The sequence below is a fragment of the Pseudomonas sp. G2-4 genome (assembly GCF_030064125.1).
Classification (GTDB): domain Bacteria; phylum Pseudomonadota; class Gammaproteobacteria; order Pseudomonadales; family Pseudomonadaceae; genus Aquipseudomonas.
The window spans coordinates 4,979,846-5,035,525 of sequence record NZ_CP125957.1; the positions used below are offsets into that span (position 1 = coordinate 4,979,846).

Annotated in this window: 57 protein-coding genes, 4 tRNA genes and 1 riboswitch (2 of these 62 only partly in view); of the genes, 26 read left to right on the forward strand and 35 right to left on the reverse strand. The window is 57.3% G+C overall.

The features are described 5' to 3' along the window. The 3 genes in view from QNH97_RS21680 to QNH97_RS21690 are tightly spaced (at most 45 nt apart) and all read right to left on the reverse strand, a layout consistent with a single transcriptional unit that may run on beyond the window. Positions 1-61, reverse strand: partial view of a two-partner secretion domain-containing protein gene (locus tag QNH97_RS21680; RefSeq protein ID WP_283553844.1) — the beginning only. The gene continues 9,041 nt to the left of window position 1, outside the view; the window shows 61 of its 9,102 coding nt (coding positions 1-61); it begins with the start codon at positions 59-61; its stop codon lies beyond the left edge, outside the window. A 45-nt stretch (positions 62-106) separates the two neighbouring features. Next, complete coding sequence (locus tag QNH97_RS21685; RefSeq protein ID WP_283553845.1) at positions 107-625, reverse strand: toxin-activating lysine-acyltransferase; 519 nt, start codon at positions 623-625, stop codon at positions 107-109. A 9-nt stretch (positions 626-634) separates the two neighbouring features. Next, positions 635-2,326, reverse strand: a complete 1,692-nt coding sequence (locus QNH97_RS21690) for a ShlB/FhaC/HecB family hemolysin secretion/activation protein (protein WP_350356204.1) — start codon at positions 2,324-2,326, stop codon at positions 635-637. Between the two features lie 604 nt (positions 2,327-2,930). Between QNH97_RS21690 and QNH97_RS21695 the strand changes: the two genes are divergently transcribed. After that, positions 2,931-4,142 carry a site-specific integrase gene (locus QNH97_RS21695; protein ID WP_283553847.1) on the forward strand — a complete coding sequence of 404 codons (1,212 nt, stop codon included), beginning with the start codon at positions 2,931-2,933 and terminating at the stop codon, positions 4,140-4,142. Here QNH97_RS21695 and QNH97_RS21700 read toward each other — a convergent pair. Further along, positions 4,139-4,672: a hypothetical protein gene (locus QNH97_RS21700; protein WP_283553848.1), complete on the reverse strand. Its 534-nt coding sequence runs from the start codon at positions 4,670-4,672 to the stop codon at positions 4,139-4,141. The genes QNH97_RS21695 and QNH97_RS21700 overlap by 4 nt on opposite strands. 157 nt (positions 4,673-4,829) lie before the next feature. Here QNH97_RS21700 and QNH97_RS21705 point away from each other — a divergent pair, with 157 nt between their 5' ends. The 4 genes from QNH97_RS21705 (at position 4,830) to QNH97_RS21720 (ending at position 6,748) form a co-directional block, all read left to right on the forward strand. Then, positions 4,830-5,030: an excisionase family DNA-binding protein gene (locus tag QNH97_RS21705; RefSeq protein WP_283553849.1), complete on the forward strand. Its 201-nt coding sequence runs from the start codon at positions 4,830-4,832 to the stop codon at positions 5,028-5,030. Beyond that, on the forward strand, positions 5,027-5,212 hold the full coding sequence (locus QNH97_RS21710; protein ID WP_186609159.1) for a hypothetical protein: 186 nt from the start codon (positions 5,027-5,029) through the stop codon (positions 5,210-5,212). Before QNH97_RS21705 ends, QNH97_RS21710 begins: the two co-directional genes overlap by 4 nt. Positions 5,213-5,408: 196 nt before the next feature. Continuing rightward, entirely contained in the window at positions 5,409-5,609 is a 201-nt protein-coding gene (locus QNH97_RS21715) for a helix-turn-helix domain-containing protein (protein ID WP_223530193.1), read from the forward strand. A gap of 107 nt (positions 5,610-5,716) precedes the next feature. Next, positions 5,717-6,748, forward strand: a complete 1,032-nt coding sequence (locus QNH97_RS21720) for a hypothetical protein (protein ID WP_283553850.1) — start codon at positions 5,717-5,719, stop codon at positions 6,746-6,748. A gap of 303 nt (positions 6,749-7,051) precedes the next feature. Here the strand turns inward: QNH97_RS21720 and QNH97_RS21725 are convergent, their stop codons facing one another. Together QNH97_RS21725 and QNH97_RS21730 are read right to left on the reverse strand one after the other, a co-directional pair. After that, complete coding sequence (locus tag QNH97_RS21725; RefSeq protein ID WP_283553851.1) at positions 7,052-7,276, reverse strand: hypothetical protein; 225 nt, start codon at positions 7,274-7,276, stop codon at positions 7,052-7,054. 262 nt (positions 7,277-7,538) lie between these two features. Further along, entirely contained in the window at positions 7,539-7,769 is a 231-nt protein-coding gene (locus tag QNH97_RS21730) for a hypothetical protein (protein WP_283553852.1), read from the reverse strand. 290 nt (positions 7,770-8,059) lie between these two features. On the opposite strand from QNH97_RS21730, the gene QNH97_RS21735 reads away from it, so the two are divergent. Both QNH97_RS21735 and QNH97_RS21740 read left to right on the forward strand, forming a co-directional pair. Continuing rightward, positions 8,060-8,722 (forward strand): DUF4145 domain-containing protein, encoded by a 663-nt coding sequence (locus QNH97_RS21735; protein WP_283553853.1) that lies wholly within the window; start codon positions 8,060-8,062, stop codon positions 8,720-8,722. A gap of 43 nt (positions 8,723-8,765) precedes the next feature. Further along, positions 8,766-10,541, forward strand: coding sequence for an anti-phage dCTP deaminase (locus QNH97_RS21740; RefSeq protein WP_283553854.1), 1,776 nt, complete (start codon positions 8,766-8,768; stop codon positions 10,539-10,541). Positions 10,542-10,813: 272 nt separating this feature from the next. On the opposite strand, the gene QNH97_RS21745 is transcribed toward QNH97_RS21740, so the two are convergent. Further along, positions 10,814-11,356, reverse strand: a complete 543-nt coding sequence (locus QNH97_RS21745) for a hypothetical protein (RefSeq protein WP_283553855.1) — start codon at positions 11,354-11,356, stop codon at positions 10,814-10,816. A gap of 862 nt (positions 11,357-12,218) precedes the next feature. On the opposite strand from QNH97_RS21745, the gene QNH97_RS21750 reads away from it, so the two are divergent. Genes QNH97_RS21750 through QNH97_RS21770 form a run of 5 tightly spaced genes read left to right on the forward strand, consistent with a single transcriptional unit; the run spans position 12,219 to position 14,747 of the window. After that, complete coding sequence (locus tag QNH97_RS21750) at positions 12,219-12,635, forward strand: DUF5681 domain-containing protein (protein ID WP_283553856.1); 417 nt, start codon at positions 12,219-12,221, stop codon at positions 12,633-12,635. After that, a complete protein-coding gene (locus QNH97_RS21755; RefSeq protein ID WP_283553857.1) occupies positions 12,632-13,063 on the forward strand; it encodes a hypothetical protein in 432 nt (143 codons plus the stop codon). Before QNH97_RS21750 ends, QNH97_RS21755 begins: the two co-directional genes overlap by 4 nt. After that, a complete protein-coding gene (locus QNH97_RS21760) occupies positions 13,050-13,259 on the forward strand; it encodes a hypothetical protein (RefSeq protein WP_283553858.1) in 210 nt (69 codons plus the stop codon). Before QNH97_RS21755 ends, QNH97_RS21760 begins: the two co-directional genes overlap by 14 nt. A 4-nt stretch (positions 13,260-13,263) precedes the next feature. Next, positions 13,264-14,097: a hypothetical protein gene (locus QNH97_RS21765; RefSeq protein WP_283553859.1), complete on the forward strand. Its 834-nt coding sequence runs from the start codon at positions 13,264-13,266 to the stop codon at positions 14,095-14,097. Positions 14,098-14,150: 53 nt separating this feature from the next. After that, complete coding sequence (locus QNH97_RS21770; RefSeq protein ID WP_065936191.1) at positions 14,151-14,747, forward strand: tail assembly protein; 597 nt, start codon at positions 14,151-14,153, stop codon at positions 14,745-14,747. Positions 14,748-14,897: 150 nt separating this feature from the next. On the opposite strand, the gene QNH97_RS21780 is transcribed toward QNH97_RS21770, so the two are convergent. Next, positions 14,898-16,097 carry a hypothetical protein gene (locus tag QNH97_RS21780; RefSeq protein ID WP_283553860.1) on the reverse strand — a complete coding sequence of 400 codons (1,200 nt, stop codon included), beginning with the start codon at positions 16,095-16,097 and terminating at the stop codon, positions 14,898-14,900. Between the two features lie 227 nt (positions 16,098-16,324). On the opposite strand from QNH97_RS21780, the gene QNH97_RS21785 reads away from it, so the two are divergent. Continuing rightward, positions 16,325-16,942 (forward strand): recombinase family protein, encoded by a 618-nt coding sequence (locus tag QNH97_RS21785; protein WP_283553861.1) that lies wholly within the window; start codon positions 16,325-16,327, stop codon positions 16,940-16,942. A 2-nt stretch (positions 16,943-16,944) separates the two neighbouring features. Here the strand turns inward: QNH97_RS21785 and QNH97_RS21790 are convergent, their stop codons facing one another. Beyond that, complete coding sequence (locus tag QNH97_RS21790) at positions 16,945-17,646, reverse strand: hypothetical protein (RefSeq protein ID WP_283553862.1); 702 nt, start codon at positions 17,644-17,646, stop codon at positions 16,945-16,947. 208 nt (positions 17,647-17,854) lie between these two features. Further along, a tRNA-Arg gene (locus QNH97_RS21795) sits at positions 17,855-17,931 on the reverse strand. A 528-nt stretch (positions 17,932-18,459) separates the two neighbouring features. On the opposite strand from QNH97_RS21795, the gene QNH97_RS21800 reads away from it, so the two are divergent. Continuing rightward, entirely contained in the window at positions 18,460-18,786 is a 327-nt protein-coding gene (locus QNH97_RS21800; RefSeq protein WP_077048487.1) for an Arc family DNA-binding protein, read from the forward strand. A gap of 123 nt (positions 18,787-18,909) precedes the next feature. On the opposite strand, the gene mgtE is transcribed toward QNH97_RS21800, so the two are convergent. Further along, positions 18,910-20,352 carry a magnesium transporter gene (gene mgtE, locus QNH97_RS21805; RefSeq protein WP_283553863.1) on the reverse strand — a complete coding sequence of 481 codons (1,443 nt, stop codon included), beginning with the start codon at positions 20,350-20,352 and terminating at the stop codon, positions 18,910-18,912. Between the two features lie 322 nt (positions 20,353-20,674). Here mgtE and bamE point away from each other — a divergent pair, with 322 nt between their 5' ends. Beyond that, on the forward strand, positions 20,675-21,178 hold the full coding sequence (gene bamE, locus QNH97_RS21810) for an outer membrane protein assembly factor BamE domain-containing protein (RefSeq protein ID WP_283553864.1): 504 nt from the start codon (positions 20,675-20,677) through the stop codon (positions 21,176-21,178). A 40-nt stretch (positions 21,179-21,218) separates the two neighbouring features. On the opposite strand, the gene QNH97_RS21815 is transcribed toward bamE, so the two are convergent. From QNH97_RS21815 to ltaE, 7 genes are all read right to left on the reverse strand, one after another. After that, a tRNA-Arg gene (locus QNH97_RS21815) sits at positions 21,219-21,295 on the reverse strand. A gap of 72 nt (positions 21,296-21,367) precedes the next feature. Continuing rightward, positions 21,368-21,444 (reverse strand) — tRNA-Arg (locus tag QNH97_RS21820). 107 nt (positions 21,445-21,551) lie between these two features. Then, positions 21,552-21,642 (reverse strand) — tRNA-Ser (locus QNH97_RS21825). A 62-nt stretch (positions 21,643-21,704) separates the two neighbouring features. After that, complete coding sequence (gene csrA / locus QNH97_RS21830; protein WP_003178872.1) at positions 21,705-21,893, reverse strand: carbon storage regulator CsrA; 189 nt, start codon at positions 21,891-21,893, stop codon at positions 21,705-21,707. 184 nt (positions 21,894-22,077) lie between these two features. Next, positions 22,078-23,319, reverse strand: a complete 1,242-nt coding sequence (locus QNH97_RS21835; RefSeq protein WP_283553865.1) for an aspartate kinase — start codon at positions 23,317-23,319, stop codon at positions 22,078-22,080. Positions 23,320-23,408: 89 nt separating this feature from the next. Beyond that, positions 23,409-26,030, reverse strand: coding sequence for an alanine--tRNA ligase (gene alaS / locus QNH97_RS21840; protein ID WP_283553866.1), 2,622 nt, complete (start codon positions 26,028-26,030; stop codon positions 23,409-23,411). Between the two features lie 146 nt (positions 26,031-26,176). Further along, positions 26,177-27,181 (reverse strand): low-specificity L-threonine aldolase, encoded by a 1,005-nt coding sequence (gene ltaE, locus QNH97_RS21845; protein ID WP_283553867.1) that lies wholly within the window; start codon positions 27,179-27,181, stop codon positions 26,177-26,179. Between the two features lie 265 nt (positions 27,182-27,446). After that, positions 27,447-27,615: riboswitch (FMN riboswitch) on the forward strand. A gap of 101 nt (positions 27,616-27,716) precedes the next feature. Here ltaE and QNH97_RS21850 point away from each other — a divergent pair. Beyond that, entirely contained in the window at positions 27,717-28,226 is a 510-nt protein-coding gene (locus QNH97_RS21850) for a 6,7-dimethyl-8-ribityllumazine synthase (RefSeq protein WP_265029409.1), read from the forward strand. 124 nt (positions 28,227-28,350) lie between these two features. Here the strand turns inward: QNH97_RS21850 and astE are convergent, their stop codons facing one another. The 13 genes from astE to acs all read right to left on the reverse strand — a co-directional run bounded on the left by astE (position 28,351) and on the right by acs (position 43,531). Further along, on the reverse strand, positions 28,351-29,358 hold the full coding sequence (gene astE / locus QNH97_RS21855) for a succinylglutamate desuccinylase (RefSeq protein WP_025215102.1): 1,008 nt from the start codon (positions 29,356-29,358) through the stop codon (positions 28,351-28,353). Positions 29,359-29,370: 12 nt separating this feature from the next. Next, positions 29,371-29,658, reverse strand: a complete 288-nt coding sequence (locus QNH97_RS21860) for a topoisomerase II (protein ID WP_283553868.1) — start codon at positions 29,656-29,658, stop codon at positions 29,371-29,373. Between the two features lie 69 nt (positions 29,659-29,727). Next, on the reverse strand, positions 29,728-31,074 hold the full coding sequence (astB, locus tag QNH97_RS21865; protein WP_283553869.1) for an N-succinylarginine dihydrolase: 1,347 nt from the start codon (positions 31,072-31,074) through the stop codon (positions 29,728-29,730). A gap of 129 nt (positions 31,075-31,203) precedes the next feature. Then, entirely contained in the window at positions 31,204-32,673 is a 1,470-nt protein-coding gene (gene astD / locus QNH97_RS21870) for a succinylglutamate-semialdehyde dehydrogenase (protein ID WP_283557528.1), read from the reverse strand. Further along, positions 32,670-33,695 (reverse strand): arginine N-succinyltransferase, encoded by a 1,026-nt coding sequence (gene astA / locus QNH97_RS21875; RefSeq protein ID WP_283553870.1) that lies wholly within the window; start codon positions 33,693-33,695, stop codon positions 32,670-32,672. Before astA ends, astD begins: the two co-directional genes overlap by 4 nt. Before the next feature lie 54 nt (positions 33,696-33,749). After that, positions 33,750-34,769, reverse strand: coding sequence for an arginine/ornithine succinyltransferase subunit alpha (gene aruF, locus QNH97_RS21880; protein WP_003178851.1), 1,020 nt, complete (start codon positions 34,767-34,769; stop codon positions 33,750-33,752). Between the two features lie 236 nt (positions 34,770-35,005). Then, positions 35,006-36,226: an aspartate aminotransferase family protein gene (locus QNH97_RS21885; RefSeq protein ID WP_283553871.1), complete on the reverse strand. Its 1,221-nt coding sequence runs from the start codon at positions 36,224-36,226 to the stop codon at positions 35,006-35,008. Positions 36,227-36,584: 358 nt separating this feature from the next. Continuing rightward, entirely contained in the window at positions 36,585-37,565 is a 981-nt protein-coding gene (gene argR / locus QNH97_RS21890) for a transcriptional regulator ArgR (protein ID WP_283553872.1), read from the reverse strand. 113 nt (positions 37,566-37,678) lie between these two features. After that, entirely contained in the window at positions 37,679-38,443 is a 765-nt protein-coding gene (locus tag QNH97_RS21895) for an ABC transporter ATP-binding protein (protein ID WP_283553873.1), read from the reverse strand. Between the two features lie 56 nt (positions 38,444-38,499). After that, a complete protein-coding gene (locus tag QNH97_RS21900; RefSeq protein WP_283553874.1) occupies positions 38,500-39,198 on the reverse strand; it encodes an ABC transporter permease in 699 nt (232 codons plus the stop codon). Continuing rightward, positions 39,195-39,884, reverse strand: a complete 690-nt coding sequence (locus QNH97_RS21905; RefSeq protein WP_003178836.1) for an ABC transporter permease — start codon at positions 39,882-39,884, stop codon at positions 39,195-39,197. Before QNH97_RS21905 ends, QNH97_RS21900 begins: the two co-directional genes overlap by 4 nt. Before the next feature lie 90 nt (positions 39,885-39,974). Continuing rightward, the gene (gene aotJ, locus QNH97_RS21910; RefSeq protein WP_283553875.1) at positions 39,975-40,748 is read right to left on the reverse strand and encodes an L-arginine-binding protein AotJ; all 774 of its coding nucleotides are present in this window, start codon (positions 40,746-40,748) and stop codon (positions 39,975-39,977) included. 827 nt (positions 40,749-41,575) lie between these two features. Then, positions 41,576-43,531, reverse strand: coding sequence for an acetate--CoA ligase (acs, locus tag QNH97_RS21915; RefSeq protein ID WP_283553876.1), 1,956 nt, complete (start codon positions 43,529-43,531; stop codon positions 41,576-41,578). 396 nt (positions 43,532-43,927) lie between these two features. Here acs and QNH97_RS21920 point away from each other — a divergent pair, with 396 nt between their 5' ends. The 5 genes from QNH97_RS21920 (at position 43,928) to QNH97_RS21940 (ending at position 48,396) form a co-directional block, all read left to right on the forward strand. Then, positions 43,928-44,191: a DUF2790 domain-containing protein gene (locus QNH97_RS21920; RefSeq protein ID WP_092472965.1), complete on the forward strand. Its 264-nt coding sequence runs from the start codon at positions 43,928-43,930 to the stop codon at positions 44,189-44,191. 31 nt (positions 44,192-44,222) lie between these two features. Beyond that, a complete protein-coding gene (locus QNH97_RS21925; protein WP_283553877.1) occupies positions 44,223-44,402 on the forward strand; it encodes a hypothetical protein in 180 nt (59 codons plus the stop codon). A gap of 698 nt (positions 44,403-45,100) precedes the next feature. Beyond that, positions 45,101-46,348, forward strand: a complete 1,248-nt coding sequence (locus QNH97_RS21930; protein WP_283553878.1) for a ribonucleotide-diphosphate reductase subunit beta — start codon at positions 45,101-45,103, stop codon at positions 46,346-46,348. A 430-nt stretch (positions 46,349-46,778) separates the two neighbouring features. Continuing rightward, a complete protein-coding gene (locus QNH97_RS21935; protein WP_283553879.1) occupies positions 46,779-47,399 on the forward strand; it encodes a LysE family translocator in 621 nt (206 codons plus the stop codon). Positions 47,400-47,409: 10 nt separating this feature from the next. Beyond that, a complete protein-coding gene (locus QNH97_RS21940) occupies positions 47,410-48,396 on the forward strand; it encodes a quinone oxidoreductase family protein (RefSeq protein WP_283553880.1) in 987 nt (328 codons plus the stop codon). Positions 48,397-48,415: 19 nt separating this feature from the next. Here QNH97_RS21940 and QNH97_RS21945 read toward each other — a convergent pair whose 3' ends face one another. Then, complete coding sequence (locus QNH97_RS21945; protein WP_283553881.1) at positions 48,416-49,297, reverse strand: LysR family transcriptional regulator; 882 nt, start codon at positions 49,295-49,297, stop codon at positions 48,416-48,418. A gap of 110 nt (positions 49,298-49,407) precedes the next feature. On the opposite strand from QNH97_RS21945, the gene QNH97_RS21950 reads away from it, so the two are divergent. The 4 genes from QNH97_RS21950 (at position 49,408) to QNH97_RS21965 (ending at position 53,528) form a co-directional block, all read left to right on the forward strand. After that, entirely contained in the window at positions 49,408-50,532 is a 1,125-nt protein-coding gene (locus tag QNH97_RS21950) for a fatty acid desaturase (protein ID WP_283553882.1), read from the forward strand. A 14-nt stretch (positions 50,533-50,546) separates the two neighbouring features. Continuing rightward, positions 50,547-51,002 carry a cobalamin B12-binding domain-containing protein gene (locus QNH97_RS21955; protein WP_283553883.1) on the forward strand — a complete coding sequence of 152 codons (456 nt, stop codon included), beginning with the start codon at positions 50,547-50,549 and terminating at the stop codon, positions 51,000-51,002. A 41-nt stretch (positions 51,003-51,043) separates the two neighbouring features. After that, positions 51,044-52,249 carry a methylaspartate mutase gene (locus QNH97_RS21960; protein ID WP_283553884.1) on the forward strand — a complete coding sequence of 402 codons (1,206 nt, stop codon included), beginning with the start codon at positions 51,044-51,046 and terminating at the stop codon, positions 52,247-52,249. Positions 52,250-52,538: 289 nt separating this feature from the next. Then, positions 52,539-53,528, forward strand: coding sequence for a hypothetical protein (locus tag QNH97_RS21965; protein WP_283553885.1), 990 nt, complete (start codon positions 52,539-52,541; stop codon positions 53,526-53,528). Positions 53,529-53,570: 42 nt separating this feature from the next. Here QNH97_RS21965 and QNH97_RS21970 read toward each other — a convergent pair whose 3' ends face one another. From QNH97_RS21970 to QNH97_RS21980, 3 genes are all read right to left on the reverse strand, one after another. Next, the gene (locus tag QNH97_RS21970; RefSeq protein WP_283553886.1) at positions 53,571-54,230 is read right to left on the reverse strand and encodes a DUF6933 domain-containing protein; all 660 of its coding nucleotides are present in this window, start codon (positions 54,228-54,230) and stop codon (positions 53,571-53,573) included. Continuing rightward, positions 54,230-54,613, reverse strand: coding sequence for a hypothetical protein (locus QNH97_RS21975; protein ID WP_283557529.1), 384 nt, complete (start codon positions 54,611-54,613; stop codon positions 54,230-54,232). The genes QNH97_RS21970 and QNH97_RS21975 overlap by 1 nt, the downstream gene beginning before the upstream one ends. 64 nt (positions 54,614-54,677) lie before the next feature. After that, positions 54,678-55,490, reverse strand: a complete 813-nt coding sequence (locus QNH97_RS21980) for a sulfite exporter TauE/SafE family protein (protein ID WP_283553887.1) — start codon at positions 55,488-55,490, stop codon at positions 54,678-54,680. Between the two features lie 112 nt (positions 55,491-55,602). Between QNH97_RS21980 and QNH97_RS21985 the strand changes: the two genes are divergently transcribed. Further along, a protein-coding gene (locus QNH97_RS21985; protein WP_283553888.1) for an AraC family transcriptional regulator crosses the window boundary here: on the forward strand, positions 55,603-55,680 show its start. The gene runs 699 nt beyond the window's last position; only the first 78 of its 777 coding nucleotides appear in the window; it begins with the start codon at positions 55,603-55,605; the stop codon falls past the right edge of the window.

Sequence of the window (55,680 nt, forward strand, 5' to 3'; positions counted from 1 at the left end):
CCACGACCATCAACAGGCCGCGAGCCTTATTGAAAACGATTCGGTACAGATGCTTGTTCATAGCAATTCCATTTGCGGAGCCAGCCCGCGATACCAGTGGTTGGAGTTACGATTCGATCGCCATCGGGTGGGCGGCAAACCAGGCCTTGGCCTGTTCGGGGATAACCCCGATCCCTTGGAATGTCTTGACCCGCAGGCCACGCTCGTCGCCGCGGTGATAGAGGGCACGGGCGCAGCGATTGGTGAAAAGTTGACGTTGCAACAACCGGCTCAATGCCGCCGTGTGGCCAAAAGGAGCGACCCAATCGTTGAGCCAGAGGCGCTCGCCGCTATTCCAGTCGTCCTGCGTCAGCGCCAGCGGCGATTGCTGCAAGTAGCGTTGCTCTGCCGCTTCGTCGAGGTTGAGCCAGGACAGGTAGAACACCGGCTTGCCCTGTTCAGAGCCGAGCACGAACTGACGATGCTTGAGGGCGGGCAATAACAGCGTCGGCAACGTGTGCAACGGCGCATCGCGATGGGCCTTGGAGTGCATCCACAACCAGGTGACGGAGCCAAGCACGGCCGCCTCATTCCAAGGCTCGTCGATCAGGCCGGGGGCGATAATGTCTAGCGTCTCGAACTGCATGGGATCACCTCAGAATGACCAGATGACGGTGAAGGCGCTGGTCACATTGGCCGTCTCGAAGCCGTCGGGCTTCTTCAACGGCGTCCCCAGCGACCAGTCATAGGACAGGCCCTTGTAACCGCCGCGTATACCCACCACGGCCCCTGCCAAGCGTTGGCCGATCAGGAACTCACTGGATTGGCCGCTGACCTCGCCATAGTCGATACCGGTGTAGAGTTCCTGGCCGGTCTGCCCCAAGGACAGGCCGACTTCGTTGCGCAGGGTCCAGCCACGGTCGGCGGAAAGAATGTTTTCACCATCGAAGCCGCGCACGCTGTAGCGCCCGCCAATCGAGAAACGATCCTGGGGCACCAGAGGCGTACGGTTCCATTGCGCGCGCCAGCCACCGATGTAGCGCAGGCGCTGATCGCCAACCTGGAACGGCACCTGCAATTGGGCATCGGCGGTGATGATCTGCGAGCGTGAGGTGCCAGCGTCAAAATCGTCCTCAGGTGCCCTGAGGGAGTCATGGGCACCCGTGCCACGACGATAGGCAGCGCCCAAGTCAAGAATCGAGGGGCCGATGAACTCCCTATGGTTCAGCCCGAACTGCCAACCGGCCATACGCCGTTTCTGATTGCCGATTTCGGTGTCGTCAATGAAATTCTCCGACGAACGCGTCCACAGGCTGCCCCAGGCGGTGGTCTTGCGAACGGCGTCGCGGTACAGCAGGCGTGACAGACGCAGCTCGTTGTTGCGACTCTCGCCGCTGTACTGATAGGTCTGGTTAGCGCCGACAACAGACTGTTCGTAGTTGTATTCGCTGCTGGTGAACCCCAACTGCCAGTAGCCGAACGGCAACGAGTAATGCAGGGTGCGGCCATCGGAGCCACGATGACCAGACTCACCGCCACCCAAGTCATGGTTGACGCTTGCGTAAAACAAATCATTGAGCGATAGCAGGTTGTCCAAGGACAACGACACGTTGCCCTGATATTTGCCCGTGCTCTTGCTGCCCGAATTGTCCACCGACAGGCTCACCCGGGCGGGAAACCGCTGGCTCCAGGCGATCACCACGTCGCTTTCACCGGGTTTGGCGTCGGCGGCACGGGCAGGCGCGATCTTGATGTCGGCTTCGGCCGTCGGCACACGCTTGAAGTTTTCCAGCGCCTGTTCGATGTCGCGCAGGTTAAGCAGATCGCCAGGATTGGCGGGCATCGCGTTCCAGGCATTGGCGCGGGCGCCGGTACCCTCCTCGAAACGAATCTCGCGAATACGCCCCGGCACCAAGGTCAATACCAAAACCCCGCTGTTCAAGTCCTGGGCTTCGGCGAGTACGCGGGTGGTGACGTAACCGGCTTCGATGATCGCGTTCTGCATGCGCTTCATCGTCAAGTTGATCCCACCGCCACCGAGGCAATGGCCGATGGCGGGATCATGCTTGGGGTTGGCGGCGCGCAATGCCCATTGGAATTTTTCCGACGCCTCGCCAATCAAGCGGATGTCGTTGATGGCAAAGCAGGGGCTTTCCTTGGTGGGCAAGCGTTCGGCCCCCTCGGTCATCGGCGCCGTCTGAAGGCGTACGTCCGGCCGAGACTCCAATTGGTCACGCAGAACGCGGTCGCGCTCACGCTGGCGCAGCAACTCCTCTTCAGGCCCGGCGGCCTGTGCAACGCCTCCAGCCGCCGTCCACGTGGCCACCAAAAGAAGCGCGAGACGCATGGCGTACTGTGGGGATGAACGAGTCCCGTCGACAAGACGGCGAGCGGTGCTCGGTTTACGCGTTCGGCTGGGTGCGGCTGGGTGCATGTCACATCCTTGTGGCCTGAATCAAAGACACGCCGGGTGAGGCCGCCGGGGATGGCAGTGGCACCGACTCAGATAAAATAAGAGGTACGTGTCCGCCCGTAGCGAAGGAAAAGTCCTACAACGTACCGAGACGGTCAGATAGCGAAGGGGAGGAGAAGTTTCGCGCGATCGAATCGCTCGTTAACGATTCGGAGAAAAAATGGGGACTCAGTCACAATATTGAGGAAATGGAATGGGTTGAAGTGGCCACGTGAAGCCTGCCCAGCGAGTTCAAGCCATTGATCATTTGCGCGACTGAAAGCACAGAGAAGGAGCCTTGAGTTCGCTGAGTCCCTGGTTGGGAAGGTGGTGTCCCAGGGCAGGTTCGAACGGCCAACCTTCCCCTTAGGAGGGTCAATTTAGACCCAATGGGTACAGCCACAAGCCCAGTATTATTGGGCCTTTTAGTCCCATTGAGTCCGTGAACATCGAGCGGTATAGTGCGTTTTGCTGCCACCCTGCTGTCACGGACGAACCCTTGAAATCCAAAATCACTCAGAAGCTAATTGGCAGCCTAGCCGCCGAGGCGAAAGCATACCGCGTGCATGACACAGTGCAACCCGGCTTCTTCATTCGCGTGCTGCCCAGCGGTCACAAGTCCTACATGGTCACCTGGGGCCGAAACAAGAACGCCACCCTCGGGCGTGTCGGCGTGCTTACCCTTGACCAAGCCCGAACCGAGGCCGCCCAGTACTTAGCCGATGCGCACGCCCACGGCGAACCCCTGGCCATTGCCCAGGGGCGCAAGGGGTCAGCCCTGCCCTCGCTGCGCGATTTCATCGACGACACCTATATGCCGTGGTTCAAGGCTCATCACAAAGGCCACGAGAAGACACAACACACCCTCAGCAATAACTTTGAAGCAATCATGTCCCAGCGCCTGGACGCGATCACCGGGCGAGACCTGGAGCAAATCCGTACCGCCTGGATGCAAGCCGGCAACAAAGCATCGACGGTGAATAGAAAAATGGGCTCGATCAGTGGTGTTTTCAGTCGTGCCGTTGAGTGGGAGTACATCGATACACACCCGCTGGCCAAGCTGAAACAGCTCAAAGTCGATTCAAAGGGGGTGATTCGCTACCTTGCTGCTGACGAGACCAAGCGTCTACGCGACACCCTGGACGCTCGACAGGATGAAATGAGAGTCGAGCGCGAGAGTGCGAACACTTGGCGGACGGACCGCCACAGAGAGCCGATGCCAAGCCTGCTGGAACTGCCCTTCACCGATCACCTGAAACCAATGGTGTTGGTATCGTTGAATACCGGCATGAGGCGCGGAGAGCTGTTCGACCTGAAATGGTCAGCGGTGAACTTCGACACGAAGACAATCACAGTCGCCGGGGCCACCACCAAGACAAGCGATACGCGCCACATCCCGATGAACAAGGAGACTATTGGTGTGCTGGAAGCCTGGAAGAAGCTGGTGAGCAAGTCGCCGTATGTTTTCCCAGGTCAGGGCGGCGGTCGCTTTGAGGACGTCAAAAGCGCCTGGCTCAAGTTGCTTGAGCGGGCGCAGATCGACGGATTCCGCTGGCACGATATGCGGCACGACTTCGCTTCACGCCTGGTAATGGCTGGCGTACCGCTCAACACGGTACGGGATCTGCTAGGGCACGCCGATATCAAGATGACGTTACGCTATGCGCACCTGGCACTAGGAACGAAGGCTGCTGCGGTGGAGCTGATTTAACGGTAAGCCTCTAGATCAGCCAAAAAGTCATCGCCAAAATAATGTTGTATGTCCCCCTCCGTGATCACGGTGCTAAGGCCGCGCCGTGGCCATTCTGACAACTCCACCCCCCTCTCTTTGATCAACGGCCAACACATTTTGATCAAAGGGATGTTCGGGACAAAGTCGCTCAGGACAGTGCTTGCCTTACCGTCTCCAAGCACCATGAAAATTCCGGACGACTTGATCAGCGTCCAAATGCAATTCTCCTCATGATTCAGTGTATGGGGAGAGAGCATACCCAAAGAAGTAATCCTGTCCGCCTCGTCTGGGGACCACGCTAAATCCATCAGCTCATAGAGCGATATCTCATCACCCGCGGGAGTCTTGATGCTCTGCGTTTTCAACGCCTGCATCACCGACCACTCGATCACACCAGTAATCGACCTTTTTTGTTCGCGCGCAAGCAAATCAATCGCAAATCTTATCTTCGGCTCGATCCGGAGAGAAACGTTGACGGTGGGCTGTTCTGCTTTTTTGGGTCTAGCCATTCGTGCGCCTCCTGAATGGCGGGCACTTTGCTGCGACAGCTTTATCCTGTCAATCCCATTGAATGCGGTTGTGTGCCGCAATAGCTTGCATTTAACGCTTTATAATCTTAGTCTTCTCATGCCAGCCCCCTTTTTTCCCAAATACTGGAGAGCAGTAATGAACCAAACAGTCCAAATACCCCCCCTATCTGTAAGTGTTGAAGAGGGTGGCCGCCAGGTCGGCTGCTCCCGTTCAGCGATGTATGAGCTGATTGCAAAGGGTGAAATCAGAAGCTTCAAAGTGGGCAGGCGCCGCCTGATCCTGATGACCGAACTCAAAGCTTGGATTGAACGCGCTGCAAAGGATGGCGCTAGATGACCATCGAATTTACCGACAACGAACACCTGATGCTCCAGCTAGCCTGCGACACATTCCGGGCTATGCAGGGGATGGATACAAACACCACCGAATATGAACGCCTAAGCAAGCGCTGGGATCAGGAGAAGTCCGCTGCGCTATGGCTTGTGCTGAGCCGTTTTATTGATGAGCCAAGCGTATGAGCATCACCCTAAATCACGCAGTAAGGGATGGTTGCTCAGGGAGGCGCAAAAAAACCAAAGGGAAAGTAATGCGCAGGACTGCGCGAGGGATTGCCAAGGCGGTGCTCGAACACCGCCTTAGCGAAAACACACTGGATAGCACCAACGTGAAGGGCAAACTATGACACGCCATTCTTCAACCGAGCAAGACCGCAAAATGATTGAGGCGCTGAGAAACGGCCCAGTATCAACCATAGAAGCTGCAAAGGACTTGGATATAGTCCAACCGCCAAACACGATCCGCCGCCTCAGGAAAAAGGGTTTTGAGATCCGCACCTATTGGACACATCAGTCTACTGAGCCAGGCAGACCACCTCACAGAGTGGCCAAATACATATTGATGCGTGAAGCTTCCTAAAAAGAGCTGAACAAGCGGGCCTCACTCAGTAGAGGCCTTTTTTATGAGATCCTAAATCGTCGGTCATGCTTATCCGTCCACCGAACATTAAGGAAGAGAATAACTGAATGAGTCAGGGTAATTTTTTTGCAGTTGGGTCTGCTGAGTTCTCAAAGGCTTGTGAATTAGGGCTTCGGCCGGCTGTAGCATTCCTTGTTCTTGCCCGAGGCACCCTGAAAGACCATTCCACAACTGCCTGGAGCGCCCAAGCGGTCTTTAATTATACGGGGATGGCATGGAGGCGAGCATCCGAAGCGATTGATGCACTAATCGACGCGAACCTTGTGGTTGTGACAAAAGCAGGAAAGAAACCCCGCTATAAGCTCTGTAAGCCTAAAGAGACAGCAGATTTCCTTTGGCTACCTAACGAGCTCATTGATGGCGCAGGCAGCGAGGTACCGCCTCTCCGTCGGCTTAGAGAGAGAGGAGAGCTATTCCTCTTCCGTCGATTCATCGAGCTTTATGGCATACAGGACCTGACGGCTGACGGTGGACTACCCCGAACGTTGGTACGCACAAACTATTCACGAGAGAAAATATGCCCAATCGGAACGCTCGTCGCCTACGGGTATAAAGCGGCCGAGACCACATCCACAGCTAAGGGAATTTTCGCCGATTGCAATGGACTAGAAGATGAAGACGGAAATCAGGGTGCATGGACGGTTTTGAACCCTCTTTTAAAGATGGGGCTGATTGAGCAAGCTACCTATATGGTTGAATCATCCGATTATGAATCGGAGCTACTTTACCCTCTGAACGACCTAACGAAAGAAGCCACTTATGGTCTCCTCCCATATTTTGACGCTAATGGAGGGGCAGGCTTCGCAAGCAAGATCGAGAAATTCTTACCGTTGGTAGGCGTAGCAGTCAGAGATTTAAATGACCCATCACTGATAGGTGTTTATCGACTGGTCTATAGACCGAAAACCGCCAAAACCACTGTTTGGTACGCCACCGAACAGGGTCTGACGGAGCGGTTTGTTCAGGGAATGAACCGTTTGCTTGGCCTTGATGTTGATATCAATGGTTTTCAAGGTACTTCAATGGAAATCAATGGGTATCAAGGAGCGGTAAGTGTTGATATCAATGGTAATCAATGAGACGTAAGCACAGCTGCGCACGTTGTGCGCTCGACAAGAGGTCTGCTATGAAATCATGGGAATACGCGTTTGCTCAGATCGGCTCCAAGGACGACCGCAAAACTCGCCCTGCCGGTAATCGCCGAATTTTGCCAGGAGGATGTGTGTTGATTGCCTTTCCTCGAAAGCGAGTAATCAATTCGCGAGCTGACTAATCAATCACATAACGCTGCATGAAGAGTCGAAACAAGCAGAATGCAAAGGGCACCACCCTGTGACGGGGTAGTGCCCTTGATGCTACGAAGGTTTCGTTGCTTATCAGCCCTACTCCAACACCACCGCGCGGTAAGGCTGATCGCCGCCCAGGTCATCCGAGCCGAACAGGGCCTGATTGACGGCCTTCCTACTCTCAAGCAGACGGTCATGCTCATCGTGAGTGCCAATGTCCGCCGCAACCCACTCAGGGAGCTCCTTGCGGCGCCGCATCTCGTTCAGGTGCGTCCACCACCGGGTAGCGTGGCGACGATCTGCCAGGATGAGCTCTACCACTAAGGTTCGTTGCTTCTCGTCGAAGAGGGGCAGGTGTAAGGCGCTAGAGTCGCCTACCTCAGTGCCTACCGAGCCCTCCCCTTCAAGTTCGGACTTATCTTGGCCTTTCAGGGCGTTACTGATATTTTGGTAAAGTCGCATGACGTGTCTCTCAAGGTTGCGTCGTGTGATCGCCAGGCGGCTGTTAGCGCAGCGGCCTGGCACCTCTTCTGAGATGGCCCAAATCTGGACCATCGATTCGATCGGCTAAGGTTTTAGCCGATTACTGCTTGCCCTTCTCGCTGATCCAGCCTGCTGCCCAGCTCAGCGGGTCTTTCGACTCCATCGGTTCCAGTGGCTTTCCTGCTCTTGCTGCCCTAATCCCCTCCTTTGCCGTCTCTTCGTGAATCCAGACCGTTGTCCGTTTGTAGCCTGCAGCCTTCTGCCGTTCGGCGAAGTCCCGCTGCCGATCCGCACCGGTCCTCTTGCCAGCCGCGCTGTTCGAATCTTCCATCCCTCTCACCTGTTAGTGCTGACGCGAAAGGATAATGCCACGCTGTTAGTGCTGACACAAGCGAGCAATGCAAAATATTTGCTGCCCCCAAATCTGGGGGATCTGCCCGGCAGAGATAACACGGGTTTGCGTGGCATCTACCGAAATCCCGGTAGTTTTGCGAGAGGGTCGTAAAAGGGTTCCGTTCCTACAATCAACATCAGCTAGAAAATTCAACGCTATTGCTAATACACAGGAAGGCAAGCGAGTATCGATGCAGAAAAATCGCCAAGACGGAAAGGGAATTGAACATGACGAGGCTTTTGGAAAAACGGTTCGGCGAACTTGAGGTGCAACTCGAAGCCATCGAGGCAACCAAGCGGATGGAGCAAGGCGCTTTGAGTGGAGCCCCATACCCGCACATTAAGGCCGACCTAATTCTTAACTGGACTGTCAAAGCGAAGTCGCTTTTATCCAATGCGTGTGGCGAAAAATCGCTTCACTTGGCCACTTTCATCGAAGCGGAGAAGCCGCGCGCATACTCAAACAACTTCGAAACGCTCCAGCGAGTTAAGGCCGTCTTCCTGGCTGCCAAAGAAGATTATGAAGGTGGCTACCTCAACAGCGTTCGCAACCTGGTGCAGGCAGAAGTGTTCTCCAGCGAACTGGAGCAAGCCGAGGAACTGCTCAAATCAGGGTATGCAACAGCTGCAGCGGTAATCGCAGGTGTTGTCCTTGAGACGACTCTGCGCGATCTGTGTTCTACCCATGAGCTAGAGCACGGTAGTCTAAACAAAATGAACGATGACCTAGCTAAGACAGGCGCATACAACGCCAGCCAGAAAAAGCGGATCACCGCATTGGCTGCCATCCGCAACAGTGCCGCCCATGGTAAGCCAGAGGAGTTCACGGCCGCGGATGTGAGGGGCATGATTGATGACGTGGAGCGCTTTCTCACTACAACGCTTCAGTGATCAATACTCCCCCAACACCTACTCCTGAAGGAACAGAAACTAAATGAAATTAATATTTCCAGAAAGCTTTGATGACCTTAAAGCCAAATTGACAAATGTGGGTGGTGAATGGGACGAAACACAACCAGGAAAAAAGGTGCTTCGTTTGGATGGCGGAGTGATGAACTGGTTTGAAAGCACTGGCACTGTTCAGTTCCAAGGAAAGCTGGACAAGAAGGAAATTCTAGAGCGCCTTGTTACTGCCGCGTTAGCTCCAGAAAAAGATCTTCCTCCAGCCATTGAATCTCCTCCAGCAGCCATCATTGAACCTAAACCTGACCCTTCGGATGACGTAGCATCTCAGCATCTAAAAGGAGTGTTCACGGAGTCCGAAATAATAATAGGTATTGTTAGTGCAGTGGGTACAGAATCAAGCCGTGTAATAAGCCCCCTAAAGGATAGAATTTCGCAATTTGGTTATCATGTTGAAGAGATCAAGATCTCATCTTTACTCACACCTCCCAGCACAAACACGTCAGGAACATCTGAATACTCCCGTATAAAAGGTTTAATGGGTGTTGGCGACAAGCTTAGGGAAACTACAAAAAATAATGCAATCCTGTCATACGGGGCAGCCAAGAGCATAAGAGAGAAACGAGACCCGCGAAACACCAAAAGAGCTTACATTATAAACTCCTTAAAACACCCAGAAGAAGTTGACTTACTACGAAAAGTCTACGGCCAAGGATTCTACCTATTCGGCATTCACTCTGACCCCAAAAGGCGGCTTCATTACCTCATCAACGACAAAGGCTTGACTCAATCAGAAGCGGTTGAACTCACAAAAATTGACGAAGATGAAAACATCACTCATGGGCAAAGAACAAGAGACACTTACCATCTAGCTGATTTTTTTATAAACCTAGGAAAAAATGATGACCAGGTTAAAAATACACTCCAACGCTTCCTAGAGTTGATACTTTCACACCCCTATAAAAATCCGACATTTGATGAGTTCGCTATGTTTATGGCGTTCTCTAGCTCGGTTCGTTCGGGCGATCTATCCCGACAGGTGGGAGCGGTCATAACCAAGGATCGCCAGATAATTGCAACAGGCGCCAATGACTCTCCTAAGTTTGGCGGAGGACTTTATTGGGCTGAGACCGATGAAAATAGCGGTACCGTATCCGATACACCTCAAGGCAAAGATTACACCCGAGGGGAAGATTCCAACAAATCGGAACAGACAGAAATAATAAATGAGATCCTGTCTGAAATAGGCCACCTTAAAAACGACCAAGAAGTATCAGATAACTCTTACAAAGAAATACAATTTATTCTTGAGAAGAGCCGAATCAGAGACCTTACAGAGTTCGGCAGGGTGGTTCACGCGGAAATGGAGGCACTTCTTTCTTGCAGCAGATCTGACATAAGCAGCGCCGCGTCCGATTTATATTGCACAACATTCCCTTGCCACAATTGCGCCAAGCACATTATCGCAGCTGGGGTAAAACGCGTCATATATGTAGAGCCATACCCCAAAAGCAAAGCACTCGAGTTTCATTCAGATTCAGTGGAATTGAATACAACACTTGAGGCATCTAAGACTTCACTCAATGTTATATTCGAGCCATTTACGGGCGTGGGCGCAAGAAGATTCCTTGATTTCTTCTCTATGAATCTTGGCTCTGGAAGCAAACTAAAGAGAAAAAACAAGGATGGAACAGTTATCGACTGGGACAAAAGCAAAGCAAAAACCCGAGTTCCATTACTCCCAATATCATATTTAGATGTTGAAGCCAAAGCTGCTGTTTTTTTTAAATCAGAGACAAGCTCTTAAAAATGCATCCACTCCGCTTTGGAGAGGCCTCTCTCCAAAGCAAAACTCTCTTGCAAATAACTTAAAACACCTAAAAATTTCGTCAACCAAAATTATCTTACCTTCCCATTAACGCTCCCTTTCTCTTCCCGTTACTTTCTTGCCTAACTGAAGACCGTACCTGACAGCAGGCAAGAGCAGGCGGTGCTGTGACAGCAACACCCTCACTCAAATGTGAGCACATCTGCTCACATTGCTAGTGCTCGATATCTAAAGACCAGCGGCCCTTACTCCTAGTTGGATGCTATTGCTCGCTCTACGAACGCTCTTAGGCAGAGGCCGGAGGTGAGGAACTGATCCAGGAACACAACTTGACCGCCCTGCTGATAAGCGGTGTTCAGCGGTCCTTTCTTAGCGTCCAAGGTGAGAACAACCGACTCGAAGGATCGGGAAGCCAATGCTACATCTGCTTCATTAGGATAAAGCCTTGATTTAGCTTTCATGCGCGCACCTAACGTACTCCGCTGCTGCGCCATGAACGCCAACTCCGCCTCGCTTGCGAAGCAGCCCTGATCGAACCCCCCATATCGTTGTTCATCCGGCGGCACAGACTCGTCGTAGAAACCGAATAACGGAACCGTCTTGACGGCTCGCTGGACCGTTGTGTTGATGAAGGTCTTCAGCTCAGCCTTCTCCTCGGGGATTGGTGGTATCTCAAACTCCGCTTCCCGGGTCATGCAAAGACAGTACTGGTTAGCTGGAAACTCTGCGGTTAGATCTATTTGATGGTCGAACAGTAGATTCCAGACATTTGCGTCAATATAAACTCTGATCATGTGCGCGCTCCTCGCGGTCGTTAGATCGCTGTCTTGTCAAAACATTTGGAAAGGACAATGCCCAGCCTAGCCTTAGAATCTTGCCGTGCCGAGTGAGACGTTTCGGTCTAAGTGGGATGGTTTGGTCTCACTGAGACGTTTTGGTCTATCTGGCAGATCTGGGGTCGTTCCGGTGTTATCGGTGCTCAGCCCGAGTATTGCGAGACAGACCATATGAGCCGAATCGGACCGTACGGCCTGACTGGCCGGTAACGCTTCTAACGTTACCTTACCGTTACCTGGCGTGTGTCAAAGCCTGACAGCAGGCCGGAACAGGCACGCGACACGGTGATCCACCACTGGTGGAAGATGCGTCCAAATCTGGACGCATCAAATCCGCGCCACATTTCACATCTTGCAAAACGTGGCTCGGAAACCTCACATACCGAAACGGTAGCTCAGCCCTCCTCGCTCCATCCTCAATCTGAGATCGGACTGAGCCGAAAACTCGGCTATGTATCACTTTGCCTACCTCCGACTTACTGCAACAAAAGTCTCCTTCTCGATTCGCTGCAAACCAACTATTTCAGTCCCGTTTAATCCGGTTGCGTGTATCACCTAGAGTGCACCTAAAAAGCACTGGATAAATGATCAGATCATGCCTAATGTGAGTTTTTGAGCCACTCAAAACTCCATTCGAGGCCGCACCTATGAATACAGCTAAGCCCGCCCGAGGACGCCAGCACAAACCAACTCGCTCTGAAGTTGCTGCCGCCTGGGGCCGCCTTCGCGACGCCGCAGCAGACGGAAGCGTTCAAGCATCCGCCCTTCTGATAGCGCTCGCTGAAAACAAACCGGTCATCGCCATGGAATCGCCCGCCGCATGACTGATCGCGATAAAGCCGGCAAATGGAAGCCCGGACAGTCGGGTAATCCCGGCGGCCGTTCCGGCCAGACGCAAGAGCTGCGCGCCCGACTCGCGGAAGGTGCAGACGCCGTGACAAAGAAGGTTCTAACAGCAGCCAAGAAGGGCGATATGCAGGCTTGCCGCCTAATCCTTGAACGCCTGGTACCGCCAATCAAGCCAACTGCCGAGACAGTGTGCTTCGAACTCGACGACACCGACCTACCCAGCGCAGCCAAATCAATCCTTCGCGCAGTGGCCGCCGGCGAGCTACCGCCAGACCAGGGCAAGGTATTGATCGAAGGGCTAGGCGCTGTTGCCCGGGTCATCGAAGTTGCCGAGCTACAGAAAGCGGTTGAGGAACTCCGCGAACAGATGGAGGGAATGCGGCAATGAGCATTAAGTGGATGCGGGCCGAGCTCAAGCGAATTGCAGAAAAGATCGGCGCCGATGACGAAGAAACAGTGCTCGTTATGTTGACGGTGGTGGACTGCAGGGTTGACGCGGTTGAGGAGGAGATGGACTACCCCAAAACAGTGGGCCACTCCTTCAACTATCCCGTCCTCGGCGTACAGACGGTCATGCACTTCCCACTGTGCACCATGAACAGCTATGACGCGGCCAATCTGGCAGAGGCGTTCATTCTCCACGTCCGAGCAATTGAAAGTCTCCGCCGTCCCGCTCCAGTAGGTGTGATGGATATGCGGCCATTCCCAAGCGCTGGCGCCTGGATCTTCCCGCCATTGGCTGACGGGCAAGACATCAAAAATCACGTCGCCGAACAGTACCGGCTGATCCTCGAGGCCCGCCATGAACATCCGTAGCCAGGTGGCCAAGCTGCGTCAGCAATCCGGGCTCACTCAATTCAGTCGTGACGTGCGAGAGATCAGCGCCCTTATGGACGAGTTGCACGCAGCAGCAACCGGCGGTGACGCCCGGGAGAACTTGTCCCTACTCCAAATCCTGAGCGAAGCCTCAGACCAAAACCGGCCGAACCACGGCCAGACAATCAAAAGGTAACCCCATGAAAATCGGCAAACGATCCGTCCTCAAAGTTGGCTTGGCCAACCTCCATTACTCCGAATACGAACACCACCAGGTAGAGGCAAGAACATTCAACATTCAACGACCTGATGGCACCAAAGGCACCTGGCAGGCCGGTGGCTTGCTGAAGTCTGTTCGCCATTTGCAGGGCTTGTCGCTAGAGGCGTTCAAGGACCTCGGAGAAGAAATCATCTCGATTCGCGAGAACAAGGACCTCAACGCCGCTGCCATTGAGCGCAAGGGCAAAGAGCAGATTGATGGAATCATCCCCGCTCTGATGCCTGCGATGGAGAAGGCGGCAAAAGATATGCTCACGTTGGCCCAAACAGTGGCGAGCGGATTTGCAGCGGTCACGCCTCGCGCTAGCTCGGACGTTGTTGGTTTCCTGGCTGACCAGGAGCTACGAGCCATCGTGCGTAGCCTCAAGCCGGAAGAGCGCCAGCGATTAGTCGCTGAAGCGCGCGCAGGCAGTCACCCTGATGTTGTAGAGGCGGTGCTAAGGGCAAACCCAATGCTCTCCGGACTATCACCAGAGGCGGCTGACAGTCTTTCGCGCGCAGGTATTGCCGCGTCCCGCGCCGAAGACATTGAAGGGCTCAAGCAGATGCTAGCGATCTACGATGACGTGCTGGCCACCGCCTCCAATGCCGGTGTCGCACTGAGCGGTATGGTCGCCAATTCGAATGGGTACACCGGTCGGTTTGAGAAATGGAGGTCGGGCTGCGAAGGCTCCGAGGCGCTTCGGGAATGGCTGGCGAAAATGCCCACTCGCAGCTCCGCGAAAGCGTCTCCTGATCAATCCGAAGCAGGCTAACTACCCATTCGCCTTGGGCTTCCAATCCCTTCGCCCAATCCATAGGAGGCCGCATGGCCGCTACAGCAATCGAATACGCCCCGCTCACCACCATCAAACTGTACGGGCAGCTACGGCAGTTCGGTAAGTCCTACCAGTTCTCCGTCCGAACGCCGGCCGAGGCCATCAAAGCACTGTCAGTGCAGATCCCTGGGTTTGAAAGGTTTCTGTCTAACGCGAAGTCTCGCGGGCTTGTATTCGCGGTCTTTCGAGGCAAGAAAAATATCGGTGAGGGCGAGCTTGGGTTTCAAGGCAAAGGCGACATCATCATTGCCCCTGTAATCGTAGGCAGCAAACGCTCGGGAGTTCTGCAAACCGTCATCGGCGCCGTGCTGATCGCAGCGTCATTCTTCACGTTCTGGGCGCCTCCAGTATCAGCCGGCCTGTTTGCATCTGGCGTGGGCATGGTCGCAGGCGGCGTCATTCAAATGCTCAGCCCCCAGGCTGGCGGCCTGAAGACCAGCGCCGCTCCAGAAAATACGCCTGGCTACGCCTTCGGCAGCGCGAAGAACACCACGGCATCCGGAAACCCGGTACCGCTGTGTTACGGCAAGCGGCGGGTAGGAGGCGCGATCATCAGTGCCGCGATCTACGCCGAAGACCAGATGTAGGCCAAAACGCCCTACGCCTTGGGCGGCACTAATAACACCGCGGCCAGCGGCGAGCCAATACCAATCTGCATCGGTAAGCGCCGCTGGGGCGGGATGATAATCTCGACTCTGATCCACACTAAGGATCAAGCTTGAAGACCTCATCTATGTTCAGGAGGCGGTACCAAAAATCACCTTTTCCGCAACAAACCTAACGATCGGCAAATATTCCTCGATGATACTTTCAGAGTCTGTTAATGGTATGTGGCAGTCTTCACGCTTGTAACGATCTGTTGAGTGGACAATTGCGTTTCTGACTTGCTTGAGAACTTTTGCCGTATTCGCCAACGCATGCGACTTATTAATAACAGCGTCTTTCTGCCCAAACAAAGTACGTGATTTCGTGTAGACTTTATCGCCACACCTTTCCTCAAAAGTTGTTATAAACTCGACTAAATCCTCTTCAGAAATATATCGCGCAAGCACGTTACGAAGCATTTCCGTCTCATCATTACGCGAATCATGCCCTCGAATTGCAGATATAACCTTATCTAGATTATTCCGAGTTGCGCGAAATTTAGTCTCATTCAGTATAGATGCCAAGCGATCATGAACCACCAGCTCTGAGACCTTAAGGAATTGATATTCCAAAACATGATAAAACGCTAGGAAACTTTGACTCGGAAAAGGACTCGCTTTAGCAAGTTTGTAATAATTTACAACAGTCTCATCATAATCCGCCTCCGACAGGCACTCGTCATCGACCACATCCCCCCAGAATATCGAGCGATTTCGCTTCTTCTTAGGCTTCCAGACCACCATGCAATCATTTTGCTCAACGGCGAGTTTGAAAAGTGCTCGCTCAATGACTCGTAGCGCTACAGCGCTCAAGCTTGGCTGTATCTTTCTACCTTTTGCAGAATAAGTAACTGTTTGAGGCATAAACAACAGCTGCTTCACCGTACGCCGTTTTATTCTGCTCGCAAGTCGACGTTTAATCCTTATCTCAAAAAACCTCTCATATTCTTTTGAGATAAAAAAGGCCACAGCAAATATTGAAGAGCAATCACCAACAGTAACGGTATTTTGCCCCTTATCCTTCAGTGTATACGACTCATTATATAAGCCAGCAGTAGCTAGACGCGAAACTTGCATCTCCACAGAATTATTTAAAACCAGCAGCCTAGACTCAGAGTCGTAGTTAACACTTCGCGCAGTAACAAATGCCTTATAACTGGCCTCCCACTCATCACTCACGGTGACTACAGTTACAAAGCCATCCTCAGCGGTGACCGTGATACTACTGCCTTCAAATTCGCAATTTAATCCTAGTTCCACAAAACGATTTTTAACCACTTCGACGAACGTCATGCCAGCTCCCTGATTACAAAAACAAGCGTTTTCCAAATATCCACGCAACGCAAACGATAGCTAAACGCCATACTTATACGAGAAAACCGCTGGTTAGATACGTATTTTTTTGCGTATGCCTATCCAGATACAGGCTTATTTTGCCTTTTTCGGGCTTTACGCTTGATAAGGAACACCCAAAATGCAACAGTATTAGTAGAACGCCCTAACTGATACAGGCACACATAATGTTCATCCGCGCATACCTCCGAGCATCCACCGAAGAGCAAAACGCCGGCCGCGCCCGCGCCTCGCTTGAGCAGTTCGCCAGCGACCATAACAAGGTCATCGCCAGCGTGTACCTGGAGAACGCCAGCGGCGCCACCGCCGACCGGCCGGAGCTGGTGCGCCTGCTGAAAGATGCGCGCAAGGGTGATGTGCTGCTGGTGGAATCGATAGACCGTCTCTCCCGCCTACCGGTTGAGGACTGGCAAAAGCTCAAGACCGCTATCGACTCCAAGGGCCTGCGCATCGTTGCGCTCGACCTTCCGACCAGCCACCAGGGAATGCAGGACACCAAGGGAGATGAGTTCACCGGGCGGATGCTGGGGGCGATCAACTCAATGCTGGTGGAGATGATGGCGGCCATTGCCCGTAAAGATTACGAGCAACGCCGAGAGCGCCAAGCCCAAGGAATAGAGAAAGCCAAGGCCGAAGGTAAGTATCAGGGTCGACCAGTCGATGCTGACCTTCACAAGCGGGTCACTGAGCTTCTTGAAGCAGGCCTAGGCATCCGTGCAACGGCCCGCCACGCCAATTGTTCGACAACCACAGTTTTAAGGATCAGGGATAAGGTATCCGCTTAAATCTAGAGCCGGGGAAGCGGCGGGAGAGGCAGCGGTGACAACGGCAGTGGAGGCAACGGCTTAGGGTCTAGTGGTACCGGTGGCGGTGGCGGACGATGCCCCATTGCAATTGCTGTCGTGCGCTGCGAGGAAGTCAGCGCGGGCCAGATCAATTGTACCTTGCTGAGCTGCATGGCCCTGAGGTCATCTTTATGCTGAGAGCGGCGCAGGCTTATCTTGAAAAAACTAGGGCTATGATCAATCTTTTCGACCTGCAGCCGCCAGAGCACCATGAAAGCGTACTTCGGCGATAAGTACTTGTTCTTTCTGTAATAAGCTAAAGCACCCACGAGGCGCTGATCGTTATCAGATTGCGCTAATTTCTCAAGTGAACGAATGCATGTAGCGTGCCTTGTATTTTGCAAAAGGCGTTCAAGCTTACGTTCCGCGTTTTTCCTAGAAAGCACCACACCATTTTCTCGGACAGAAACTCCGAATTTCAGGATGCAGCTCGATCCGACCCAGAGCGTTCGCCGGGTAGATGCGTTGGCAATTTCGTATTGGTACCTGAGAGCCTCATGATCACACAACTCGCACGTCTCAGTGGCGTGCTCATGATCAATCATTGCATCTGTTACGGACCATTCCTTCAACGCATCAGGTAGCGATTGACTGTGAGAGCAAGGAAGGACGTTAGCGGCGACACGGTCGGAAAAAGCATTCATGAGAAATCACCTATCCAGGGCTAACCGCCAAACAGCGGCTCATGGCGCATCCTTGCGAAAAGCTGATCTTAATCGGAAAAATGGGTACCCGCAAAAAAAGCCTCAGCTTGCTGAATGAAACAGAGGGTTTTCACAAGATTGCCGCTGCCACCCTGCTGTCACGAAGATCTCAGGCCGGCAAGGAAATGGCTCTAAGGCCTGAATTATATGGTGTCCCAGGGCCGGTTCGAACGGCCAACCTTCCCCTTAGGAGGGGGATGCTCTATCCAATTGAGCTACTGAGACACAAGTCGACCACGAGAACCGCGGTGCGAAGGACGGCGTGCATGTTAACGGTCGGCCCCGCGTTTGTCATGTTGTCCATGGCTTTTTAAGTGTAGGCAAATGGTACACCTCAGCCGGATCACAGGCCGAAGCAGTTGCGAATCCAACAGCCTTTTATCTACCCGTGGCAGGTTCACGCTAGTAAATCGGCCATTTGCCACTATGCTATACAAACCAAGGAGAGCACACGTCTTCGCCCTGCTCCGGTTATCCGCCGGACGGTATGGCACATAGACACGATGCGGTGGTCACAAATGCAGACCTGTTGATTTTTTCCAACCAGTCCGCATTTTTTGACGAAGGGTACTGGCATAACGCCTTTACCCGGATCAATATTTGTCACAGAATTGGCGCCAATGATCTGGCAATTTTGAGGCATGATGCGGGCCTCTTAACAATTCAGGTTGAACATTTGGCTAAGGGCCTTGTCCTATCGACATCCCGCGGCCAATCCCGAGAACCGCTCCCCTGAACTAACCGGTTAAATATATGCGCCCATTGAAACAGGCAGTTTATTCCAGCCGTACGGCTGACAAGTTTGTCGTACGTCTGCCAGACGGAATGCGGGAACGCATTGCCGAGGTGGCTCGCAATCATCACCGCAGCATGAACTCTGAAATCATCGCGCGCCTTGAGCAAAGCCTTATACAAGAAGGCGCGCTGGGTGAAGAGCTCAGCATGCGCCTGGACAGCCCAGAGCTGTCACTGCACGAGCGCGAGCTGCTGCAACGCTTCCGACAACTCTCCCATCGCCAGCAGAACGCCCTCGTTTCGCTGATCGCCCATGATGCAGAAATGGCCGCAGACGCGTCCTGATTACCCCAATATCTTAAAGCCAGCCTTGTGCTGGCTTTTTTTTGCCTGGGGTTTGGCCTCGATCTGGGTTTTCGACCCCCATAAAAAAACCCGCCAGATAGGCGGGTCTTTTTGATCAGCGATTCAGAGCAGGAAAATCGTCGCCAGCCCCAGGAAAATAAAGAACCCGCCACTGTCGGTCACGGCGGTGATCATTACGCTGGCTCCCATGGCAGGATCACGCCCCATGCGGGCCAGGGTCATGGGAATCAATACCCCCATCAACGCCGCCAACAGCAAGTTGAGCGTCATCGCGGCAGTCATGACCACTCCCAGTGACCAGCTGCCATAGAGCAGATAAGCCACCACACCGATCACCCCTCCCCAAACCACACCGTTGATCAAGGACACGGCCAGCTCTTTGCGCATCAGTCGCGACGTGTTGCCGGTACTGACCTGGTCCAGCGCCATGGCACGGACGATCATGGTGATGGTCTGGTTGCCGGAATTGCCACCAATACCGGCGACGATGGGCATCAACGCCGCAAGCGCCACCAGCTTTTCGATAGAGCCCTCGAACAGACCAATGACCCGAGAGGCGACGAAAGCCGTGATCAAATTGATCGCCAACCAGGCCCAACGGTTGCGCAGGGATTTCCAGACCGAAGCGAAGATGTCTTCTTCTTCGCGCAGACCGGCCATGTTGAGGACTTCGCTTTCGCTCTCCTCACGAATCAGGTCGACCATTTCATCGATGGTCAGACGGCCGATCAGCTTGCCGTTCTTGTCGACCACCGGTGCAGAAATCAAGTCATAACGTTCGAACGCCTGGGCCGCGTCATAGGCGTCTTCATCCGGGTGAAAGCTCACCGGATCGCTGGCCATGACCTCGGCGACTTGCTTCTCCGGATCGTTGACGAGCAAACGTTTGATGGGCAGCACGCCCTTGAGCACGCCGTCGTAGTCGACGACAAAGAGCTTGTCGGTGTGGCCCGGCAACTCCTTGAGACGACGCAGGTAACGCAACACCACTTCAAGGCTGACATCCTCGCGGATCGTCACCATCTCGAAGTCCATCAGCGCACCGACCTGCTCCTCGTCATAAGACAACGCCGAGCGCACACGCTCTCGCTGCTGGCCGTCGAGGGTTTCCATCAGTTCGTGGACGACGTCCCGCGGCAGTTCGGGCGCCAGGTCGGCGAGCTCGTCGGCGTCCATCTCCTTGGCCGCTGCGAGCAACTCGTGATCATCCATGTCGGCGATCAGGGTTTCACGAACCGAGTCGGACACTTCGAGCAGGATGTCACCGTCGCGATCGGCCTTGACCAACTGCCAGACCGTCAGACGCTCTTCCAGTGGCAAGGCTTCAAGAATGTAGGCGACGTCGGCGGAGTGCAGGTCATCGAGCTTGCGTTGCAACTCGACGAGATTCTGCCGGTGGACCAGGTTTTCCACCCGGTCATGATGCGGACCTTCCTGGCGATGCGTCAGGTCTTCAACGACCCGCTGGCGCTGCAGCAGCTCAACGACTTGAGCGAGACGATCCTGAAGGCTTTCCTGCGTTTTTTTTACTTCTACTTGGCTCATAGGCGAACTCCACTCCCAGCAGTGGAGCACGCCGGAAGGATCAATCAGTTAATTCATGATTGGCAAAACGAAATTTTGAGTAACTACTGGGTAAGTCCATGGATATATTCCAAAGCCCCGGCGGGGCTAACGGGCGCAATGATACACCGCCTGACGCTTTAAAACGTTAAAAAATCATGGCAAGAACAAGCGCTTGCGACACAAACCTGAATGCAGGCTTAACCTGTGTTCTTACGACGACTTATCCTGAAAAGAAAACACACGCCCCGGCGAAAATGTAGCGGCTAGCCTTCTCCTCTTCATCGTCAAGGAGGACGCGCGCATGTCTGTCAGCCACTATCTGTTTTTGCTCGCCACCCTGCTCTGCCAGCCCTTGTGGGCCGCAGGACAGACCGTCCATCGCTGTGAAAATAGCGCAGGGCAGGTAACATTCACGACACTGAGCTGCGCCCAGGGAGAGGATCTGTCGCTTCAGGAAATCCATCCCTTCAACGTGGGCACAACCGAACCAAAGACCCATGCAATGCTGCCCGAAGCGGAGTTTCGGCAAACATCCGGCAACAAAACCAATCGCAAGGAACCGACAGTGGTCGGCCAATTCGAAGACCGCTGTGGAAATGTGGTCAGCGCCAGACAACGCCGCGAAGCGATCATGAACAAGCGAATCGTCACTGGCATGAGCCAGCAGGACGTCGAGAGCGCTTTGGGTAAGCCGGACTCAATCAAAACCCGGAACTCGAGCACACGCTATACCTACAAGACAAAGAAAGGTCGCAGCGCCGAGATCGTGTTTGATGACAAAGGGTGTGTAAAAGGCAAATCGTAGACAGCAAAAAGCCCGCGTTAAACGCGGGCTTTTTGGTGTTTGGTGCACTCGACAGGATTCGAACCTGTGACCGCTCGGTTCGTAGCCGAGTACTCTATCCAGCTGAGCTACGAGTGCAAGTTGTGGTTTTATACCAGATCACAACTGGTTGAAGCCAAGTTATTTGCATTGCTGCAAACAACTCTTAAATGGTGCACTCGACAGGATTCGAACCTGTGACCGCTCGGTTCGTAGCCGAGTACTCTATCCAGCTGAGCTACGAGTGCATTTGTTGCCGCGCATTATAGGTCGTCAAATCCTTTTGTAAAGCGCTTTATTCTGTAAATTCAATCACTTACTGAACAAGCCAGGTTTTGACGCACTAAACGAATAATGGCGGAGAACGGGGGATTCGAACCCCCGACACCCTTTTGAGGTGTACTCCCTTAGCAGGGGAGCGCCTTCGGCCACTCGGCCAGCTCTCCGCAACACGGGGCGTATATTAACCACCTTCATCCCCGTTTGCAAACATAAAAATCGATAAAAATTAATGGCTTGGTTCGTCGTCCTTCTCTTTCTTGATACGCAGGTAAATTTCCTCCCGGTGCACAGCGACCTCTTTCGGGGCGTTGACGCCAATACGCACTTGGTTTCCTTTGACGCCAAGCACGGTCACGGTGATTTCGCCATCACCGATAATCAGGCTTTCTGCGCACCGACGAGTCAGAATCAGCATACCTTTCTCCTCACGCGATTCACTTAAGGGACAACAGTCTGCAAAAAAAAGGCATTGGACCGACAACCGAAACGGTCGCAGCCTACAGGCCTAGTATTGACCAGCGCGAGCAAAAGAACAGTTTTGGAACGCGCCATTCAAAAAAACGAAGGGCGCGGTATGACCGCGCCCTCAAGACAACGCTTTACTCGCCCTGTCGGGCAGCAGCGTCGAGCTCGAAAGCCGTGTGCAGGGCACGCACGGCCAGCTCCAGGTACTTCTCTTCAATCACCACGGAAACCTTGATTTCCGAAGTAGAGATCATCTGGATGTTGATGCTTTCCTTGGCCAGGGATTCGAACATGCGGCTGGCCACGCCTGCGTGAGAGCGCATGCCGACACCGACGATCGAGACCTTGGCAATCTTGGTATCACCCACCACTTCCCGGGCACCGATCTCGCCAGCCGTCTTCTTCAATACAGCTTCTGCGGCCTGGTAGTCGTTGCGGTGCACGGTGAAGGTGAAGTCGGTGGTGTTATCGTGCGCGACGTTCTGCACGATCATGTCGACTTCGATGTTCGCGGCACTGATCGGGCCGAGAATCTTGAACGCCACGCCGGGGGTGTCTGGCACGCCACGGATGGTCAGCTTGGCTTCATCGCGGTTGAAAGCGATGCCGGAAATGATCGGCTGTTCCATGGATTCCTCTTCATCGATAGTAATGAGGGTGCCCGGACCCTCTTTGAAGCTGTGCAGAACGCGCAGCGGAACGTTGTACTTGCCAGCGAATTCAACCGCCCGGATCTGCAACACCTTCGAGCCGAGACTGGCCATTTCCAGCATCTCTTCGAACGTGATCTTGTCCAGGCGCTGAGCCACAGGCACCACCCGCGGATCGGTGGTGTAGACACCATCCACATCGGTGTAGATCTGGCATTCATCAGCCTTGAGAGCCGCCGCCAACGCTACGCCGGTGGTGTCGGAACCGCCACGGCCAAGGGTGGTGATGTTGCCGTGCTCGTCCACACCCTGGAAACCGGCGACCACCACAACGCGACCTGCCTTAAGGTCGCCGCGAATCTTCTGATCGTCGATCTGCAGAATACGCGCTTTGTTGTGCGCGCTGTCTGTCAGGATACGAACCTGATTACCGGTGTAGGACACCGCCGGCACACCGCGCTTGATCAGCGCCATGGCCAGCAAGGCGATGGTCACCTGCTCGCCGGTGGAAACGATCACGTCCAGTTCGCGAGGAACCGGCTGCTGGTCGCCACTGACTTGCTTGGCTAGATCGATCAGACGGTTGGTCTCGCCGCTCATTGCCGACAGCACAACCACCAGGTCATCGCCCGCTTCACGGAATTTCTTAACCTTGTCGGCGACCTGTTCGATTCTCTCGACAGTGCCGACCGAGGTGCCTCCAAATTTCTGTACGATCAAAGCCATTTCAAAGCCGCCTCTGCCCATGAAGGGCGCCCAATAATCACTCAACAGCGGCCGGGCTCGCCACTAGACCGCAAGCCCGGAACACTGCCTTAAATACCCTGCTCTACAAATGCAACGGTCTGGGCCAGTGCCGCATCCAGTGCGCCGGCGTCGGTACCGCCGCCCTGCGCCATGTCCGGACGACCACCGCCCTTACCGCCCACTGCCGCAGCGGCCTGCTTCATCAAATCACCGGCTTTGAGTTGGCCAGTCAGGTCTTTGGTCACGCCCGCGACGAGAACGACCTTTTCCTCATGGACACTGCCGAGCAGGATCACTGCGCGGCCGAGTTTGTTCTTCAGCTGATCGACCAGCGCCAGCAGTGCCTTGCCATCCTGGCCATCGAGACGCACGGCCAGCACTTTGACACCCTTGACGTCCACGGCCTGGGCCGACAGATCGTCGCCTGCGGCGCTGGCGGCCTTGGCCTGCAACTGCTCGAGTTGTTTTTCCAGCAGACGGTTGCGTTCCAGCACAGCCGACAGCTTGTCGATCAGGTTGTCGCGACTGCCCTTGATCAGGTTCGCCGCTTCCTTGAGTTGTTCTTCGGCTGCGTTGAGGTACGCCAGGGCCGCCGCGCCGGTGACCGCTTCGATACGCCGCACGCCGGACGCCACGCCGCCTTCGCTGATGATTTTCATCAGACCGATGTCGCCGGTGCGGTTGGCGTGGATGCCACCGCACAGCTCCACGGAGAAGTCGCCCATGCTCAGCACGCGCACGCTGTCGCCGTACTTCTCGCCGAACAGCGCCATCGCGCCCTTCTGCTTGGCGGTCTCGATGTCGGTTTCTTCGGTTTCTACCGGAGAGTTCTTGCGAATCTCGGCATTGACGATGTCTTCCAGCGCCTTGAGTTGCTCAGGCTTGATGGCTTCGAAATGGCTGAAGTCAAAGCGCAGGCGCTGACTGTCCACCAAAGAGCCTTTCTGCTGGACGTGCTCACCCAGTACCTGGCGCAGTGCAGCGTGCAGCAAGTGGGTGGCGGAGTGGTTCAGCGACGTGGCGTGACGCACCTCGGCGTCGACATGAGCGGCCACCGGGGCGGCGATCATCAGGCTGCCCGAGGCCAACACGCCGTGGTGCAGGAACGCGCCGCCGGTCTTGGTGGTGTCGCGCACGTCGAAACGCGAGCTGCCGGCCTGCAGGTAACCGCTGTCGCCGATCTGGCCACCGGACTCGGCGTAGAACGGCGTCTTGTCCAGCACGATCACGCCTTCCTGGCCTTCGCTCAGGATGTCGACCGACTGCCCGTCCTTATAGATCGCAACGATCTTGGCCGAACCGGTGGTGCCAGCGTAACCGGTGAATTCGGTGGCCACGTCAACCTTGACCAGGCTGTTGTAGTCCATGCCGAAGGAGCTGGCGGAACGCGCACGCACCCGCTGGGCTTCCATCTCGCGCTCGAAACCTGCCTCATCGAGGGTCAGGTTGCGTTCGCGGGCGATGTCACCGGTCAGGTCCATCGGGAAGCCGTAGGTGTCGTACAACTTGAACACCACGTCGCCCGGCACCACGTCGCCCTTGAGCTCAGACAGGTCCTGCTCGAGGATCTTCAGGCCTTGCTCCAGGGTCTTGGCGAACTGTTCTTCTTCAGCCTTGAGCACGCGCTCGATGTGCGCCTGCTGGGACTTGAGCTCCGGGAAGGCTTCGCCCATCTCGGCCGCCAGCGCCGCGACGATCTGATAGAAGAAGCTGCCCTTGGCGCCCAGCTTGTTGCCGTGGCGGCAGGCGCGGCGGATGATCCGGCGCAGTACATAGCCGCGGCCTTCGTTGGACGGCAACACGCCGTCGGCAATCAGGAAGCCGCAGGAACGGATATGGTCGGCCACCACTTTCAGCGAAGCCTGGTTGTCATTGGTGCAACCGATGGCCTTGGCCGAAGCGCTCAGCAGGCTCTGGAACAGGTCGATTTCGTAGTTGGAATGAACGTGCTGCAACACCGCACTGATCCGCTCCAGGCCCATGCCGGTGTCGACCGACGGCGCTGGCAGCGGATGCAACACGCCATCGGCGGTGCGGTTGAACTGCATGAACACGTTGTTCCAGATCTCGATGTAACGGTCGCCGTCTTCTTCCGGCGAGCCGGGTGGGCCGCCCCAGATGTCGGCGCCGTGATCGTAGAAGATCTCGGTGCACGGGCCACACGGGCCCGTGTCGCCCATGGTCCAGAAGTTGTCGGAGGCGTAAGGCGCGCCTTTGTTGTCGCCGATACGCACCATGCGCTCGGCCGGGACACCGACCTCTTTGGTCCAGATGTCATAGGCTTCGTCATCGGTGGCGTAGACCGTTACCCAGAGCTTCTCCTTGGGCAGGTTCAGCCACTTGTCGGAGGTCAGGAAGGTCCAGGCAAAGGTGATGGCGTCGCGTTTGAAGTAGTCACCGAAGCTGAAGTTACCCAGCATTTCGAAGAAGGTGTGGTGACGAGCGGTATAGCCGACGTTTTCCAGGTCGTTGTGCTTGCCGCCGGCGCGTACGCACTTCTGGCTGCTTACCGCACGGGTGTAGGCACGTTTTTCCTGGCCCAGGAAGCAGTCCTTGAACTGGTTCATCCCCGCGTTAGTGAACAGCAGGGTCGGGTCGTTGCCCGGGATCAAAGAGCTGGAGGCTACTCGGGTGTGGCCTTGCTCTTCGAAGAAGCGAAGGAAGGCTTCACGGATTTCTGCGCTTTTCATTAGGTTCTTCCACGGAGGCTGCGGCCAAAGGCCTGTGCAAAACGTCAACAGACGAAGCAACGGCAAAGGGCCGCATTATATCGGCCCTTCGCGTGGGGTACAGCGTGTTTATGCGATAGAAACGGTCAATTGGGCCGCTGGATGGCTCAGTTACGGGAAAAGTCGACGAAAGTGGCGATCACTTGGTCGATTTGCGCCCCGCTCACGTCCATGTGCGTCACCAGCCGCAGCCGTGGCGCGGCACTGAGCTTGATGCCACGATCCTCGGCAAAGGCCTTGATCGCCTCGGCCCGCTCGCCCATTTGCACGTACACCATGTTGGTCTGCACCGGCTCGACCTCGTAACCCGCCGCACGCAAGCCCTCGGCGAGCCGCTGGGCATTGGCGTGGTCATCGGCCAGGCGCTGGACCTGATGCTCCAGGGCATACAACCCCGCCGCTGCCAGGATCCCGGCCTGGCGCATGCCGCCGCCGACCATCTTGCGCAGCCGGCGCGCCTTGCCGATCAACTCAGCGCTGCCGCAAAGGACCGAGCCAATCGGAGCGCCGAGGCCCTTGGACAGGCACACCGAGACCGAATCAAAGTATTGGGTGATCTCCCGGGCATCGACATTCAGCTTGACGGCGGCGTTGTACAGCCGCGCACCGTCCAGGTGTAGGGCCAGGCCATGCTCCTGAGTGAAACGCCGGGCCCGGGCCAGGTAGTCCAGCGGCAGGACCTTGCCCTGCATGGTGTTTTCCAGGGCCAGCAGGCGGGTGCGGGCAAAGTGGAAGTCATCGGGTTTGATTGCCGCGGCCACTTGTGCCAGGTCCAGAGAGCCGTCCACTTGCACCTCCAGAGGCTGAGGCTGGATCGAACCCAGCACCGCCGCCCCACCCCCTTCGTACTTATAGGTGTGGGCCTGCTGGCCGACGATGTATTCGTCGCCACGCTCACAATGGGCCATCAACCCCAGCAGGTTACTCATGGTGCCCGTCGGCACGAACAACGCCGCCGCGAACCCCAGGCGCCCGGCCAGTTCGGCTTCGAGGCGATTGACGGTCGGGTCTTCGCCATACACATCGTCGCCGGTAGGCGCGCTGGCCATGGCATCCAGCATGGCGGCAGAGGGTTGGGTGACCGTGTCGCTGCGAAGATCGATAACACTCATGAATCTGGCCTCGGGTTCAGGTGTAGGGAAATTCCTTTAGAAGGGCAATTACTGCGGGCATGGCGACGATTAATCAAGACCAGTCGTAGGAAAACACCACCGGTGTCTGAAAATTATTCAGAACACCTGTGGGAGCGAGCTTGCTCGCGATGGCGGTGGTTCAGCTTGCATCGATGCTGGATGTACTGCCGCCATCGTGAGCAAGCTCGCTCCCACAGGGGGTTATGTGTTAAAAAACCTCCGCTGCCACAAACCATGGCGGCAAAAACGTTCTCAGGGCGGGGCGCAACTCCCCACCGGCGGTAATTGCACGCAACGTGCATAGCCCGCGAGCGCTTGGCGGTACACGGTCTTTTGCGGTGTAGCGGCAAGGTCAGCAGACCCGGTGTGATCCCGGGGCCGACGGTCATAGTCCGGATGAAGAGAGAACGGGATTGACACCCAAGGGCCGATCGCGACTGTCTTGTACGCGGCGTACCCTCGAATCCCCTTCGATTCATGACGCCCTGTTTTTCACACAAACAGGAACCAGAACATGCAACCCACTGCAATCGACAGCAAGATCAAAAGCCACCCGGGCGAGCGCGTCGCGTTCATCCAGGCCTGCTGGCACAAGGAAATCGTCGACCAAAGCCGTAAAGGCTTCGTTGCGGAAATGATCATCCAGGGTTATCAGGAAAGCGATATCGACTTCTTCGAAGTCGGCGGCGCCTTCGAAATCCCGCTTCACGCCAAGCTGCTGGCCAAGTCAGGCCGCTACGCCGGCATCGTCGCCGCCGGCCTGGTCGTGGACGGAGGCATCTACCGCCACGAATTCGTCGCCCAATCGGTGATCAGCGGCCTGATGCAGGTTCAACTGGAAACCGAAGTGCCGGTGTTCTCGGTCGTGCTCACACCGCATCACTTCCATGCTGGGGAAGAGCATCAGAAATTCTTCTTCGAGCATTTTGTGCACAAGGGCCAGGAAGCGGCGAAGACCTGTGCCGACACCCTGCACAAGACCCGGGCGTTGCGCCGCAGTGAGCAGCGGGCGGTAGCGAGCTAAAAGCCACTAAAAAAACCTGTGGGAGCGAGCTTGCTCGCGATGACGGCGTGTCAGTCACCTTCAACTTCGACTGGAACACCGCTATCGCGAGCAAGCTCGCTCCCACAATGGCTCGGTGTGAGCTTCAGGCCAGGTTTTCATCCGTGGCCGGCACGATCAGAATCCCCGCCCGCAAGCCATTCTTGACCTTGGGATTCGGGAAGATAATCCGCGCGCCCTCTTCTTCGATGACCCAGCGGGTCTGGGCGATGTCTTCGGCCAGGACATAGCCTTTACCCAACTCCGAGAAGTTCTCGACGTCCGCCGGCAGGTTCAGGCGGAAGCTGTCGCTGTGCTTGATGATTTCCCGCGCCACGCTGAACAACTGCAGGCCGTCCAGCCCTTCGTCCAGCTCAGGTTCATTGCCTTCGATGATCTGGTGCAGGCGGGTTTCCAGCGGGCCGACGTTGACGCCGTCGTTCTCCCCGAACGGCCGGGCCTTGCCCAGCTCCAGGGTGAAGGACTCGGCACCGAGCTGGTCGTAGGTGTAGGCACTGAAGACGATGGACGGTTTGTTTTGCAGCAACACCGCCTCCATGCCCGCCGCACGCAGGCGCGCCAGTTCACGGCGTGAGTGCTGGCGACCTTCTTTCCACGGGTACAGGGCGAATTGCTCGATCTTCGAGCCGCGGATGGCGGTATGCAGGTCGTAATGCAAGCGACTGCGTTCGGGCCGACTGAAGAAACTGGCGGCCAGCCGCTCCAGCTCACAAGCCCGCAGCGCCTCGGCGCCACCGCTCAGCTCATGGCGGCCATTGAACAGCCGATTGACGTCCTGTTCGACGAAACGCTCACCGCGCCGAATGGCCTCGGGGTTGCCGAACAGAAACAGAATGCGTGCCCGAGGTTTCAAGTTTCCCCGGGCGATGTCATGCAGCAAACGGTCGAGCAGTTCGATGGGGGCGGTTTCGTTGCCGTGGATACCAGCCGAGAGCAGCAGGTCCAGGCCATTATCCCGAGCCTCGGGCGGCTTGACCTCCAGCGCCCCCTCGCTCAACCAGCGCATCCGTACGCCTTCGACAGTCAGTTGAGTCTTCTCCGCCGGTTCACGGCCGGCGAGGGTCAGTTCAAGCAATTTGCCGAGGGCGAGCATAGCGCGGTTTCCTTAGTGGTCGTGGCCGCAATCCGGGCCATGGACATGGTCATCGTCGCCGACGTCCGCCGGTTCCATTTCCAATTGCAGGCTGACCAGGTTGGTCGCCAATGGACGCAACAACAGGTTGGCGTATTCCTCGTCTCCTTCCTCGACTTCCACGCCGATCAGCAACTGACCACGGCCGTCCTGCTGGATCCACAATTCCTTGCCTTGCCACATCACCGCGACGCGGGTGCAGGAAGTTTCCAGCTGGGTACCGTCGGTGTCTTCAAGGATCAGTTGCAGGGTATCGCTCATGTTTTACGTTCTCGTCTGGAGATAAAGGCAACGCGCCCTACTTTGACTGTAGTCAGGTCGCGCGCGCTTTCAATTGATCTGGAAAGGATAAACCGCGCCAAGTTTAAGGATTTGTGTCAGTTCATCCAGTGCGCCACGGCATTCAAGCAGCAATTGCGGGTCCGCCAGATCGTTTTCGGTCATGCGGTCGCGGTAGTGCCGCTCGACCCATTGGGTCAGCGAATCGTACAACGGCGCAGTCATGATAACCCCTGGGTTGACGGCCGCCAGTTCGGTTTCATTGAGGGCCACGCGCAACCTCAGGCACGCCGGGCCGCCACCGTTCTGCATGCTCTGCTTGAGGTCGAAGACCTTCACTTCGCGAATCACCCCGCCCGCGCCCGTCAGGCTTTGCAGGTATTGCCAGACGCGCTCGTTGCTGCGGCACTCTTCCGGCACGATCAGCAGCATCGAGCCGTCTGGGCGCGACAGCAGCTGGCTATTGAACAGGTAGGAGCGCACCGCGTCATCCACCGTCACCGCCGAACGCGGTACACACACAGACTGAAATTTCCCACCGACCTTGGCGAGTTTACTGCTCAGCTCGGCCAACATCTTGTCGGTCTCGAGAAACGCATCCTCGTGATAGAACAATACTTCGCCGTTGCCTACCGCAATCACGTCGTTGTGGAACACACCCTGGTCGATCACCGAAGGGTTCTGTTGCGCGTACACCACACCCTCCTCCCTCAGGCCATGCAGGCGGGCAACGGCCTGGGAGGCTTCCAGTGTCTGGCGCGCCGGGTACTTCTGCGGTGCCGGGTAACGGCTGTCGAAGGCACTGCGCCCGTACACGAAAAACTCCACGCCAGCTTCGCCGTAGACGCGGCAGAAACGGGTGTGATTGGCCGCCCCCTCGTCGCCGAACTGCGCCACCGCCGGCAACGCGGCGTGGTGGGCGAAGTGCTGCTGATCGGCAAACATCGCCCCCAACACGCGACTGGTGGTTGGGTGTTCGATGCTGCGGTGGTATTTGCAGTTCAGGTTGGCGGCGGTGAAATGCACGCGCCCGTCGGCGGTGTCGGCACTCGGACTGACGGTGGCGGCGTTGGCCACCCACATGCTGGAGGCCGAGCAACTGGCGACCAACAGCGGCATCGCTTCTTTCGCAGCCCGCTCAATGACCTGGGCATCGCTGCCAGCAAACCCCAACCGGCGCAGGGCCGCCACGTCCGGGCGCTCCTGTGGCGCCAGCACACCTTGCTGGAAACCCATGTCCATCAGCGCTTTCATTTTCGCCAGGCCCTGCAACGCCGCTTCCTTGGGGTTCGAGGACTGCTGGCTGTTGCTTTGAGACGCGACGTTGCCGTACGAGAGCCCGCCGTAGTTATGGGTCGGCCCCACTAGACCGTCAAAGTTGACTTCATAGGATTTCATCAGCGAGGCTCCACGAGAATCTGTTTTTATAGGCATCAATTACAACCGCGTCGCGGCTATCGCGAGCAAGCTCGCTCCCACAAGGACAGTGCAAGACCCTGTGGGAGCGAGCTTGCTCGCGATCGGGGTTCACACCATTCTTACGCCGGGGGTCAGGGCAGCCGGCATGACAAGGCTCGGGGTCTCCAGGGAAGCCACCGGGTACGCGCAATAATCCGCCGCGTAATAAGCACTGGCGCGATGGTTGCCCGAGGCGCCGACACCGCCGAACGGTGCGCTGCTGGCGGCACCGGTCAGCTGTTTGTTCCAGTTGACGATACCGGCCCGGCTCTGCAGCCAGAACTGTTGGTAATGCTCCTGGGAATCCGAAAGCAGGCCCGCCGCCAGACCGTATTGGGTGTTGTTGGCCTCGGCGATGGCCGCAGGGAAATCCGTGTAGCGAATCACCTGCAGCAACGGTCCGAACAACTCTTCATCAGGACGCTCGGCCACCGCCGTCACGTCCAGGATTCCCGGGGTCAGCAAAGCCGCCTGGGCCAGGGGTTGGGTCATGGCCAGCAGCGCCACGGCACCGAGACCGAGCAAATGGTTTTGCGCATCCATCAGCGCCTTCGCCGCGCCCAGGGAAATCACCGAGCCCATGAACGGCGCCGGTTGCTGATCGAAGGCCCCCACTTCAATCGTCGAGCTGACCGCCACCAGGCGCGCCAGCAAGGCATCGCCCCACGCGCCTTGCGGCACCAACAGACGACGTGCGCAGGTGCAGCGTTGGCCGGCAGAAATGAAGGCGGACTGGATAATGGTGTAGACCGCCGCATCGACGTCCGCCACCTCATCCACCACCAGCGGGTTGTTACCGCCCATCTCCAGGGCCAGGATCTTGTCCGGGCGGCCGGAGAATTGTTGGTGCAACAGATTGCCGGTACGGCTGGACCCGGTGAAAAACAGCCCGTCGATGCCCGGGTTCGACGCCAGGGCGATACCGGTCTCCCGCGCGCCTTGCAGCAGGTTCAGCACGCCGGCCGGCAGACCGGCCTCGACCCAGCACTTGACCGTCAATTCGGCGACTTTCGGCGTGAGCTCGCTTGGCTTGAACAGCACACTGTTGCCGGCCAGCAGGGCCGGGACGATGTGGCCGTTGGGCAAGTGGCCAGGGAAGTTGTAAGGACCGAACACCGCCACCACACCATGAGGTTTGTGGCGCAGCACGGCGGTGGCGTCGCCCAGGGGGCCGCTCTTTTCGCCGGTCCGCTCACGGTAGCTCTGCACCGAAATGGCCACCTTGTTGATCATGCTGGTGACTTCGGTGGCCGACTCCCACAACGGCTTGCCGGTTTCCTCACCGATGCAGTGGGCCAGCTCGTCCGCGCGGCTCTTCAGGGCCGCGGCAAAGGCTTCCAGCACCTGGATGCGTTCATCCAACGTACGCCGCGCCCAGTCCGGGAAGGCCTGGCGGGCTGCCTGCACCGCCGACTCTACTTGCGCCGCCGTCGCGCCCTTGCCAGCCCACAGCACTTGCTGGGTCACCGGATTCAACGACTCAAAGAGGTCGCCCTGGCCTTCCAGCCAGCTGCCTGCGATGTACAGCGACTTCATTATTTCGACTCCCGAGCAGCAGACAACGCGACGGCGCGCACCTGATCGCCAGCGTTGAGTTGAAGACGTTTGGCGGTCAGCGGATCAACCACCAAAGTGCCAGCGGCGAAGCGCGCCGGTGCCGCCGTGATGCGGCAGTCTTCGCGCTTGCGGTTATGAATGAGGAACGGCGTGGCGTCGTCTCCCGGCGTGCCGATAGCCAGGACCAGCGCCTGGCTGTCGCGGATCGCGCGGATCTTGCCGGTTTCGCATTCCACGGCCGGGCCGGCGTCGAAGATGTCGACGTAACCCTGGTAGCTGAACCCTTCGCTCTTGAGCATCGACAGCGCCGGTTCCGTATCCGGATGAACCTGGCCGATCACGGCCCGGGCGTCTTCGGACAAGAAACAGGTGTACAGCGGGAACTTGGGCATCAGTTCGGCGATGAATGCCTTATTGCCCACGCCGGTCAGGTAATCGGCCTGGCTGAATTCCATCTTGAAGAAGTGCCGGCCCAGGCTTTCCCAGAACGGTGAACGACCACTGTCGTCGGACATGCCGCGCATCTCGGCAATGATCTTGTTGCCAAACAACTGCGGGAATTCGGCGATGAACAACAGCCGCGCCTTGGCCAGCATGCGGCCGTTGAGGCCATTGCGGTAGTCGGCGTGGAGGAACAGCGAACACAGCTCGGAATTGCCCGTCAGGTCGTTGGCCAGGAACAGGGTCGGGATTTCCCGGTAGATGTTCAGCTCCTGGGAGGCGCTGACCGTCAGGCCGACCCGGAAGTTGTACCAGGGTTCACGCAGGCCCACGGCGCCCGCGATGGCGGAAATGCCCACCACGCGGCCATCGTCGTCTTCGAGCACGAACAGGTAGTCCGCATCACCGCGCCCGGCTTCGCCGCGAAAGGTCTTCTCGGCCCAACCGACCCGATGGGCCAGGCGCTCTTCGTTGGCCGGCAAGGTGGTCAGGCCGGTGCCTGTGCTGCGGGCCAGGGCGATCAGAGCGGGTAAATCGCTGCTGCGTACGGGACGAACGATCATGCTATCTCCTCAAACGGGCCGCTTGCGCCACCCGCGAAACTCAGCTGTAAGGCGTTAAACCGCCACCAGACGCACGCTGGCGCCTTCGCCAACGCCCAGGGCTTCGGCCGCTTCCATGTCCAGCGTCACAGGCTTGCCCGGCGCGTAGTCGAGCTCGAGCAGCACGGCGCGGTAATCCTGCAATTGCGCATTGGCCACCAGGTATTGCCGGCCGGCGCCCTTGACCGGTTCGCCGATCTTGACCGGCACCACGCGGCTCTGGGCAATCGAGCGGATCCCGGAGACACGGGCATGCAGGGTCGGGCCACCGTCAAAGATGTCGATGTAGTGATCGGTCTCGAAACCTTCGCGCATCAGGATGTCGAAGGTGATCTGCGCCCGCGGATGGACCTGGCCCATGGCTTCCTGGGCGGCATCCGGCAACAGCGGCACGTAGATTGGGTAATGGGGCATCAGTTCGGCGAGGAACGTACGGCTTTTCAGCCCGCACAAGCGCTCGGCGGCGGCGTAGTTGAGGTCGAAGAAGTTGCGACCGATGGCGTCCCAGAACGGCGAATCGCCATTCTCATCGCTGTAGCCGACGATCTCGGTCACCACCGAATCGGCAAACCGTTCCGGATGGCTGGCGACGAACAACAGGCGCCCACGGGAATTGAGTTCCGACCACGGCGACCCGACCAGTTCCGGCACTACGTAGAAACTGGTCAGCAGGCTGTTACCGGTCAGGTCGTGGCACTGGGAGAGCACGTGGATCTTGTTGTGGATCTTCAGCTCACGGGAGGCGTGAACGAAGGTCTCATTGCGAAAACTGTAGAAGGGTTCGGAATATCCAGCCGAAGCGACAATCGCCGAACAGCCCGCCAGCTTGCCGGTGGCGGTGTCTTCAAGGACGAAAAAATAGCTTTCTTCACCATTGAAGCTGACTTCGGCGGCAAACGAGGCTTCGCTTGCGGCGATCTTGTCGCTCAAGCGTTCCACGTCATCCGGCAAGGAAGTGACACCGATCGGACTGTCCGCAGCCAGACGCTGTACCTCGCCCAGATCAGCCATTTGCGCGGGGCGCATCACCAGCATGGTGTCACTCCTTAACTTGAAATAAACGGTTCGACCATCAGGTCGATACACGGGAAATAACTAAACGAACACGCCGGTCCGCATTGCATCTGCGGCGGTCTTCGATTTTTCAGCCGCGGCAAGACTCCTGTGGGAGCGAGCTTGCTCGCGATAGCGGTGTGTCAGTCAACATTGATGCTGGCTCGTCCGACGCCATCGCGAGCAAGCTCGCTCCCACAAGGGATCCGGCTTCAGTCTTAGGCTTGCGTCAGCTTCGCCGCCGCTCGCTCGAAGCGGTCCAGGCCGGCGTCGATGTCAGCGTCTTCCACCACCAGGCTCGGGGCGAAGCGAATCACGTCCGGACCGGCTTGCAGAATCATCAAGCCTTCCTGTTCGGCGGCGTTGAAGATGTCCTTGGCCTTGCCCTTCCAGGCATCGTTCAGCACGCAGCCGATCAGCAGGCCCAAGCCGCGCACCTGGGTGAACAGGCCATACTTCTCGCCGATCTGCTCCAGGCGGGTCTTGAACTTGTCATGCTTGGCGTTGACGCCGGCGAGCACCTCAGGTGTGTTGACCACATCGATCACCGCTTCGGCCACCGCGCACGCCAGCGGGTTGCCGCCGTAGGTGGTGCCGTGAGTGCCGACGACCAGATGCTTGGCCAGCGCTTCGGTGGTGAGCATCGCCGCGATCGGGAAACCACCGCCCAGGCTCTTGGCGCTGGTGAGGATGTCCGGAATCACGCCGTAATGCATGTAGGCGAACAGGTGGCCGCTGCGGCCCATGCCGGTTTGCACTTCGTCGAACACCAGCAGCGCGTCGTGGGCATCGCACAGGTCGCGGGCGCCTTGCAGGTAAGCCAGTTCCGCCGGCAGCACGCCGCCCTCGCCTTGGATCGGTTCCAGCACCACGGCGCAGGTCTTGTCCGAAACAGCCGCTTTCAAAGCCGCCAGGTCGTTATAGGGAACGTGGGTGATGCCAGTAATTTTAGGACCGAAACCGTCGGAGTACTTCGATTGCCCGCCGACGTTGACGGTGAACAGGGTGCGACCGTGGAAGCTGTTGAGCGCGGCGATGATTTCGTATTTTTCGCTGCCGAACCGATCGAACGCGACACGACGGGCCAGCTTGAAGGCGGCCTCGTTGGCTTCGGCGCCGGAGTTGCAGAAGAACGCGCGCTCGGCAAAGGTTGCGTCGATCAGCTTATGGGCCAGGCGCAGGGCCGGCTCATTGGTGAACACGTTGGACACGTGCCACAGCTTATTGGCCTGCTCGGTCAGTGCACCGACCAGCGCCGGGTGGGCGTGGCCCAGTACGTTGACTGCGATACCGCCAGCGAAGTCGATCAACTCGCGACCGGACTGGTCCCATACGCGGGAACCGGCACCCCGCACAGGGATGAAGGCAGCAGGTGCATAGTTGGGAACCATCACCTGGTCGAAATCGGCGCGTTGTACCGCGGCTTGCTCAACGGACATCGGAGTCTCCTGAAGAGGAACACCCGCCTGGAACTGGCGAGCTTGGTAAGGATTGTAAGGACAGTTTTCAGCCCGGCCTTGCCGCCAAGCGACAACTTCTTATAGCGCCAACCCACGTTTTCCGCGGGTTTACGGCAATGCGACAAATAGCGTCGCAAAGGCGCAGTTTAAACGTTGCCAAGGGATTTGAGGGGCCTGCATCCACATTTCTGCTGCCAGGCAAAAAACACCTGTGGGAGCGAGCTTGCTCGCGATAGCAGTGGGTCAACTGCAAATTAGGTGGCTGATACACCGCTATCGCGAGCAAGCTCGCTCCCACAGTTTTTTGTGTTGACTGCCCTATTCGCAGCCTTGCCGCCTAGCCCCGCTCGGACGGCACCGATGACAATTCGAACGGGCTGCTGCTGCGGCGCTGGTTGCGATCTTCCCGCGGCGTGGCGCCGAAGAAGTTGCGGTAGGCGCTGGAGAAATGCGGCCCCGAGGAAAACCCGCAAGACAGGCCAATCTGAATAATGGATTTGCTGGTCTGCATCAGCATCTGCCGGGCCTTGTTCAGGCGCAGTTCCAGGTAGTACTGGCTGGGCACACGATTGAGGTACTGCTTGAAAATCCGCTCCAGTTGCCGACGGGACACGCACACATGCTGGGCGATCTCATCGGTGGTCAGCGGCTCTTCGATGTTGGCTTCCATCAGCAGCACGGCTTGGGTGAGCTTCGGATGGCTGGAGCCGAGACGGTTCTGCAACGGGATGCGCTGACGCTCGCCACCTTCACGGATCCGCTCGACCACCAGCTCTTCCGACACGGCACCGGCCAGTTCCGCGCCGTGATCCCGGGCCAGCACCGCCAGCAACAGGTCGAGCACCGACATGCCACCGCAGGCGGTCAGGCGATCGCGATCCCAGTCGAACAGATGGCTGGTGGCGATGACCTTGGGAAAACGTTCGGCGAAGTCGTCCTGCCAGCGCCAATGCACGGCGGCGCGGTAACCGTCGAGCAAACCCAACTGCGCCAGGGGATAGACACCGGCGGACAAGCCACCGATCACACAACCGGCACGCACCAGTTGCTTGAGGGCGCTGCTCAGGGGCGACGCCAGCGCGGTCGGTGGTTCATCGGCCAGCAGGAACAGCTTCTGGAAACCCTCGAGCTTGCCGGCCCAGGGCTCGCCCGGCAGCTGCCAGGCACCTTCGACTGGCGGTTCGGCCTGCAAGAACGACAGCTCGTAGACCACATCCGGATGCACCCGCTGAGCGACACGCAAGGCCTCCTCGGCCAGCGCCAGCGTCAAGGCTTTAGTGCTGGGCCAAATCAGGAAACCAATTCGATGGGCAGTCATGGCGGGCAATCCGAAGCGAAAACAGTGTTAAAGCCAAAAGCGGCTGCAACCAAATTAGACCATCTGGCGCGCGGTGCGCAGCATGACCTAAATCAGGTGCGAAACGGGAGCGATTACTTGAGGCTGCCCGAAAGAAATTGCTGCAGGCGCTCCGATTGCGGGTTGACCAGCACTTCGCGTGGATTGCCGCTTTCTTCGACGATGCCTTTGTGCAGGAACACCAGCTGGTTCGAGACTTCACGGGCAAAACCCATTTCGTGAGTCACCACCACCATGGTCCGGCCTTCCAGGGCCAGGGCCTGCATCACCTTGAGCACATCGCCCACCAGCTCCGGGTCGAGGGCCGAAGTCGGCTCGTCGAACAGCATCACTTCCGGCTCCACCGCCAACGCCCGGGCAATCGCCACCCGCTGTTGTTCGCCGCCGGACATGTGGCCCGGATAGGCGTCCTTGCGATGGGCCACGCCGACCTTGTTCAGGTAATACTCGGCCTTTTCGCGAGCTTCGGCCTTGGAAACACCCAATACATGCACCGGTGCTTCCATGATGTTTTCCAGCGCGGTCATGTGGGACCACAGGTTGAAATGCTGGAACACCATCGACAGCCGCGAACGCATGCGCTGCAGTTGCTTGGCGTCCGCGGCCTTCAATGCGCCGTCCTTGCCAGCCACCAGTTTCAGCTCTTCGTTGTTGAGCAGAATCTTGCCGGCATGGGGTTGCTCGAGCAGGTTGATGCAACGCAGGAAAGTACTTTTGCCAGAGCCACTGGAGCCGATGATGCTGATCACATCGCCAGCGGCGGCTTTCAGGGACACGCCCTTGAGCACTTCGTGACTGCCATAGCGTTTATGCAGGTCTTGGACTTCAAGCTTGTACATGCGGTCGGTTCTCACAAAACGTCAGTCGTTGAGCAGTCGATCGGATCGATGCGTTATCAGTGCTTGCGCGGCGCCAGGTAACCCAGCCAGCGGCGCTCGGCCAGCTTGAACAGGCGCACCAGGATGAAGGTCAGGCACAGGTAGAAAACGCCGGCCGTGATGTAGGCCTCGAACGGCAAGTAATACTGCGCATTCACTGTACGCGCGGCACCGGTGATGTCGATCAGGGTCACGATGGAGGCCAGGCTGGTGGTCTGCAACATCATGATCACTTCGTTGCTGTATTGCGGCAGCGCCCGACGCAAGGCCGACGGTAACAAGATCCGGCGATACAACTTGTAGCGCGACATGCCCATGGCCTTGGCCGCTTCGATCTCACCATTAGGCGTAGCCCGCAGGCTGCCGGCGATGATTTCGGCGGTGTAGGCGCTGGTATTGATAGCGAACGCCAGGCACGCACAGAAGGTCGCGCTGGACAGCCACGGCCAGAGGAAGCTCTCGCGCACGGCTGCGAATTGTGCCAGCCCGTAGTAGATCAGAAACAGCTGCACCAACATCGGTGTGCCGCGAATCACATAGGTGTAGAGCCAGGCCGTCATGTTGATGACCGGCTGCTTGGACACGCGCATCAGCCCCAGGGGCAGCGCCGCCAGCAGGCCGAAGAACAGCGACAGGGCCAGCAGCTTCAGGGTGGTCAGCAGACCACTGAAGTACAGCGGCAAGGCTTCATAGATGACGTTGTAGTCGAAGATCATAGATCAGCCGCCCTTACGCCTACCGAGTAGCGCTTCTCAAGGTGACGCAATGCCAGCAACGAGACACTGGTGATCACCAGGTACATCGCCGCCACTGCCAGGAAGAAGGTGAAAGGCTCGCGCGTGGCATCTGCCGCCTGCTTGGCCTTGAACATCATGTCTTGCAGGCCTACCACCGAAATCAGCGCGGTAGCCTTGGTCAACACCAGCCAGTTGTTGGTGAAGCCCGGAATCGCCAGGCGAATCATCTGCGGCACCAGCACCCGGAAAAACACCTGGAACCCGTTCATGCCGTACGCCATGCCCGCCTCGGCCTGGCCCTTGGGGATCGCCATGAACGCGCCGCGAAAGGTTTCCGACAGGTACGCACCGAAGATGAAACCCAGGGTGCCGATACCGGCCGCCAGCGGGTTCAGGTCGATGTAGTCGTCATAACCGAGCATCGGCGCCACGCGGTTGAGCAGGTCCTGGCCGCCGTAGAAAATCAGCAGGATCAGCACCAGGTCGGGAATGCCGCGAATGACCGTGGAATACAGGTCACCCAGCCACGCCAGCCAACGCACCGGCGAGAGGCGCAACGCGACGCCGATCAGCCCCAGGACGATGGCCAGGGCCATGGACGACAAGGCGAGCTGAAGCGTCAACCATGCGCCATCGAGGATGACAGCCCCGTAGCCTTTCAACATGATTCAGGTCCTCGAATGTGGGATGAAAAAATGGCGCAAACCGCAGAAATCCTGTTGCTTGCGCCATTTCGCACGAGTGGCGGGACGGTGTTACTTGCCGTAGATGTCGAAGGCGAAGTATTTGTCCTGGATTTGCTTGTATTTGCCGTTCTCGCGAATGGCAGCGATTGCGCTGTTGATCTTGTCTTTCAGCGCATCGCCCTTGCGAACCGCAATACCAATACCGTCGCCGAAGTATTTCTCATCGGTGAAGGCCGGACCGACGAACGCAAAGCCTTTGCCGGCGTCGGTTTTCAGGAAACCGTCATCCAACAGCGTAGCGTCTGCCACGGTACCGTCGAGGCGGCCGGCGGCTACATCCAGGTAGATCTCGTTCTGCGAACCGTACGGTTTGATCTCGGCACCCAGCGGGGCCAGGACTTCACGGGCGAAACGCTCGTGGATCGAACCGCGCTGCACGCCAATGTTCTTGCCCTTGAGCTCGGCCAGGCCGTCGCTGACCTGGGTACCGGCCTTCATCACCAGACGGGCTGGGGTGTTGTAGTACTTGTTGGTGAAATCAACGGATTTCTTGCGATCTTCAGTGATCGACATGGACGACAGGATCGCGTCGATCTTGCGGACCTTGAGCGCCGGGATCAGGCCGTCGAATTCCTGCTCGACCCACACGCACTTGACCTTCATCTCTTCGCACAGCGCATTGCCGATGTCGTAGTCGAAACCGACGATGCTGCCATCCGGGGCTTTCGAGGCAAACGGCGGGTAAGCCGCCTCGATACCGATTTTCACAGGCTTTTCATCGGCGAATGTCGACAGGGACAGCACGGACAGTGCCAGGGCGCCAAGCAGCACAAGTTTCTTCATCTTGGGACTCCATCGGTAAAGGGCAAAAACGGCAGAGTGAGCAACAGCCCAATATGCGAATGGGTGGAACGAACTTTGGTGCTGCGTCCTAGGAAGCCCACGTTTTATTCAACGCGAGCCACGACGAGCGAGTGATCGGCATTCTAACGACAGGCCCGAAGCCGATATTTCTTCAATGCGACAACAAATTACAGAAGCACCGAGAAAGCTGATCGAGCGCATTGACAGCCCCGCAAAATCATGCAAGAGCAAAAGAAGGGAAACCGATCTATGCTGCAAATAGCGGGCCCATTATTCGCAAACCCTTCTAATCCGGCAAGCACAGCGTGTCGGCTTATTTTATCCGAGGCCAGGAGCCGCCCTGTAACGGGGCTTCACGTTTCACATCGCCCCGTCGTGGCGCCTTTGGTTACACATTTCGAAACACCGGTAACGTTCAGACACCTCCCACTTTAAACGCCGATATTTATTCATCCGCCGAACCCGTGGCGAGGGAGCTTGCTCCCGCGGGGCTGCGAAGCAGCCCCAAAGCCAGGCACCACGCCCATCCAGTCATACCCCATTAGCCAGCCTACGCCGACCCCGTGGCGAGGGAGCTTGCTCCCGCTGGGCTGCGAAGCAGCCCCAAAGCCAGACACCACGGTCATTCAGTCATACCGTATTGGCCGGTTTACGACTGCTGCGCAGCCGAGCGGGAGCAAGCTCCCTCGCCACAAGGGTGTCCAGACCTGAAATAGGTGTAAACCTTATTCAGAACCAGACAGACCCCACAAAAAAGCCCCGCCAGGCAAATGCCAGGCGGGGCTTTCAAAGGTCACAAACCGCTGTCAGGCGACGTTCATGGTCTTGTGCGTCTCGATCAAGTGCGCCACCACACTTGGATCGGCCAGGGTGGAGATATCACCCAACCCATCGTATTCCGCCGTGGCGATCTTGCGCAGGATGCGGCGCATGATCTTGCCGGAACGGGTTTTCGGCAGGCCCGGGGCCCACTGGATAACATCCGGCGAAGCGATCGGACCGATTTCCTTGCGCACCCAGTTCTTCAGTTCCAGGCGCAGAGCTTCGCTGGTTTCTTCCCCGGCGTTCAGGGTGACGTAGACATAGATCCCCTGCCCCTTGATGTCGTGCGGCACACCGACCACCGCCGCTTCGGCGACTTTCGGGTGAGCAACCATGGCACTTTCGATCTCGGCGGTACCCATGCGGTGGCCGGACACGTTGAGCACGTCATCCACCCGACCGGTGATCCAATAGTAACCGTCCTCGTCGCGACGCGCACCGTCACCGGTGAAGTACATGCCGCTGAAGGTCTTGAAGTAGGTATCGACAAAACGGTCATGGTCGCCGTACAGCGTACGGGCCTGGCCTGGCCACGAATCGAGGATCACCAGGTTGCCTTCGGCGGCGCCTTCGATCAGGTTGCCGAGGTTATCCACCAGCGCCGGCACCACGCCGAAGAACGGACGTGTGGCCGAACCCGGTTTCAGCGCCGTAGCACCCGGCAACGGGCTGATCAGCACGCCACCGGTTTCGGTCTGCCACCAAGTGTCGACGATCGGGCAACGTTCCTTGCCGACATTCTTGTAGTACCAGTCCCAGGCTTCCGGGTTGATCGGCTCGCCCACCGAACCCAACAGGCGCAGGCTGCTGCCATCGGCGCCTTCGACGGCGGCGGTGCCCGAAGCCATCATCGCGCGGATAGCGGTCGGCGCGGTGTAGAGGATGTTGACCTTGTGCTTGTCGATGACCTTGGCCACCCGAGTGATATCCGGGTAGTTCGGTACGCCTTCGAACAGCAGCGTGGTCGCGCCATTGGCCAGCGGGCCGTAGACGATATAGCTGTGGCCGGTGACCCAGCCAACGTCGGCGGTGCACCAGTAGACGTCACCTGGCTTGTAGTCGAACACGCGCTCATGGGTCAGGGCCGCATACAGCAAATAGCCGGCCGTGGTGTGCTGCACACCCTTGGGCTTGCCGGTGGAACCGGAGGTGTAGAGGATGAACAGCGCCTCTTCGGCGCCCATTTCCTTCGGCGCGCAAACGGTGCCGGCCACTTTCATCAGGTCTTCGTACCAGATGTCGCGGTGCTGGTTCCACTTGATGCTACCGCCGGTGCGCTTGCACACGATGACTTTCTGGATGCTGCTGGTTTCCGGGTTGGTCAACGCATCATCGACGTTGGCCTTGAGCGGGATCTTCTTGCCGGCGCGAACGCCTTCGTCGGCGGTGATCACCACTTTGGATTTGCAATCGATGATCCGACCGGCCAGCGCTTCCGGCGAGAAACCGCCGAACACCACCGAGTGAACCGCACCGATCCGGGCACAGGCCAGCATGGCGACCACGGCCTCGGGGATCATCGGCATGTAGATCGTCACCACGTCGCCGCGATGCACATCCTGGCCGCGCAGGGCGTTGGCGAACTTGCAGACTTCTTCATGCAGCTCGCGATAGGTGATATTGCGACTCTCGGCAGGGTCATCGCCCTCCCAGATAATCGCCACTTGATCGCCGCGCTCGGCCAGATGCCGGTCGAGGCAGTTGTAGGAAACGTTCAAGGTACCGTCGGCGAACCATTTGATATCGACATGGTGATCGTCGAAGGATGTCTGTTTCACCTTGGTGAAAGGCTGAATCCAGTCGAGGCGCTTGGCCTGCTCGCGCCAAAAGCCATCCGGGTTGACCACCGACTGTTGGTACATGGCCTTGTAGGTTGCCTCGTCAGTCAACGTACTGGCCGCAACCTCGGGGCGAACGGGATACACAGAAGCCGCACTCATCTTTCTTACCTCGGTGACATAGTTGTTTTTGTATGGTCCCGTTGTAGCCCGGGGCGGGCCTATAGAACCATTCGACGATGGTAGTAACAAGTCCCTACAAAATGTCGGTACTAGTGGGAGCGAGCTTGCTCGCGATGAGGCCGGCACCTCCAACATAGATGCCACAGACAACCCCACCACCTGCAGCGATTATTACCAGATCAACCAACAGTGTTTATCAAAACCGAGTCTTTTTACGCCCACCCCCACCCCCTAAAATCAACCTCGCCAACCGGCAAACACGATTAACGCAACACAGCCCCCACGAAGGCCGTTAATCCAACTCCCGAAACCTGCTCCACACGTAACCCCAAAAAGGTTGCGTGACCCCACTCGACCTGAAGAAAGGTGAATCAGATGAAAGCTTTATGGGTTCTGGTCCTCGGCAGCCTTTGCGCCAGCGCAATGGCAGACGAAGTCCCGACCGATGTCGCACAGCAAAAACCAGCCATTGAGGAGTACACCTACTCCACCCACCTGGACATCGCCAAAGTCATCTCCATGAGCGACATCCCGAACGTCTGCGAAGTGGTCCCGGCAAAGATGGAATACGACGACTCCAAAGGCCAGCGCCACATCCTGCGCTACAGCGTCATGGGCAACGGCTGCTCCAACGGCTGATCAACGTCTAAACCCACCAGGAGCACCTACCATGAAAATCAAACTGTTCTTCGCCCTGATCCTGTCCGTACTGGCCGCGCATACCTTTGCCGCCGACGGTTTTGATCGCACCGGTTCCGCCACCGTCGCTGAAGACGGTTACGACCGTACCGGCTCCGCCACCGTCGCCGCTGACGGCTACGACCACACCGGTTCTGCCCGTATCGGTTGATCATCAATGTAATGCTGTTCACTTAAGGCAATCGACAAACCCGTGGCGAGGGAGCTTGCTCCCGCTGGGCCGCGAAGCGGCCCCAAAACCTGCCAAATGCGGAGCATCAGACACACCGCACCCGCCGGTTTACGACTGCTTCGCAGCCGAGCGGGAGCAAGCTCCCCCGCCACAGGTCCATCATTTCTCTTAGATGAACCGCATTGTGATCATTAATGGCATTTTCCATGGCCCGGTTTTGATCGGGCCTGGTTGTGTTTGAAAGCGTCGAAAACCCTCCACAAACACAACATGTAGTGCAAAACCGTAAAAAACGCTCATTTTTTGATCAAAAAAACCTGCCCCGCGACCCATGCAAAAAAAATCTTCAGCAGCCAAAGCCTTGTAAACCCTCGCTCCCACGCGGATATGCCCCCCGCCACCTCCTTCGTGGGCGATTTCGCCGCAGCACGTAGGCAAAAAAGTCCTTATAATGCCGCCTTAAACGGGCCTGCAATATTCCCTTACAGGGGATCAAGCCAGCCTGAAGCCCACGCAGAGGCTCATCGCCTCCTCGCGTACACAGCCGCTTCAGAATGACCCGTACATTTTTCTGTTTATTGCCTGCGTCAGCTGCTGCAACAAACGATTTTTCAAGATCCACCGCGGCCAGTAGGCCTTCATCGGGCATCTGGCCCTCACGCAGGAGACGACACGTCATGCTGAGCTGGGACGAATTCGACAAAGAAGACGGCGAAGTCGCTGTAAAAGGCGTCAACGCCGGCCACGCTTCTGAAGCCAACATGGACCGCCTCGACAGCGCCGGCGGTGCCGCCGCCCGCGAAGCCCGGGCCGTGACGGCCAGCGACTCGGCCGCGATCGTTCGCGCCAAGGCCGCCCTCGACAAACTCGACGTAGCCGAAGGCCTCGCCGAACTCGAAGGTGCCGCCGCCCGTGTCGCCGTCGATGAAAAGCGCATGATCAACTGCCGCGCCGACCTCAACCAGCTCGTGCCTTTCAAATACGACTGGGCCTGGCAGAAGTACCTGGACGGTTGCGCAAACCACTGGATGCCGCAAGAAGTCAACATGACCGCCGACATCGCCCTCTGGAAAGACCCGGAAGGCCTGACCGACGACGAGCGCCGCATCGTGATGCGCAACCTGGGCTTCTTCTCCACCGCCGACTCCCTGGTTGCCAACAACCTGGTCCTGGCCGTGTACCGCCTGATCACCAACCCCGAATGCCGCCAGTACATCCTGCGCCAGGCATTCGAAGAGGCGATCCACACCCACGCCTATCAGTACTGCATCGAATCGCTGGCCATGGATGAAGGCGAAATCTTCAACATGTACCACGAGATCCCATCGGTCGCGAAGAAAGCCGCCTGGGGCCTGAAATACACCCGCTCGATCTCCGATCCGAAGTTCGAAACCGGCACCCCGGAAACCGACAAAGAGTTGCTGCGCAACCTGATCGCCTACTACTGCGTGCTGGAAGGCATCTTCTTCTACTGCGGCTTCACCCAGATCCTCTCCATGGGCCGCCGCAACAAAATGACCGGCGTCGCCGAGCAGTTCCAGTACATCCTGCGCGACGAATCCATGCACCTGAACTTCGGCATCGACGTGATCAACCAGATCAAAATCGAAAACCCGCACTTGTGGGATGCCGAGATGAAGGAAGAAGCGACCCAGATGATCCTGCAAGGGACTCAACTGGAGATCGAATACGCCCGCGACACCATGCCTCGTGGGGTATTGGGGATGAATGCGGCGATGATGGAGGATTACCTCAAGTTCATCGCTAACCGTCGCCTGTCGCAGATTGGTCTGAAGGAAGAGTACCCAGGGACGACTAACCCGTTCCCTTGGATGAGCGAGATCATGGACTTGAAGAAAGAGAAGAACTTCTTTGAGACGCGAGTGATTGAGTATCAGACGGGTGGGGCTTTGAGCTGGGATTGATTCGAAAGAATCCTAGGTTGCACACTTAACTAAAAACCCCGTGAAAACGGGGTTTTTTGTGTTCTACAGAACCAAAGCCGCGTTTAACTCCGGCGCAGGCACGCTACCTTTACCCTACGAAAAAAGCAGAATCGTTCCGCATTGACGCCGTATCGCCTCGTTACCTATCTTAGTCGCAGGTGCCTAAGAAACGCCCAACGTAATAGCTAATCGCCAAACATAGAAGCGCCCAGGCTACCGGATGCCTCGCGCCCGAGAGCTTGGCCCTCCCGAAACCTCGGTTCACCTAAAGGCAACGGGGGCTGCCCGAGTCCCCACCACGCTTCCCCCATTTATGGGAAACCGCCTTGCGCTCTTCGCTATAACCTTAGAAGCAACTGCGAATTAGACTGGCCGGAGTTAAGTCCGCGTTGTGATTAAGGAAGACAGCATGCAAGAATTTTTCAGTATCAACTGGTTGCTTTGGCTATCGACCATGGTTCCGCTGACCCTGAGCGCAGGCCCTGGCAATTTGATGGTGGCGACGTCGGGTGCGCAAAGCGGTGTACGTCGTTCGGTGCGGTTTATCGTTGGGCTCGACATCACTTACTTCCTGATCGCCGTGTTGGTTGGCTTAGGCCTTTATCACACGCTGATGAACAATCCGACGCTGGTATGGGCGCTGCAAGTGGTGGGCAGTTTCTACATCTTGTGGCTGGGGGTGCGCATGCTGCGTCGTCCACTGAAGGCGCCCACCGACAAGGCCATGCACCTGCAATTTCGAGACGGCATTGTTGTACAACTGGGCAACGTGCAAGGGATCGTGATGTTGCTGGTGATGTTCTCCACCTTCATGCCTTCCGGCGAGACCAGCGGCACTGTGGTGTTGATCCTCAGTGCGGCGCTGATTTCGTTGAATTTCTTCTCGCACGTCATCTGGGTGTCGATGGGTTCGACCGTGCAGAAACTGATCCAGTCCCGCCCCAAATTGCTGATGTTTCAGAACGCTGCGTTCGGCCTGATGCTGATAGCGGTTGCTGTATGGATTTTCCTGCGCATCGGCCCACTTTGAGGAGGCTCCCATGACCCAGACCCACGGAATTGTCTTCGCCGCTCCCGGGACACCCAACGTCATGGAATTGCGCAAATACCCGTTGCGTGCCACCGGCCCTGAAGAAATCACCGTTGCCATCGAAGCCGCCGGCGTGAATTTCATTGACCTGCACCGGCGCTCCGGCGCGCTGGACGATGGATCAGCCTTTCCCAGAGGCTTGGGCATGGAAGGTGCGGGGCGTGTCGTCGAATGTGGATCGCAGGTGGAAAGCTTGGCCATTGGCGATCGAGTGGCCTTCGTCGACAGCTCGACCGGCAGCTACGCCGGTCACGCGGTCGTTCGCGCTTCGCGGGCGATACGCCTGCCCGATGACGTGTCGAGTGAAGTCGCGGCAGGCGTAATGTTCAAAGGGCTGACGGCCGAGTACCTGACGCACCGCTGCGTGCCGCTGGCGCCAGGCGACTTTGTGGTATGGCATGCGGCGGCGGGTGGCGTAGGCAGCATTGCTACAAGCTGGTTGGTCGCTCGCGGTGTACACGTGATAGGTCTCGCTTCGACCGAAGCCAAACGCCGTCAGGTTCTGGATGTGGGGTGCATAGCGGCCCTCGATGCCGAAGCGCCAGACACACTGGGGTTGATCCATGAATTGACCGATGGCAAAGGCGCCCATGTCGTATTCGACTCTATCGGCAAAGACACCGTAGAGCTGTCATTGGCGAGTTTGCGCCCCCGCGGCCACCTCGTGCTGTTTGGCAATGCTTCGGGCGACGTGACGGATTTCAACCTGTCCCGGCTCGGTCAAATGGGCTCGCTGCATGTGACGCGGCCGTCGTTGAAGCACTACATCGGCGGCGACGCTGAATTGACCCATGCGGCCGCGCGGGGGCTGCAAGCAGTGTCCAGCGGCGCGATTCGTTTGCCGCCAATAGCGCGCTTCCCCCTCGCGCTGGCTGCCCAGGCCCACTGCGTCATGCAATACCGCCAAACCCAGGGTTCGTTGATTCTGGTGCCATGACCTCGCGGTAAGACGGCCGTCAGTGCATGCCGACCGCTTTGCCGTGAAACAGCTCCGTCAGATATTCCACCACTCGATCAACGCGGCTCACACCCTGGGTAGCCTGATTGCGCAGCAACCAGATTTCCGAGCGGCGCGCAGGGCGATGGGCCAACACTTGGCACAGACCGGACTGGTGTCCGACGTAGGCGGGTAACGCGGCAATCCCCAGATCGGCTTCGACTGCCTTGAGCTGCGCATTCAGGTTTGAAACGCGCATCCACAGTTTCTGGTCTCCGGTCATTTCACTCAACCATTGGGCGAGCGGCATATACGACATTTCTTCGGTCCAGCCGATCAGACTGTGGTGCTTGAGGTCGGCGGGTTCGGCCGGCAGACCGTTGGCATCGGCATAAGCCTGGGAGCAGAAAAGCCCCTGCATCAGTGTCCCGACCCGGCGCATGGTGAAGTTACCGTTCTCCGGCCTGCGCAAGCGGATAATGATGTCGCTGTGGCTCTGCGTGAGTTTCGACGACACCGCCGAGTTAATGAAGTCGAAACTGATCTCCGGGTGCTGATCATGAAATACCGCGAGTTGCGGAATGATCAAGTGCGTGCCCATTAGTTCCGGACAATCGATGCGCACCTGTCCCGCCATCCGATCACCCGGTTGCGACATCTGCCGCTCGATCAGTTTGAAACGCTCCTCCGTTTCCAGTGCCAATGGCAGCAACGCTCTTCCCGCTTCAGTCAGGAAGTAACCGTTAGTCTTCTTCGAAAACAATACCGTACCGAGTGATTCCTCAAGCGCCGCGATCTTGCGCGACACCGTCGAGGCCGAAACCTTGAGCGAGATTCCGGCCTCGGTCACGTTGTTCGATTTAGCGACGAAGATAAAAACCTTCAGATCATCCCAATCCATGTCGATGACATATCCAAAAATGGAAAATCGATCCTCATCTATTTCTATTCGAAATATCCAGAGGCCACGTTACAGTTTTTGCATGGAGCAAAACCCTAGAGGAAACATGGATGATACGTAACTCAATGCGCGCCCTTCCAGGGTTCATGCAGCCGTTTCTGAGTTGGCTGACAGCCAAGCCTCTACCCGAAGATCTCGATAAAGTCCGTCCTCTGAAGCCGTTCCACCATATCGTTGTGTCGGCGGGATTAATAGCCGGCGGCGCGCTGTTGGCCGGTATCGGTTATTCGCAGGCCAGCATTGCGCTGTGGCTACTGGGCTTTGTCCTGGCCACCGGTGGCATCAAGCAGATGCAAGTGATGATCTGCCACAACTGCGCCCATGACATGGTCTTCGAATCGCGCGAAACCAATATGACCGTCGGCCGGATCATTTCCGGCGTCCTGATGCTCAAACCCTTCGATACCTACAAGAGCGAACATGCGCTGCATCACAGTTCGAAAACGCTGCTCACCGACGATGATGACACCCTCTCCTACCTGCAAAGTGTGGTGGGGTTAAAACCGTCCGACAGCATCGCCACGCTGTGGACCAAACTGGTCTCGACCGCGCTGTCGCCACTGGCCGTGCTGCGTTCGTGCTGGGGCCGATTGAAAGGCACCGCCACGGCTGCAAACCGCCGCGTCGCAGTATTGACGTTGGTCTTCTGGGCAGGCCTTGCACTGCTGTCAGCAGCCTTGGGCCATTTCGATCTGTTCATCGTGGCGTGGGTGATTCCAATCTTCGCCGGCTACCACATCAGCACCACATTTCGCCTGGCGGCCGAGCACACCTGGCCCAGCGTGGACGTACTGGAACGGCGCGGCATCGACTTCATTTGCGAGAGCACCACCGGCGTATTCATCGGCGAAGAACTGCGCATCCCCGAAGGTGCGGGGACTGTTCGACGCTTCGCCCATATCAGCGTTTGGCTGATCAAGATGCTGGCGTTCCACTTGTTTGTCCGGGTGTTTGTGATGGTCGGCGATACACCGTGTCACGACTTTCATCACCGGCGCCCACGATCCAAAGACTGGCCGAATTACATCACTGCCCGCGAACGCGACAGGATCGAAGGCTCCAAACCCTTTCCCACGAACTACGCCGAGACTTGGGGCTATATCAACTCGGTGACCACCAACTTTCGCAACTTTCAGCGGGCGCTCCCGTACTACACAACCAGGACAGCAACTTAAAAGGGACTTTAACGATGACTTTCAGCAAAACCGCTCTGCTCACCACCGTGCCTTCGGATTCCCATAGCTGGAATCTGGTATTCATGGAGTTCCTGCTCACAGACATGGGCTACAACGTCGAGAATCTGGGACCGAACACGCCCATGGACGAGGTGATCGCGCGGCTCAACCGCCACGCCAGCGCCATGGTGGTCGTCAGCACGGTCAATGGCCATGGCTACATCGAAGGCGCTGAACTCGCGCGGCGTATTCGTAGCGAAACCAAACACACCGACGGGGTGTATATCGGCGGCAAGATCTGCACCGAAAACGATCCTCAGAACATTGCCCGACATAGCGACACACTGCGCGCCGCAGGTTTCGATGAGGTGTTCGACGACAGCGTGGCCAACAGCTTCGATGCCTTCCAGGAATTGGTGTCTGCCCAGTTGTATCCAGAGCATTACCTGGAGAAACGGATCGCTCGCTGACCCGTTGCACCCTTACCGATTCGCAGAAAAGGCAGATCAGGATGATCGACTTCAACACTCATGTTCTTGAGCGCTTCAACGCGCACGGCCCGGTGCTCCAGCCGCGAATGGGCTTCAGTGACCCGGCCCGGATGCAAGCTGGCCTGGAAGCCACAGCAGCGAGCGGGGCGAACACTGTGTGCACCATCACCCTTGATGCGTTCACCCGGGTAAACAATCTTGAAGCAGCGCAACGGGCCATCGACAGCGAATCGATGCTCAACGGTTATCCGATCGTCAACCATTCGCCAGCGCAAACCCGTGCCATGATCGACCAGATCGATGCGCGCTATCGCCTGCCAGTTCAGGTTCGTCATGGTTCGCCCGACCCGTTGCACATTTTCGAGCGAATGGTCGAAGTCGGTCTGCCCACCACCGAGGGCGGGCCGATTTCCTATTGCCTGCCATACAGTCGCACGCCGCTGCGCGAGGCGTTTGGTCACTGGGAGAAAGCCTGTCAGGTGCTATCCAGCGGCGTCGACAACAGTCACATCGAAAGCTTCGCCGGTTGCATGATGGGACAGATGTGCGACCCGGTGATTCTGGTGGCACTAAATATTCTTGAAGGATTGTTCTTGCGCGCGCATGGCATCAAGACGCTGTCGTTCTCCTATGCTCAGGGTACCTCGCCGGTGCAGGATCGTGCGGCGGTGACGGCCCTCCAACAACTCGCGGCCGAATATTTTGCGCCGGGCAGCTATCACTTTGTCGGCTACGTGTTCATGGGGTTCTTCCCGCGCTCGCTTGGCGGATTTTGCCGAATCACAGGTGATGCGCTGGCCATGATCCGCGCCACGGGTGTGCAACGCGTGATCATCAAGACGCCAGTGGAATCAAGGCGCATTCCACGGGTAGAGGAAAATATCGCGGCACTGGAGTACTGCGACTACTGCCTGAACACCGACGGTGTTTTACCGCAAATTCCGTTCGATTCCCAGGAACACCGGCGCGTCCTGCGCAGCGCGAAACGCCTGATCGAAGGCACGCTGGCCCACGACAGCAACTTGTCCGAAGCCCTGCTCGGTGCCTTCGACAGTGGTTTTCTGTCGATCCCTTACTGCCTGCACCCCGACAACAAACGCGGTGCCGGCACCGTGGTGACGCCGGAAAGCTATTACCACGGGTTCCAGGGCGAGCGGGTGGAAAATGCCTTCTCGTTTCTGGCGGCGCTGAGGCAGAACATCCGCACCTATGACTGCGTGCTTTGACGCTGGATCGAGGCAGTCAGTACCAGCCCTGTTGATGAGATGCCGCCGCCTGTGTCGGGCGGCGGCTTTTTGTGGGTGATATGGAATTGGGGCTGCTGCACAGCCCAGCGGGAGCAAGCTCCCTCGCCACAGGTCATCGTCAAGCTGGAGGAATATCAATAAAGTCTCCTCGTGCCCTGTCCATGGCCGGTGCACTACTACAAATTTTGCTCCGAGCTGAAAACAGTCAGTGCAACCCGTCCCGCCTCCCGCTATTAATACCCTTCCCCCTCAAGGACCCGAGCCCGCTATGAAATTCGACCTCGCCTACTGCATCAGCCTCGACGATAAGCTGTCGATCTATGACGTGCGCGATTTGAATTTCGACGAGACAGTGGCGTTCGACTCCGCGAAAGAACATTTCCAATGCCCCAACGATGCCTGTCGAATGGCGTTTGATGCGGCGAATGTGTTGGGGACGTTCAACGCCAAGAATGTGAATTACGTGCGCACGCCGCACTTCAAGAACATCCCCAGCACGCGGCATGTCGAGGGTTGTCCTTATGTCAGCCTGAAGGCGCCGGCGTCGGGCCTGGAAGTGGATGGTGCGGAATCGGATGACGGTCGGGAGGAGCATTTCCCTTCGGAGTTGTTGCTGACTCGGCGTGAGTATGTGCGCAAGCCGTCCAGCCCGACGGTGGCGGTCGACGTAATACGCGATGAGCGCATACCTCCAGCCGCCACTCAGAGCGAGCACCCGGGCCGTGATTCGGCGCCGGACAAGACCCATGTCTTCGCCCATCCGGTGGAGTGCTTCGTGTCGAACTTCGCGGACAAGGACCTGCTCAAGCGCATGCCGCTGAAGATTGGCGAGCACACGGCGCCCTACAGTTCTTTTTTCAAGAAAATCGAGTTCCTGCAGGACAACAAAGGGCTGATCTACTGGGGCAAGATCAAGAAAATCGAGGATTACCACAGCGCCAGTTTTCGCATCGATTTCGAACAGAAGGTCTGGGTCAAGCAACCGGGCGAGACGAAGAAAAAGCCTTACTCAGTCAACGTTTATCTGAGCAAGAAGCTGATCGATAACTACCGCAAGCGCAAAGCGTTCCTGGAAGAGATCAAGCACGCCGCCGACAGTGACGCGCCGTTGTATTGCTTCTTTTATGGCGTGACGCCGGAGTTCAAGCAGGTACCGAGCAAGAAAAACCCCGACCAGACGTTCGGGGTGCTCACTGCCAATATTGAGAATCTGGATCACTTCATTATTCGGGAGGCGCCGGGGTTGGCAGCCGGATAACCTAGCTCCACCTTCGGAACGCGTCAGCCGATATCAAACAGCTCACTCAAAGGCTGCGCTTTCGCGCATCAATGCCTTGTACCGCCCGCGTGCAGATGCAACGTCGGCATCACTGACACCGCAATAGTGCTTGAACCAATGCATCAGCATTTCTTCATTCGGTACAATGTAGTCTTTCTGGCCCTTGAGGCACTTAAGCATACCGTTGAGCCTGCGATCACATTGATTGGCCGCGATCTCGTCCGCAGGCAGGCCCATTTCCATCGTCTGATCAGTGAACATCCAGACAATTTCGTTGAGATGGCCTTGAACACTACGGTCGCCGCGCCTGTAAAAGTGGTATTGGCTTTCACCCGCCTGGAGACGTTCAAACGTGGATGTGAAATCAATTTGCTCCAGCACACCGGTTCGCGCCGCGTGCTGCATCACGCCATCGATCCAGCGCAGCATGAATTTTTGAATAAAGCCTTGAAGATCGGCTTTATTGGTACCGGAAAAAACCATGCAGTAGCGCGTTCCAAAGTGCATGACGAACAGCACATGCTCGCGCTGAAGGGTGACGGCATGGACCAGCCATTGCTCGCTGGGTAGATCGTCCGTTGGCTCATTTTCTGGTGGAGCTTCAACGGGCGTTATTTTTTTGCCCTTATGTACGCGGCTGAAGAACTTGCTCGCCGCTTCGGTGCAGTTGAATATCAGCATCAGGGAGCTCTTCGCGTGTATTGATCCTGTGGCACAGTCTCTGGCCCCCACTCCAGCTCATAGGGTTGACGAACCACATAGCTGATTCCGTTTAGCGTTTCTGCGCTTAACACGGACAACTCGGCCTCGGTCAACAAGTCGTGCATGACCATAAGCGCCAGGCACATTCTCGCAGTTGACCGACTGAAATGGTTAAAGGCATTGGCAAGGTCTTTGTCGCGATCCTCCATCAACCTATAAAGCTTTAGGTATCGGGCGTGTGCCGTTAGTGCGCCGCGTTCACTTATCGTCATGGCATCGATCAGTACACCCTGGCAAAAACGCTCCAGCGCCAACTCACGCAGCCCTTTGAATACTTTCCAGTCTTTTTCCGGGATAGGCATATGCATATGCAACTCCTCTCAATCATGCGGAGTAAATCTCTACCCTGCCGCTTGTTCGTCAATACTAACCGCTGAACATCCCACCCATCACCAACATCAACAACCCCACATACACCCGCGCATGCAGCCGATCCGGTATCCGTCCGATCCACGGCGTTGCCAGGCGGATGCCCAATAGCGCGCCGAGCGTGAGTACAGCGAAGGCCAGCAAGTCCACATAACCAACGAACCACGGTCCAAGGTCCGTTCCGGTGAAGCCGGCCAAGGCCATGTAGGTAACAGTACCGGCCAACGCGACGGGCAAGCTCAGCGGATTGGCCATCGACGTGGCCTGGGACATGCCCAGACCACAACGGCGCAGCAGCGGCACGGTCATGACACTGCCGCCAACCCCCAGGAACGTGGCAATGATTCCGACAGCAGCGCCCCCCACCGTCGTCTCCATCGCCGACAGGAGTCGTGGGACAGCACCGCTAGCGCGTGTCAGAAAACCTCGCCGCAGCAGGCAATCCAAAATGGTCAGGCCCAGGTAGGCAATGAAAGCGTAGCGGATAATCTCGCCGCTCATCCAGGTGGCAGCCGTTGCGCCGAGGGTCGCGCCCAGGGCGATGAAGCCGCCGAACGGCCACAAGTATTGACGAAGCAGCTGACCGGCGCGGTGATGTTTTCGAGTGGCAACCAGGGCGTTGACGATCATGACGCAGGTGGAAGTGGCCACGGCGATGTGCATCGCCGATTCTCCGATAACGTCACCTGCGTGGCGCGAAATCAGCAGGCGATAGATCAAGGGCACCACGACAAAACCGCCGCCGAACCCGAACAGCACGGCGGTCATGCCACTCAGGCAGCCGAAACAGGCGAGCAATACGTAGAACATCTAGGGAAGTCCGTGGAATGGGAGGCGTCCACGATAGGTAAACGAGGGTTGGCCCGCTGTAGCAAACCGGCCAATAATATTCGCGTTTACGCCAATCGCGAGTCGCCCTTCGATGCGCAACACTTCGATCGATTTATTGGATGCAACGCCCAGGGCCGTCGTCGCCATTGGCACCGATTACCCCCATGGG

Excerpts from the sequence above, each read along its gene's own strand:
- ltaE (WP_283553867.1), bottom strand. The coding sequence starts at position 27,181 with ATGAGTGTTATCGATCTTCGCAGCGACACGGTCACCCAACCCTCTGCC.
- QNH97_RS21935 (WP_283553879.1), top strand. The coding sequence starts at position 46,779 with ATGCAAGAATTTTTCAGTATCAACTGGTTGCTTTGGCTATCGACCATG.
- QNH97_RS21735 (WP_283553853.1), top strand. The coding sequence starts at position 8,060 with ATGACGAGGCTTTTGGAAAAACGGTTCGGCGAACTTGAGGTGCAACTC.
- QNH97_RS21860 (WP_283553868.1), bottom strand. The coding sequence starts at position 29,658 with ATGAGCGATACCCTGCAACTGATCCTTGAAGACACCGACGGTACCCAG.
- QNH97_RS21970 (WP_283553886.1), bottom strand. The coding sequence starts at position 54,230 with ATGCTGATATTCAACTGCACCGAAGCGGCGAGCAAGTTCTTCAGCCGC.
- QNH97_RS21960 (WP_283553884.1), top strand. The coding sequence starts at position 51,044 with ATGATCGACTTCAACACTCATGTTCTTGAGCGCTTCAACGCGCACGGC.
- acs (WP_283553876.1), bottom strand. The coding sequence starts at position 43,531 with ATGAGTGCGGCTTCTGTGTATCCCGTTCGCCCCGAGGTTGCGGCCAGT.
- QNH97_RS21745 (WP_283553855.1), bottom strand. The coding sequence starts at position 11,356 with ATGATCAGAGTTTATATTGACGCAAATGTCTGGAATCTACTGTTCGAC.
- QNH97_RS21800 (WP_077048487.1), top strand. The coding sequence starts at position 18,460 with ATGCGCCCATTGAAACAGGCAGTTTATTCCAGCCGTACGGCTGACAAG.
- QNH97_RS21945 (WP_283553881.1), bottom strand. The coding sequence starts at position 49,297 with ATGGATTGGGATGATCTGAAGGTTTTTATCTTCGTCGCTAAATCGAAC.
- QNH97_RS21755 (WP_283553857.1), top strand. The coding sequence starts at position 12,632 with ATGAGCATTAAGTGGATGCGGGCCGAGCTCAAGCGAATTGCAGAAAAG.
- QNH97_RS21765 (WP_283553859.1), top strand. The coding sequence starts at position 13,264 with ATGAAAATCGGCAAACGATCCGTCCTCAAAGTTGGCTTGGCCAACCTC.
- QNH97_RS21955 (WP_283553883.1), top strand. The coding sequence starts at position 50,547 with ATGACTTTCAGCAAAACCGCTCTGCTCACCACCGTGCCTTCGGATTCC.
- astA (WP_283553870.1), bottom strand. The coding sequence starts at position 33,695 with ATGATCGTTCGTCCCGTACGCAGCAGCGATTTACCCGCTCTGATCGCC.
- astB (WP_283553869.1), bottom strand. The coding sequence starts at position 31,074 with ATGAAATCCTATGAAGTCAACTTTGACGGTCTAGTGGGGCCGACCCAT.
- QNH97_RS21885 (WP_283553871.1), bottom strand. The coding sequence starts at position 36,226 with ATGTCCGTTGAGCAAGCCGCGGTACAACGCGCCGATTTCGACCAGGTG.
- QNH97_RS21965 (WP_283553885.1), top strand. The coding sequence starts at position 52,539 with ATGAAATTCGACCTCGCCTACTGCATCAGCCTCGACGATAAGCTGTCG.
- QNH97_RS21770 (WP_065936191.1), top strand. The coding sequence starts at position 14,151 with ATGGCCGCTACAGCAATCGAATACGCCCCGCTCACCACCATCAAACTG.
- QNH97_RS21930 (WP_283553878.1), top strand. The coding sequence starts at position 45,101 with ATGCTGAGCTGGGACGAATTCGACAAAGAAGACGGCGAAGTCGCTGTA.
- mgtE (WP_283553863.1), bottom strand. The coding sequence starts at position 20,352 with ATGAGCCAAGTAGAAGTAAAAAAAACGCAGGAAAGCCTTCAGGATCGT.
- QNH97_RS21700 (WP_283553848.1), bottom strand. The coding sequence starts at position 4,672 with ATGGCTAGACCCAAAAAAGCAGAACAGCCCACCGTCAACGTTTCTCTC.
- astE (WP_025215102.1), bottom strand. The coding sequence starts at position 29,358 with ATGCTCGCCCTCGGCAAATTGCTTGAACTGACCCTCGCCGGCCGTGAA.
- QNH97_RS21720 (WP_283553850.1), top strand. The coding sequence starts at position 5,717 with ATGAGTCAGGGTAATTTTTTTGCAGTTGGGTCTGCTGAGTTCTCAAAG.
- QNH97_RS21710 (WP_186609159.1), top strand. The coding sequence starts at position 5,027 with ATGACCATCGAATTTACCGACAACGAACACCTGATGCTCCAGCTAGCC.
- QNH97_RS21760 (WP_283553858.1), top strand. The coding sequence starts at position 13,050 with ATGAACATCCGTAGCCAGGTGGCCAAGCTGCGTCAGCAATCCGGGCTC.
- bamE (WP_283553864.1), top strand. The coding sequence starts at position 20,675 with ATGTCTGTCAGCCACTATCTGTTTTTGCTCGCCACCCTGCTCTGCCAG.
- QNH97_RS21835 (WP_283553865.1), bottom strand. The coding sequence starts at position 23,319 with ATGGCTTTGATCGTACAGAAATTTGGAGGCACCTCGGTCGGCACTGTC.
- QNH97_RS21920 (WP_092472965.1), top strand. The coding sequence starts at position 43,928 with ATGAAAGCTTTATGGGTTCTGGTCCTCGGCAGCCTTTGCGCCAGCGCA.
- aotJ (WP_283553875.1), bottom strand. The coding sequence starts at position 40,748 with ATGAAGAAACTTGTGCTGCTTGGCGCCCTGGCACTGTCCGTGCTGTCC.
- QNH97_RS21740 (WP_283553854.1), top strand. The coding sequence starts at position 8,766 with ATGAAATTAATATTTCCAGAAAGCTTTGATGACCTTAAAGCCAAATTG.
- QNH97_RS21975 (WP_283557529.1), bottom strand. The coding sequence starts at position 54,613 with ATGCCTATCCCGGAAAAAGACTGGAAAGTATTCAAAGGGCTGCGTGAG.
- QNH97_RS21950 (WP_283553882.1), top strand. The coding sequence starts at position 49,408 with ATGATACGTAACTCAATGCGCGCCCTTCCAGGGTTCATGCAGCCGTTT.
- aruF (WP_003178851.1), bottom strand. The coding sequence starts at position 34,769 with ATGCTGGTGATGCGCCCCGCGCAAATGGCTGATCTGGGCGAGGTACAG.
- QNH97_RS21850 (WP_265029409.1), top strand. The coding sequence starts at position 27,717 with ATGCAACCCACTGCAATCGACAGCAAGATCAAAAGCCACCCGGGCGAG.
- QNH97_RS21780 (WP_283553860.1), bottom strand. The coding sequence starts at position 16,097 with ATGACGTTCGTCGAAGTGGTTAAAAATCGTTTTGTGGAACTAGGATTA.
- QNH97_RS21685 (WP_283553845.1), bottom strand. The coding sequence starts at position 625 with ATGCAGTTCGAGACGCTAGACATTATCGCCCCCGGCCTGATCGACGAG.
- QNH97_RS21925 (WP_283553877.1), top strand. The coding sequence starts at position 44,223 with ATGAAAATCAAACTGTTCTTCGCCCTGATCCTGTCCGTACTGGCCGCG.
- QNH97_RS21785 (WP_283553861.1), top strand. The coding sequence starts at position 16,325 with ATGTTCATCCGCGCATACCTCCGAGCATCCACCGAAGAGCAAAACGCC.
- QNH97_RS21750 (WP_283553856.1), top strand. The coding sequence starts at position 12,219 with ATGACTGATCGCGATAAAGCCGGCAAATGGAAGCCCGGACAGTCGGGT.
- argR (WP_283553872.1), bottom strand. The coding sequence starts at position 37,565 with ATGACTGCCCATCGAATTGGTTTCCTGATTTGGCCCAGCACTAAAGCC.
- QNH97_RS21730 (WP_283553852.1), bottom strand. The coding sequence starts at position 7,769 with ATGGAAGATTCGAACAGCGCGGCTGGCAAGAGGACCGGTGCGGATCGG.
- QNH97_RS21905 (WP_003178836.1), bottom strand. The coding sequence starts at position 39,884 with ATGTTGAAAGGCTACGGGGCTGTCATCCTCGATGGCGCATGGTTGACG.
- QNH97_RS21790 (WP_283553862.1), bottom strand. The coding sequence starts at position 17,646 with ATGAATGCTTTTTCCGACCGTGTCGCCGCTAACGTCCTTCCTTGCTCT.
- csrA (WP_003178872.1), bottom strand. The coding sequence starts at position 21,893 with ATGCTGATTCTGACTCGTCGGTGCGCAGAAAGCCTGATTATCGGTGAT.
- QNH97_RS21690 (WP_350356204.1), bottom strand. The coding sequence starts at position 2,326 with ATGCGTCTCGCGCTTCTTTTGGTGGCCACGTGGACGGCGGCTGGAGGC.
- QNH97_RS21705 (WP_283553849.1), top strand. The coding sequence starts at position 4,830 with ATGAACCAAACAGTCCAAATACCCCCCCTATCTGTAAGTGTTGAAGAG.
- QNH97_RS21900 (WP_283553874.1), bottom strand. The coding sequence starts at position 39,198 with ATGATCTTCGACTACAACGTCATCTATGAAGCCTTGCCGCTGTACTTC.
- QNH97_RS21940 (WP_283553880.1), top strand. The coding sequence starts at position 47,410 with ATGACCCAGACCCACGGAATTGTCTTCGCCGCTCCCGGGACACCCAAC.
- QNH97_RS21715 (WP_223530193.1), top strand. The coding sequence starts at position 5,409 with ATGATTGAGGCGCTGAGAAACGGCCCAGTATCAACCATAGAAGCTGCA.
- alaS (WP_283553866.1), bottom strand. The coding sequence starts at position 26,030 with ATGAAAAGCGCAGAAATCCGTGAAGCCTTCCTTCGCTTCTTCGAAGAG.
- QNH97_RS21895 (WP_283553873.1), bottom strand. The coding sequence starts at position 38,443 with ATGTACAAGCTTGAAGTCCAAGACCTGCATAAACGCTATGGCAGTCAC.
- QNH97_RS21980 (WP_283553887.1), bottom strand. The coding sequence starts at position 55,490 with ATGTTCTACGTATTGCTCGCCTGTTTCGGCTGCCTGAGTGGCATGACC.